Source organism: Enterococcus sp. CR-Ec1 (genome assembly GCF_002850555.1).
In the GTDB taxonomy this organism is placed as follows: domain Bacteria; phylum Bacillota; class Bacilli; order Lactobacillales; family Enterococcaceae; genus Enterococcus_D; species Enterococcus_D entomosocium.
The window spans coordinates 576,715-634,385 of record NZ_CP025223.1 but is presented as its reverse complement, the minus strand read 5'-3'; the positions used below and the strand labels follow the sequence as shown (position 1 = coordinate 634,385).

Here is a 57,671-nt window from a genome sequence, read left to right as displayed (position 1 = left end):
AATCGGGGATTGCTTTGAGCAAAAGATAATCTGTCGATAAGATGAACTCTGATAAATATTCGCTATAATTTGTAACCACAAGATCAATGGCATTTCCCTTCAAATAATCGGTCGTCAATTCATTGATTTTTGGAAAAAATACCAGATGATCATTGCCGACATAACGCAAAAAGCGCGCACGAATCGTGTGACAGGCATAGAGATCGCCTTCTATTATCAATGCGATCCGTCTGACTTTTTGAGCATAGAGCTCCCTGATTGCTTCACTGTAAAGGGTCAGTGCCGCACAAATATCTACCAGATACTCCTGCTTGATCCCAAGAATCGCTTGGTGCTGCTTCATAAATGCCAGATTCCTTTGATAAGCGGCAGAACGATGCTTCTGCGCTTCATTTTTTACTTCTGTTAGCAAGTGATTTAAAACGGGCGCCAGTTGCTCATTGATTTTCTTTGACAGGAAAAAGGCGTGGATCATCGTCTTGACCCGTTGGGGCTCTTGAAAGGAAATGCCCCATTCTTGAACGAAGCGCTGACTCAGTTCTTCGAGTTCAGGATACAGTCCAAACGATGCAACGAATTGCTGCTCTTTTTCAGGCTCGGTCAAAGTCCGTTTCATCACGGTCACTAAATAAAGCCACATAATTTCTTGTTGCGGCAGTCTTACTCGGTATAGCGCTTCGATTTTAGGTGCTAAGTCATTCATTACGGCAAATGCCTCATGGGTTTCGATGATTTTTGCCAACGATTGAGGAATCTGAACCGTCTTTCCCAATTGGTAACGCTTGATCGCAATATACAAGCTATAATAAAAATCACTCGGAGAAACGCCTGTATTCACCAGCTCTGCGGGAATTTCTGAGAAGACATCACTGACTAGTGCAATCAGTTCTTTGGGGGGCAAGAGCGTATGAGGGGTGACATCTGATTCATAATAAAAATCTTTAAAGAACTTGCGAATATTGGCTTCGGAGCCACTCAAATTAACCGGTTGCAAGATCCACTCCACATGATACTTTCGCAACGTCACAGAAGCAGTATTCAAATAACGACGCATCGTACTTTCTGATACATACAAGCGCTGCGCCCACTCTTCAACCGAACAGAATTCACCGTGGAAAATGGCTTCCACGATTTGATACATTCCTTCTTCTGCAACAAGCTCCTTTTTTTGGGACAAGTATTTTTTCGGATTCGTTTCCCTAAAATGATAGCCATTGGCTACAAGCGAAAATTCGGCTGCCTCTTGTAGATAGGTTTTCAATTCTTTGATATCCGAGCTGATCGTCCGTTGGGTCACATCAAGTTTGTTTGCTAAACTTGCGATGGAACAAGTCCGTTCTCGCTCAAAAGTATTTAACATTTGAAGCCAGCGAACGGTCGTCTTATTTAGCATAAAATTTAACTGCAATTCTCTCATTTTCCCCTCCGTGTTTCTTCCTCACCGACTAGTGTCTTTACTATAGTACAATATTTAGGTGCATAAAAAAACCTTCCTATTTCCCAAATTCACATTAAGAAGCTTCTTGAATGTGTACTTAAGTGAACAAACAAGGTATTCTCTATGTAGACTTATTTTTGTGCAACTGGAGGAATTCGTATGACAAATATGGTTTATGGGTACGCACGTGTCTCCACAAGACAACAGGATCTCTCGCGTCAGTTAGATTTACTTGACCGGTATGAGTGCAATAAAATTTATACGGAAAAGATCAGTGGTGTTCGTGCGAATCGTCCTGAATTAAATAAATTAAAAAAACGAGTGAAAGAAAACGATAAAATCATCATTGAAAGTTTCTCGCGACTAGGAAGAAGTACCAAAGATCTCATTGATCTTGTCTACTTTTTTGAAAAAAAAGGAGTAAAGCTTATCAGTATTAAAGAAAATTTTGATACGCAAACCCCACAAGGGAAATTGATGATGACTGTTTTCCAAGCCTTTAGCCAATTCGAACGAGACATCATCGTCGAACGGACCAAAGAAGGCTTAGAATCCGCTCGTGCTAGAGGAAATATCGGTGGTCGCCCACGAATCGATCCTGGACTGATTCAACACGCATTGAACCTTTATCAAAAAGAAGGAAAAGCTGTTGTGGATATCTGTGCCCAAACAGGGTTAAAACGATCAACTTTTTATCGTTATCTTAGTCTGGAAAAAGAGGAGATCGTTTCATAAATACAAGTGCTGGCTAAACTTAGTACTCTCGGCTGCTCACTATATAAATAAACAGGACGAACATTGCTGATGTTTGTGATTGCTTTTTTGTTCTCTCTTAAAGCAATTCATCCAGCTTGTTCGTCCTGTATGTTTTATTCTTCTAGCTCTTTTGTCGATCCTATTGTTATTTTCTCCATGATTTCTTACGGTACAAGAGCACCAACCCGCCGATTAAGAATAGGATACCTGTAACACTTAGCAAAACACTGCTTGTTTCTCCTGTTTTTGGCAGTTGCTTAACAGTGGATTGTTTGCTTGCTTTGATCGGTGTTGTCTGTCCTGTTGCTGAGGGGTTGTCTGATTGTTCTGATGGACGTTTTTCGTTTTTCTCATCATCGTTTGTTTCTGACGTCTCTGTCTCAGGACGTGCCTTAATTGGTTCTTCTGTTATTGGATCAGACGCTTCAGTTTCAGGAAATTCAGTCCCAGGCGACTCACTTTCCGGGCGATTTTCTTCTGGTACTTCTGTTGGCGTTTCGTCAGGTGTTTCGCTGACTTTTGCTTGTATAGTAATCACGGCATGGGCAATCACTGCTCCGTAATGGTAGGAAACCGTGTATTGACCGACTATGTTGTTGTTCACTGTGCCATTGACTTCTACTTCTGAAAAGGCTACTTTTTTGCCATCACGATCGGTGGCAGAATCAAAGTTTGTTTCTGGCAACCATTCATCGCCTTGCTTGATCGTTGAATCGTGGACTTTTAGGGATGTTTCATCCGCTTTGACGGTGATAGTGGCTTTGCTTTCTACACCACGATAAATGTAAGTGACCTCGTACTCGCCTGCTTTCGTTGTGTCTGCTTTTCCTGTAACGGTGATATCTTCAAAATCAACAGGTTTACCATCCCGATCTGTTGCGCTATCGAAGTTGTCTTTGGCTGTCCAGTTTTCCCCTGTGTACAACTCGCTATCGTGGACTTTGACTGTAGTTTGATCGGCTTTGACGGTGATAAGGGCTTTGCTTTCTAAGTCATGATAGCTGTATATAACTTCATACTCGCCTACTTTCGTCGTATCGACAATCCCTGTGACAGTGATATCCCCAAAATCAACAGATGAACCGTCTCTATCTGTTGCATTATCGAAATTATCCTTAGCTGTCCAGTTATCCCCTGTGTACAACTCACTATCGTGGACTTTGACTGCCGTTTGGTTGGCTTTGACGGTGATAGTGGCTTTGCTTTCTACGCCGTGATAGCTGTAAGTGACCTCGTACTTTCCTGCTTGCGTTGTATCGACAGTCCCCGTGACAGTGATATCCCCAAAATCAACAGATGAACCATCTCTATCTGTTGCACTATCGAAATTATCCTTAGCTTTCCAGTTGTCCCCTGTGTACAACTCGCTGTCATGGGCAGTCACCTTGGTTTGGTCAGCTTTGACGGTGATCACAGCTTTTGATGCTACTCCATCATAACGATAAACTACCTCATAGGACCCCGTTTTTTTAGTATCTACGCTTCCTTCAACGTTCACATCCGCAAACGAAACTGGGTTGTTATCCCGATCTACGGCTTGATCAAAGTTATCTTCTGCGGCCCAGTCATCGCCGACGTATATCGAAGAATCATGAACCTTAATCGCAGTGAATCGTGGTTTTACGAGTATCGTTGCTTCTTTACTCACATGATTCAATTGATAACTGATTTTATACGTAGCGGCTTTGTTAGTATCTACTTGTCCGGAAACACGACCACCCTCAGCAATAAATTCCTCATAAGTCAAAGTTTTGCCTTCTTTTGAAATAGCTTGCTCAAAATTATCCGCCGCTGTCCATGTATCCTGTTCATAAATCGTGGTATCTTTCACGGTCAGATTGGTATAGTCAGTCGGTGCTTTTTGATAGACGTACGTCACCGTTACTTCGCCACGAGGAAGAACACCTTTTGCATTCGTTGGCAGTTGACTGGTATCAAGGATGTACCCCGGAATTTGTGGAATAAACGCACTTGTAGAGACATCATAAGGCTCATTGGTACTATCATTGATCGTTTGGGAAGGATAGATTTCCATACCAGTCTCATCCACATATTTAATGGTCAGATGGCTATTTGTAAAGCGAATATTATATGTTGCTGTAAACAAAAGGTTACCGTTAGCGTCGGTATATTCTAAAACCGCTGTTAAACCGTAATAGTTGATCGTAAAACCTGTGAAGCTTGTCCAAGATATATTTAATTGATTGGTACCAGTCACTTCACTTGTATACCATAGTCCCACTAGCATGTATACCTTATCCGTTTTGTAGACATAAAAATCTTCTGTCAGCTGCGGGTCTTGGTATAGTGTTTGGTGTGCGTATTTTTCCGGGATTGGCAAATCCAAAACCAGTGCTTTATACTTGATCGGATCATATTCTACAGTCAGATCGTAGTTGAAACTCTCGATACTCTTCGTTGATTCTGCAGCGAGAGGTTGACTATCCGTAGATTCTACATTGGTTTCAGCAGATGGGGCAGTAACTGAAATTTGAGTTTTTTCTGCAACATCAGCTGCGTTAGATTGATTTGTTTCTGAGTTTGAAGTGGTGGTCACCACTTCACTTTCGGTTGTTTCAGAAGATATGACGTCAGCATTTCCTTCTTGGGTATCTGTCTTTTCTCCTGTGTTCATGCTTCCTGATGAATCTGCCAGCAAGGGAACCGATGAGTCTATGAATGGTGTTTGCTGCTCTGTTTGTTGTGTTTCTGTTGCCTGAGCGATCGGCCATGTGCTTGGAAAGGTTGTCCCTAAAATCAGCATCCCTATTAAACCTCTCTTAATTATAACTACGCGTTTTTTCATTTTTACTTTTTCTCCTTTTTCTTTTTCCAAACTTTATTCACACTTACTTCCGTTCCAATCTGTCCAAATTTTGGTTGACTGCAACTGGCAGGGGTGTTTTCTATAAAATAACTTCCTTAAATGACTGTCCTTCGCAAAAATATGTGGGCGCCGCATCTTTAACATGAATTCCTTCAATTTTCAAGGGATAAGACTTCTTGAATGGCCCAGAGTATTATATAATTTACTTAAAACGAATGGTTTTTATATTCGATCGCTGATCGCTCCCACAGGGTCTTGAAAGAGGTGGTGACATCAATGTTAGAAAATTTATCCATCAACTTACATCGAGATAAGGCATTTTCTCGTCAAGTAAAAATTCTGCAAGTGCTAAATGCAGCACCCGCAGGGTATCACCCGCAAGAGTTGGCGACATTATTGGGACTTTCCTTGCCTACAGTCTCTAAAGAATTAAGTATTTTAAGCGACAGTTTGCCGAAAGATCTGGTCAAGATCAAACTTTCTGGATCCAACATCGTTTCGATTGAGTATGCACCAAATGCTTCAATCAATTCTGCCATTCAGCTTTTGGGCATGGAAACGTTGGAGTTTAAAATCATGTCTAGTATCATTGATAATAAAAAATACTCTATTCACCGAGCAACGATCGAATTTGGCTATTCCCGCAGTCATCTGTTGCGAACGATCAGTTATATGAACAAATCTTTACAAACCTATTCTGTGACCATCGCAACGAATCATCTTGATTTTATCGGTACCGAAGCCGATATTCGCTTTTGTCTGTTTGTCTTTTTCTCCGCTTATGGCGATAGCACGATCTTAGATAAAGACAGCCCTGCAGATGCGCGTCTTCTGGTCCAAAAAGCAAAAGAAGCCAACAAAAAAGATTTGCATTACAGTCATTATCGACTTGCCCTATGGCTAAGTATTGCCAAGCGTAGGTGGCGCTATTCTTACTTTTTGACATTGCCACCGTCTTTAGAACGCAATCTATTAGAGAAAGAACGCTTCGCTGTTTTCTCAAAAATATTAAACGAACATTATTTGAAAAAATATCGGATCATCCACTTGCCGCAACAAGAACTCCTTTGGATCTTCCTCAATGCTCTCCACTGCATTTCGTATAGTACGATGGATATTAATGGGGAAAGCGAGGCGGATTACATTTTTCACCATACAGAGAAACCAGAAATTCTCGCAGAAGTTGCTGCCTTTTTAAAGAAACCTGGAATAGCTATCCTTCCTGCAGCATCACACAAAATCATCGCATATCTCGTAAATCTCCGCTTGTTAACGATGATTTCTGCGAATTACGAATTTGCCGATCCCCAGATCAAAACCTTTGTTGAAGCGACATTCAAGACGGACTACCTTGCTTGGAATAAATGGTTGAAACAATTTAATGAACAAAGTCGTTTCTTTTCGTTTACTCACTTAGAGCATGTCGCAGTTACGTTGACCTTGTTAAGCGAACTTTCTTCTAGCAATCAGCTGAAAAAACATCTCAAAGTGGCCTTTGCTTTTCAAGGTGGTGCAGGATTAGATGCCTTTTTAGCCGCATCAACAGAGCTATTCAAAAATGACCATACAGAAATCAGTTATTTTTTTGAAGTGGCTCCTGATGAACAAGAATTGTTCCATCGAGAAATTGATTTGATCGTTAGCAATTTTGACTTGCATCTGAAAAACAACCCCAAATTTCAGCAACTACGAATTTCCAATGTTCCTACCCTTTCGGACTGGACGATCATCCACAAAACGATTGAACAGCTGATTCAGCCAAGAATCACACCGATTCATTGACCTAAGGAAACTGTCGGCCTTCTTGAAGGAAGCGCCGTCAGTTTTTTCATTGCATGGTTTGCTATTTTAGTCCTTTCCTAAGTATCCATTTTTCTTTTCTCTTAGCGTGTCTATTTTTTTCACATCCGAAAAAAATCAGACCTTTTTTCAAGATTCCTCTCCTAACAAACGCTTTTCTTTTCAAGCGCAGCGTAAAAATTCATTGTCTTGTTTTCGTGTGCTGCTCGTAATCCCTGAAAAGTTGGGATGTTTGGTGTATTTTTTATGATAGAAATTTTAGCAGCTACTCTTAGCCCCAAATGTGAAAAGCGTTATTTTAAAAGCAAAGAAACATACGATCAAAACAGACTGCATGTTTTAAATAACTTTTGTATCTATTTTTTTTATTTACTAGAAAAAAAAGAAATCTTCTCCCCGCTCCTTTTTTGTATAATAGGTAAAAAGAGAGGGGGACCAATGTGGATTTTATCAAAGAGCTGCACTCCTTTAAAACGATCGTTGAAGAAGGTACGTTTACGAAAGCTGCTGCTAAATTAAACTATGCCCAATCGACGGTTACGAACCATATCAAAAAGTTAGAAGAAGAGTTAGAAGTAGCGTTATTTTTGGAAGGAAAAAGCAATGTACTCACGTTGGAAGGTGAATTGTTGAAACAGGCGGTTCCTGGTCTGATCGCTCAGTGGGAGGAGGTCAAAGAACAGTTGCTCAATGCTTCGAACACAGTCGAATATTCTTTACGGATGGGCATCGTCCCCCCTTATGACATGTTGATTTTACCGGAGCTTCTCCATGTATTTTCCCACCAATACCCAAAAATAAAATTCGAGATCATGGTGGGATCCACGCTGGCATTAGCCGATGCATTAAAAGAAAATCGTATTGATTTTGCGTTATGCTCACTTCCTCACGAAGATTCCTTTGTCTATGAAGAACTTTTACAAGAAGAAATCTGCTGCATCACTTCGATCACGAACCCATTGATCATTAAGGAATTAGCCGACCTTACAGGAATCCATCTATACAGTTCCGGCGGTGACTGTCCTGCACTTAGAAATATCGAGGGCTACCTTGACCAGTGTGTACCTTCGCTCCAATGGGAATATGTCAGCAGCAGCACGACGATTCCTTATTTGATTGAACAAACAGGCTTCTGCGGTCTAGTCCCGCGTTCGATCATTGATCAAACATGCGCTCAAGTAAAAATTTTATCACTGCCTTTACCGAATCTCCGCATGACGATTGGCTTACTGTCAAAGCAACCATTGACACTTTTCCCGAATATTACAAAAAGTTTGTCTTTGAGTTAAAAATGCGCTTACTGTCATTGTTATAAAACCAGTTTGATCAAGATCGATTTTTATGCAGTTATTCTTCAAAAAAAAATGATAGTATTTATTCTAGCAGCAAAGAAGCAGCGTGAAAACAAATAGCCGCACAACCTCTTTCTGTTCTACAGACGTTGTGCAGCATAGCTTTTCATTTCGCTTATTATTATTCAATCAGATGATTACCTCTTGTTTCGCCACTCACTTTTTGTTATCATTTTACTTTTTTTATGCAAACTGGTACGATTATTCATGCTATCCGCAGGAGATAAAAAAGCCACTGTTGTTCTTTACATTTCAGAATTTTTTACCGATTATAAAAAATAGAAACGTTCTTTCATCCTTTCCAATGTATACTCTACTTTGGAAAAGAACAATCACCAAAAAAGGCTGGACTTGAAAACCGTTCGATCATGTTTTTAGTAGCAGGCAGTTATTGCTCAAGGAGCCTATTTTTGCAATTGTCAGAAAAAATAGACGATGAGAAAAGGAGGAAAAACTATGTTTATCATTGAAGCGATCTTCAGCTTTCTAAGAGACACATTAGGTGTGATCCTGGCCATTCTCTTAGGGACGCTTTGTTTGTCGATGGTGATCAATCTGATCGTTATCGTTGTAAAAAACACCTATTCAAAATTTAAAAAGAATTATTAACGAATCGCTGTCTTCTAATAGATAGCTTTTTTAGATAGTTTTTTCAACCTCTCAGGTCTCTTTTTTGCCTTTATAGTATCTTTTTTCAAACTCAATCCAAGATTTGCTGAATTCATGGTTGGAAAAGGCACTTTTTAAGCCTGAGCGCTGCTTAAAGCGAAAGACCTCTTCGCGGTCCATCCCCAATTCCTTGGCAATTCGTTCATCCGACCACTCGTTAGCGACCAACTGCTGCACGATGTTTCCCATCTTCTCGATGCCATGGGTACCACGTGCTCGATTGTGGCGAATCGTTGAAGCGATGCGATTCTCAAAAGGCTTATCGATCACTGTGACCGGAACGCTTGGCAATTCTAAGCGATCTTTTGCTACGACATACCGATGAAACCCATCGATCAAAATATACTTGTCCTGCTCCTTATCGTGGTAACAAACCAGTGGCTGCGTAAAGCCATCTTCCCGAATCGACAGTTCCAGCAAATCCATCTCTGGAGCAGCCACGGTGTTGGGATTATACGTATTCGCGTGAATCTTGCTGACTGGGATCAGCTTCGCCGCTAACACTGGAAAATCGATATCGCTCATGAGGTACTACACTCCTTTTTAGAAATGAATAATTTTTTGTTTGTCGATAGACCGCAAACCCTTTTGACTCCAAAAGTGCAATTTCACTAGGCTGGTTACTAGAAGCGAGAATCTCTGCTTCTGGGTAGTTGCGGCTGATATCCACCAACATTTTCCGTAAAAGAAACTTTTTAAATTGAGCAGTTGGATCTTTTTCATAAAATTCCCCTAGCTCCACTTTATTGACGCCTTTTTCATAATAAGAAAAAGCGGTCACCCGTTTTTCGTCATCAAGAATCACATACCAGTAGCAGTTCTCATCATTGACTAAGTACGGAAATTGCTGCTGATACACCCGTTCCGCAAAAAATGCCCCCATCAATTGATAGAATTGGCTTTTCTTATACGGTGGAAAAAATAAAACCAATCGTTCGTTCACAAAACCCTTCCTCTCTAGGGACACATTCGTCCATCGTTAGGTGATTTTTTTCGTTAAATACTCATATTTGGCATTCAATTTTTTTAACTGATACTTGGGTAAATGCTCGATTCCCAACGCCGCCCCAAAATCGACCGCCAACTCATACAATTCCGTCTCATCTTTTTTCGTCAGACTGTATTGTCGCGTGCTCAAAGAAAAATCATTTTTTTCTAACGCACGAGCGATCCCTTTCCAGTCATGCCAGAGTACTTCGTTTTTCAGCCACTCCTTACGTTTGGTCACATCGGGAATGTCTTCCACTTCGATCCCGTGCTTTTCTCGATAATGATCAATCAAGATTGTGATTTTGCGGTAATAATGGTCCTGTAATTTCTTTGAATAAAGTCCAATTGATTCCAGTAAAAAGACCGCATACTCTTGCCAAGTCATATGACTTGGCTTTCTCGTATTGTAATGCGCCAATAATCCCGTCTGGGCATACAATCGACCAAAATTGGCTCCTGACACGCGGTTGACGACGCGTTCCCACGTTTCCGGTTCCACCAGAGCATATTGGTATAAGCCTTTTCGTTGTTGCATACCATAAGGCTGACAGATTCGCATTTGATGAATCGGAACGCCATGATCATATAATTTTTCATAAAAGCCATTGATCGGCCAGTCAAAATGGGCATAGGCGCCCCAGACATCTTCTGTCTTCCAATCATAGATGGGGTAAAAATTGACGACCATGGAATCTGCTACTTGCCGTTTGATCCAGCATTGCTTCCGAAAGTTATACTTTGGCGAAGTTATCGACCGATATCGGTATAGACTTTCCTGTGTTCTGATGCCAACGCCACAAGCAACGGGTTCACACTGATGATAGTTTGCGTACCAGTGAGCAAAGTTTCGTAAGAACTTATCTGGATTCATATTTGCACTCTGATAGATTTCCATCAATGATTCATCTAAATCAGCAAGTGAAATTGCATCTTTTGGCATCATCTGTACCCACTTCTCACGTTCTTGTTCATCCCACATCAGCCATTGTGGCTGAAATACGCTAGTGTTGTTGTCCTCGTAAAAGGGCAAACAGAAGTGAAAGGTTTGATTGATAGTTGGTAACGCTTTGATTTTTTCCATGAACGTTCTCGTAGCATCATAATTTGCCTCGATATCTAAAATCAGCAGATCAAAAGTTTTCTTTTTTTGTCGGGCGACTTGGTCAGCCAACTGAATCATGGCACCGCTATCTTTTCCACCACTGAAAGAGAAATAAACATGGGGAAAGGTATCAAAAATATATTCCAGGCGCGTCATCGCCGCTTCCAGCACATTATCCTTACAATATTTCTTCATAAAAGCTCATGTCCTCATTTTATTTGTCCTTTTTTTGAATAAGTATTACATTCTAGTATAAAGTTTCACTTAGCTTCTTACAAGGACTTAAGGGAGATTTTGTATTCGATACATGCAAATAATTGTTAGCTATCATTGCAATGTGTTCCCCATTGCTCACTACTATTCCTAGTAATCAAGAAAAATAGTAGAAAAATTCCTTCTGAAACAAGTTTTATTGCTTTTCTTGATTCATTCAGCCAAAAGGGTTTGAAGGACTTTTTCAATACGCTTCACTTGTTTTTCATTGAAGTGGGACAGCCATTCTTGATCCGCAAGTAAACGCTGAATCTCTTGCTGAAGGTCTTTGTATCGACTGGCTTCCTGGATGTTTTCAGTCATTTTCAAGAAATTACTAATTTTTTCTCCTTTAGGCAGCAGTACATACTCTTGCTTGATCCCTTCAAACTTGTCTTCATGATCAATCACCAAAAGTTGAGTGATCAAATCATGAGCGATCCACCGATGATAGGAGTTTTTATGGGTATGCAATGCCCAGATCCGTTCCCATTCATCATAAATCAGCTCAGGGTTTTTAACGGCTACTTCTTTAATGATCAAATAACTATTAAAATACTCATTGATATGATTTTGACCATCAACGATATTCTCCACTAGCCTCTCTCTTACCTTTCGATCATCGATCGCCGTTTGCACAAACGGTTGGGGATCAAAGGATGTTGTCTGGAAATGACCTGCGATTTCTGGGTAGTCCATGCTTTCACCTTCTTTAAAAATTATAAGATTATTTTACAGGTTTGAACCTCTAAGTTTATTTTAACAGAATCTATGTGCGAAAAAAGTGGCTTTTATATTCCCCTTCTTTTATCAATCATCCATTCTGATAATGTAGGTAGACTAACGCCACTTTGAATATCATACTTTTTGGAAAACCCAATTTAAAATTGAAAACAGCTGGAAAGAATCCTTTCGATCCTTTATCCACTAACACTGCTATCTATTGATTTCTTCCGTTCGTCTATTGAGCGCTAGGAAAAGTGCAAGCTTCCTTTTATATCCTTTTCTGAAAGGAGCCCTTCACAAGAGAACCTGCTGGCAACTACTTTCTCGTTAAATTCCCAATGTCACTGACACAAAAAAGGAAGTCCCGCGTTCGGGACTTCCTAACGTTCTTTTCTCTTCAAATACTATTTCACGCATAGCTGCGAGATGCTGGATCACGCGTCCTTTCTCCGAATACCTCGGTCGGTAGGCATTTTGATCCATTGTTCTGGTGGACGCTTTCTGATTTTTTTTGGTGCAAACATCAGTTGAATAGTTCTTTTGACAAAGTTATTTCGGTATACGTTTTCCATAACTTCCACGCCCTTTTCAATTGATTTAGGAAGCGGTGACGTCGATCCTTCTTCCTATTTTTATTATAAGCCCCAATCCGGTACAAAACAAACAATTCAGCTGCTGTTTTCTCCCATTCGTTTAGATGAAATCTGTGGTTGCTGCTAAAAAAAGAGGCACATATTCTTGAATAAAGTTCAATAAGCCACCGCATATTTATTGAAAAAAATAATGAAAAATTGCAGAAAAAGATCGAAACTACTCGAGACAAACGCCAAAGGGCTGTGTTTTTGAATGAAAAATCGTTTCACTTTACTTTTTCTTAAATTTTAATTATTATTCTTTTGAAATAAGAATAATGAAGGAGATAAAAACATGGAAAAATACCAAGTGTTCCCTGGTCAAAACTATCAGGCAAATGTTATTGGCTTTACCGGTTTACAAGAAGTTAGTGTGATTCATGTTTACGAGAATACTGCAACTGTTCTAATCAAAGAAACAGCTGAAACAGGTGTTGCTAAGCTATGTAATTTTCTAGTTGGTGCCACACAATTAGTTAGTTGATCCTCTTTTATTAACCAAAACATGAGGAGCCATTTGCCATCCAACATGTTGTAGGAAAACGATTTGAAAGTAGTCCTTTGTGAGCTTGCTCTTTTCCTATTCATCAATTACAGCAGTATTTTTATTTATCTACTCAATATCTCTCTACTTTATATATAAATAGTGTTAGAATGAACAAAAGGAAACGTATCAGGCTTCCCCCAAGAGAATCTTCCCCAAGTACTCTTGTCTGATACGTTTCCTATTTTTGTGGCGAAAAAGCCACAGACCAATGGTAGCCCTTTACTCTGTGAAAAGCAAGCATTCAAAATTGATTTTTTCTTTATTTTTTTATTTTATCTCCTCAAATTCCCTTTAAAAATCAGGCAAAAACACACCTCTCGTAATAAGGTGTGTTCTTTTTTTGACAATGATTATTCACGAATAATAAGTTCATAAGGCAGAATGATCTGTTCTTGTTTTCTTTCTTGAAACAAGCGAAAGGCTTCTTTGCCGCACTGATTCAGATGAAACTCAACGGAAGAAAAATGCAGCATTTGACTGATAAGCAGGTTTTCTTGTCCAATCACGATGGGTGCTGTCCCGTGGGAGTATTGATTCAAAATCATTGCTGCGATTTCGTCTCCATTTGTGATCACCCCATCGATTCCTCGTTCTTTAAAAAAGGCTGCTGCGGAAATCCCGTCTTGTGCTTTGATACAATCCCAATAAATATCGGCTTCCGAAAAAGCAGGAAACAGCTCCTTGGCTTTTGCGATGGTATTGACTGAATTGCAGCTAAGACGTTTGCTGCGCCCGAGCGTCAGTCCCAAACGTTTTACGCCTTGTTCTTTTAAATAATTGATACTAGCTGTCACAGAGCCGACCAAGTCGATCGCAACGAAAGGAACAGCAGTACCGGTCGAATTTTCACAAAAAACGATCGGTCCTTTTTCCATGTAGGGATAAAACGTCTCGATATGATTTGCGCGGGTAATGACGATCAATCCGTCAAACCCTTTTGCAGCGAATTCTTCTAGATATTCTAGTTCCAATTTCCGATCAAAATTGGTCGGCAATAACGTCACTTTGTATTTTTTAGCAAAGGCTTCTTCCATAATGCCATTTAGAATCCCATCAAAAAAGGCGTGATTGACAAACGGCACGATGACCCCAATATTATAGGTTTTCCCCGAGCTAAGCTTTTGGGCGATCTTATTCGGTTTGTAATCCAGTTCTTCCATCACCGCCAAAATCGCTGCTCGCTTTTGCTCATCGACATAAGGATGGCCATTGATCACACGAGAGACTGTCGTGATCGAAAAACCAGTGATTTTTGCTATATCGCGTATCGTTGCCATTTCCTTCATTCCTATCTGTTTGTTTTACGATTGACCTAAGTCTACCATAGAAAATTTACTGATTCACTTTCGACAAATTTTCTGAAAAGGTCCCTTGGTTGATTGTACGGTATGAAACGAGTTTCATAGCAAGACTTAGACTCCTTGAAAATAAAAGAAATTTATTTATAAACAAAAACTGATTGCTTAGCAAGCTACAAGCGCTACTTAAGCAATCAGTTTTTCTACTGTTTACTGAATCATTTCTTTTGATAAGCTTTTACGTTTCTTCGTATACCTTCGCATCAGTAACTCGATGCCCTTATCCGCAAAGCGTTGCATATAGGCGGAAAAATTCAACAAGGCAATCAAGAGAATGAGGTTGAGATAGCTGGTATTGCCTAGGTTAAAGAGGTCACGACCGACGATCAAGGCAGCAAAGTACAAGATCTGGGTGCTGAAAAAAATCATCGTTCGATAGCTGTTGATAGCTGGATAGACTTTTTTCTGGATCAAGCGATAGTTCCAAGCGGTAAAAATAATACTCATGATCGATAGAGCTTTGCTGCTACTGTTGAACCAATAGCCAAAGTTGATGATCAGCAGAGTTCCTACCGTAATCGTCAAGGCTGTTGGAAAAGCATTTTTGAAAATCGTTGTCATAAATTCCCCTTTGATCCGATTGAAGTCTGGTTCAAAGTTTAAAAAGAAGGTCGGAATGCCGACAAAGCAGGCATTGATGATCGTTAATTGGATCGGCTCAAAAGGATATGTCGTTCCTGATAACAACGTCCCCATAGTGATCATGATGGAGAATAAGACTTGCACTAGCACCAATGAACCTGAGCGAGTAATGTTATTGATTACTCGGCGGCCTTCATCCATGACCGATGGCAAAGCATCGAATTGATTTTCCAAAAGCACCAAATTTGATACTTGACGCGCAGCATCGACACCGGAAGCCATCGCGATGGAACAGTCGGCTTCTTTCAGCGCCAAAACATCGTTGACGCCATCGCCAGTCATCGCGACAGTATGCCCTTGTTCTTTCAAGTAGAGTACCATTTCTTTCTTTTGTTGCGGCGTCACTCGACCAAAAATCTGATAGTTGCTGACAGCTTCTTTTAATTCGGCTGCAGTTAATTTTGATACATCGATAAACTCAGCAGCCCCTGGTAGATTGACTTTTTTCGCGATTTGACTGACTGTCACTGGATCATCGCCAGAGATGATCTTGCATTGGATTGCTTGTGAACGAAAATACTCCAAGGTCTCTTTGGCATCTTCACGGATCGTGTCTGACAGTAAATAAAATCCTAACGGTTCAATATCCGTCGGCAGTCCTGCCTCCTCATAGCCTTGCGCACTGTGCGCCAAAACGATCACCCGGTAGCCTTCTTCTGCCAGCTGTCTTTCCTGTTTTAAGACAGCTTCATGGTTGGTTCCCAGTAAAATCGACGCAGCTCCGATGAAATAAGTGCCTTGCCCTTCAAACGTGACGCAACTGAATTTGCGGTCAGATGAAAAGGGGACGACTTGCTGCATCTGGTACGTCGTTTTTTCTGAAAAAAAGGTTCGTAGCGCCATTGCCGTTGGGTTCTGATCGGGTAGCTGAGCCATTAAGTTGCCGGTGATTTCTGCCAACGGTGTTTCCGATTGTAAGGAAATCGTCTTTTCCACCGTCATCTTGCCTTCGGTGATCGTGCCGGTTTTGTCTAAGCAAAGAACATCGACCCGTGCCAAAGCATCAATGCAGTTCAATTCCTGCACCATCACTTTTTTGCGCGCCAGATAGACGGCACTGATGGTCAATGTGACACTGGTCAATAAAAACAAACCTTCGGGGAACATCCCTACAGCTGCCGCCACCGTCCGTAAGATGGCGGTGTTGAAAGCCGCATGAGAGAAATAGAACTGTTTGACAAACAAGAGGGTACATAACGGTACCAAAATCAAGCTGATCCAACGAATGATTTTATTCAAACTGCCTTGGATCAAGTATTTTTGTCGTTTGATGGTCTTGGCTTCTTTGTTGATTTTTGCGATATAGTTGTCAGCGCCTACGTGGATCACTTGGCACAACGCTTCACCAGCAGTGATAAAACTGCCAGAAAACAACTCGTCTGTCGGCTGTTTGTGGATCGTATCCATTTCACCAGTCAGCAAGGATTCATTGACTTCTAAAGATCCTTGAATGACTTTGGCATCCGTCGGCACTTGATCCCCGCTTTTCAGTCGTAACACATCATCCATTACGAGTTTGTGGATCGGCAAATTCTCCAGCTTACCATCCCGATAAACATCGGCTTTGGCAACTTTTAGCAGTGCCAGCTTATCTAGCGTTCGTTTGGAACGAACTTCTTGAAAGAGATTGATGATCACATTGCTGAAGACAACAAAGACGAACAAACCGTTTTGATAAGAACCCGTCAAACAGACGAGAAAGAATAGGACACAGTTGATTAAATTGAAAAAGGTAAAGATATTGGTAAACAGGATTTTCGGGTACGTATTCGTCGTATCCTTTTTTGTCTTATTGACTTGACCGCGCTGCACCCGCGCCTTGACTTCCCCTGACGTTAAGCCAATGGTTTGGTTGTTTTCGATGATCCTCACCCTTTCTAATCATAGTCATTTACTTTTCGTTTGCTGAATATTCAGCAAACGTGCATCGGACTAGGTAATGGTTTTGCGTTTTTTCTATAAAACCAATTGGCGGCGATTGCGTAAGTTACGCCATCATCTATCGGCTTTTTTCCGTAAAAAAACAAGTACTGTCTAAAATATAGCATACCCTTTTAAGTAATGGCGTTTCATTTTTGTCACCTTCGCGTCACTTTAGGAATTAAAATAACAGTTTATTTTGTTAACTCACCCCACTACACATCAAGCGATCACAGGCTTCATCGGTTGTTTCTTACGATGACACAAAACAAAAAAACAGCTGATCTTCACAGATCAACTGTTTAACAATTCTTTAAGTCAGCTTTTTCTAGCAGCTATTAGCAGCATCATCGGTCGGCGCATTTCGTCTTTCATTCCCGGTACTTCCAGTAATTCTTCTGGCGGCTGCGGCTCAATCACTTTTTCTAAAATGAAGCCGTTTTGCAATAAGGTCATTAAATAGGTTGTCAGGGTACGATGGTATTTGGTCACCGTTTCACCTAAAAATTGCGCTTCCCGCTTGCCTTCATAATAGTAATGATCGACTGGGAAATGCTGGATTTCCCCCTGCCTATCATACTGCCAATCTTGCGATCCTTCCGCAGTATAAACCGGATGCTCCACCGAAAATACGAGTACACCACCAGGTTTCAGACAGACCGATATGCTTTTGATCAATGTTTCGAACGTTGCCACATAGTGAAACGCCAATGAACTTAAAACAACGTCTATTGTGGCTGGAGGAAGTGTCACTTCTTCCATTGCGACACATTGATACGTTATTTTCGGATCAGGGTTCCTTTTCTTGGCCTCCTCAAGCATCCGTTGAGAAATGTCAGTTCCTAGTACTGCTGCCGCTCCATGGTCTACAGCATATTGGCAATGCCATCCATACCCACAACCTAGATCAAGCACCTGCTTCTTTTTAAAATCCGGCAACATTTGTTTTAGCGTCTGCCATTCTCCAGCTCCTTGCAGGCCTTTTTGTGAACGAGTCATTTCACTGTATTTAGTAAAAAACGTTTGGTCATCATATTTGTTTTCTTTCATCATTTGTTCCTCCCATGTAAATCGTTTTTTGCTGGTCTTGATCTACATGGGCTTAGGCAATTTTTTGGGAAATAATGCCACCACACATCAGCTTTTTCCTCCTTGCTCTGATTAACGCCATCATAGCACGATTTTCAGTCTCTCACAATTGATAGCAAGTCGCTGGCGCTTCTTTGCCATTGTTTCTCAATAAACCGTTTTTTATGTACAGCAAAAAATCACACTATGAAAAGGGTGTGATTTTCCTGTTCGATTCATTCATTTCTCTATTGATCAATGCAGTGCTTCCTTTTTCCATTTTCGGATTTTCGTTCGGAAATTGGTAAACGGTGCTACTGTATTGATATGGATCCATTTATAGACTGGCCACTGTGCTTTGGTGGTTGCCCAATCCCGTTGCCCTGCTTCAAACAATTCCTGATCGGATAAGCCCTCGATCCACTGGCAAAGGGCCGTCACTTTTTGGTCTAAGAGCTCTTGCTGCTGTGCTAAGGTCAAACTGCCATATGTCTGATAAAAGGATTGATACAATCCGCCAAGGTTGTTCCATTTATACCCTTCAGCAGGTGTGTGAACGCTCATCCCTTGTTGTTCCTGTGCTTCCCATGACAATAACAAACTGACCCAGCCGATTTGGTAAGACAAGTTTTCTGAAGGCGTCTTATCGACCCCAGCTGTTCGCTGATTTCGTAACGCTTCGGGAATTTCAACAAATTCTTGGCGAAATTTTTGGTAACGTTCTGTGATCTCTTGGATCAAGTCTGCTTTGCTTTCGTACTGTCTCATTGACTGTCCTCCTATTCAGGAAAATGGTTACTCTTTGTCGCTTTCTTCAATGGCGATAAAAATCGTTACTTCGCCGTCTGGCGCATACTGTTCGAAATCAAAGGAATACCTGCGCTGCAACTGCTGGTTTTCTTCCTCTGACCAGACTTGACGCCAAGTTGTCAGAATGCCCTGCGCATCGCGCCGATCGACCGGATACTTTTTCCAAGTATATTTTTCTGTATCAAAGTCTGCTTGCTCCGTTTGTTCGAAACAAAGCGAAACGGCATAGTCTCCTTGATAGTTTGACTCATACTCGTGGTAAACGCAAGCGATGACCGTTCCTTTTTCTGCGGCTTTCTTGACCGCCTCGCTGTTTTTCTCCCATAAGCCAGTGATTTTTGCTTGAATCGCTGGATCAGTAAAATTATTGGTTCTTTCCGTTGCCATTATCGAAAATTTCATTGGAGTTCCTCCTTCTTTGTCTTTATGATACGATAGAAACCTAGACACCTTCTGTCAGTGTTTTATCATCTTTTTATAAAAGGAGTAACCCCAGTGAGCACGACACGCCTGTTCGGCCTTATCTACCACCTGTTGAATCATGAAAAAGCAACCACTTCTGAATTAGCCAAACAATTTGAAGTCTCGACTCGCACCATCACCAGAGATATCAATACCCTAAGCAGTATTGGCGTACCCATCTATACCGAAACGGGTCGAAATGGCGGCGTCTATTTGTTAAGCAGTTTTGTGTTGGATAAAGTGTTATTATCAGAGGAAGAACGGAAAAACCTGCTTTTGGCGTTGAAAGGGATTCGCCAGCTGACGCCACAGATCAGCGGAGAATCATTGGCAAAACTGCAATCCTTATTCCAGCAAAACGATGCAGACTGGCTAGAAGTTGATTTTTCCACTTGGCATCGGCGAGAAAACGGCAACGACATGTTTGATTTATTAAAAAAGAGTATTTTAACGAACCACGTGATCACCTTTGACTATATCAGTAAACAGGGACCGCAAAAACGCGTCTGTCAGCCTTACAAACTGCTTTTTCGTTCGCAAGCATGGTATCTGCAAGCCTTCGACCAGCAAAAGAATGCCTTTCGGACATTTAAAATCAGCCGTATGAGTCAGGTCCACGTCACTGAACAGCATTTTTTTCCGGTCACTGCGCCTAATTCTGCCATTGAATTGACTGTTGACACCTATCCCGCTCGTCTATTCTTTCAAGCCGACGTTCTTTATCGGGTATATGATGAGTTCGATCATCAGGATATTACTTTGACGGAGGAAGGCACTGCTGTGGTTACCGTTGATTTACCCGAGGAAAGCTGGGTGGTGCCCTATTTGTTCTCTTTTGGAAAAAGCCTACGCATTTTAAGTCCCCCTCGACTAAAGAAGCGTTACCAAGAAGAAGTTGCTGCGATTTATGCCAATTTGACTGAGAACGAGGGTGCGAACTGATTTTTCAAGAAATGGATCCCTATTGAAAGGAGTGTTTGATTTGAAAGAAGTGATCGTAGACTATGGCGGGGTTTCGCTAGCCCGCCTTTGCCAGCAGTTGGAAGAACAGCAGATTCACTTAAACGCGTATGCCAACCAGCTCTTGCGCCATCCCCACCTCTCCCTCAGTGCCGATAAACAGCGTACTACTTGTGTGATTGTTTCCCTTAAAGAACTGGGACTCACACAAGGTGGCTCGTTGACGGAGATTTTTGCAGCTGCACCTTCTTATGGACTGACCGATTGTACATTGGAAATGGCCTTACACTTTCGCCTCAGTTATCATCAACTGGCAAATAGCACCGGACTGAAATCCCAAGGAAAAGTGCCAGCTGCCGCAATCACGATCGCTTCTGTGCCTTTGGAAAAAACCGACGATTTCCCCAAAGGATTCTACGTTCGCCGCATCGATGGTTGTGACTGGTTGCGAGGCTATACTTGCGATGCACGCCACCAGTTTGCACCGGATGACCTGTTTTTGTTTCAACGACGAGACCCGCTGTCAGAGACCTTCAACTGAAGGGGGAACAAATAGTTACCAATCAAGCGTCCCCATTTCCCCTTACTGCAATCATTCTGCAAGATAGGGAGAATCCAAAAGGACGAAAGGAGAAATAGATGAACTTAATACCAATGAAAGACAGCGACTACGCTGCCTACTTAGCCAATGCTGTTTTCGAATACGCCAATGACAAAGTCCAAGCAGGCACATGGGCCAAAGACAAGGCCCTCTCCCTCGCCAAAGAAAGCTTTGCTTCTTTACTTCCTCAAGGGACTGCCACTGAAAACAATCACTTGTTTTCTTTATTTGCAGCTGATTTTAGTGAACCGATCGGGGTGATTTGGATCAACACAGCTGCCCAGAAAGCCTTCATCTATGACTTTATCATCGAGGAAGACCAGCGAGGAAAAGGCTATGGAACCAAAGCGTTACAAGCTTTGGAAAAGTGGGCGATCCAGCAAGGCATCACTGAGATCGGCTTGCACGTTTTTGCCCATAATCAATCTGCGTATCAGCTATACAAAAAAATGGGCTATTTGGAAACAGATATTACGATGGTTCGACGTTTCGCTGAATGAGTAGTGTTGAATAGGCCCGATCATTAGAACAAAAAAATTGATTGATCAGTGCCGGAGCCAAACAAAAAGAAACGACAGAAAATCGTCGTTTCTTTTTTCTATTTACAGAAAACCACTCTTTCAGATAGGGAATGGTTTTTTCAGTAGCATCGCCATTGTCGAGCCTTCTTCGCTATAAGGACTGCCTTTGACATCACCGAATATCTCACAAATATCAAAACCGGCAACCCTAGCTTCTTTTATCAATGCATCTTTTGTAAAATAGGTCGTCCATAAATAATAATTTATGACCTCATCTTCTGCTAAAATCGTTGTTTGCTCCAGCAAGACGTGATCAGGATATTTCCATCGTTGATTCAGCACAAGATGGGGCTCCCCCCGCCAAAACCCTTCTGATTCGTGACTTTCCCAGGTCTGCTCTTCATTAAGCGTTAAAAACTGTGCAATCGTAAATACATCGAACAAAAATTTGCCACCCGGTTTTAGATGCGCCAGCACATTTTTTAGCAGTAGTTTGCGTTCCTCTGGATTTAAGGCACCATAGTCGCAATAAATCAAGGTAATAAAATCAAATTGCTGAGGCAATGCCATCTCCAAATAGTTATCAAATAGATAGGTAATATTTAGTTCCCGCTTATTCGCAGAATCTCTCGCATAGGCAAGGGATCTTCTGGAGTAATCAACGCCTGTCACTTCATAGCCCAGCGCTGCAAATTTTTCCGCGTAGATCCCTGGTCCGCAGCCGATATCAAGAAGTTGCGTCTGTTTTTCTGGCGGAACAAGGCGACTGATCCATCGAACGGATTCGTTGATAAAGTCAACCTTTCTACTAGCTCCCTCAAAATCAGGATCCAAATGAGCCTTTAACATTTGCTTGGAAATATACGCATCGTCCCAAAACGCCTCTGCCATTTTTTTATAGAGCGGTGGCCGCTCGATTGCCTTTCTCAATTCTTGGTACATCTTATTTTCCCCTTTCAAAATAATTGAAAAACAAAAAAGACCGCAGATTTCACTCTGCGGTCAACCTTCAAACGATGAAGATCAAAAAGCGAAGAGTAAAATAAAATCAATGATAGGCACTTCAAATAAAACTGCATGCAGTCAATTTTTTGCCTATGAAATTGATTTTATTTACTCTTTTCCAGTCCTACCCCTGTTAACGAAGGAATAACAGCAGATAGGCCGGAGCCATCACCTTTTTCTCTTGTTTTTCTGCTTTTAGTTTAGAAGGCGCTAGTCGATTTGTCAATGGGAATTGACTGTAGACACTCGATTAAAAGATGGTCTTGCCGAAATTCACGCCTTACGGAGTAGAAATTTTGCAAGAACGCTGATTTTTTGCTTCCCTTCACCTGCTGATTTTTTCAACAGGAAGCTGGATCTCAGTCAGCCATTCCTCTTCACTTTCTTTATTCCAAATACCATCAATATAGCTTTCACGAAAAGGCCCTGTGATTCGATAGCCGTTATTTTCAGCAAACTGGATCACCGCAGCATAGGCTTTCGGAAACTCAGTGTAGGCTCCTTTATGGACCGTGCAAACTGCCTCTGGTACTTCTTCTATCTGCTTGAAGGTCAAATTCCCTTGATTATCTTTCATTTCTGTGACCGCTTCGCAAACTTCCACATCAATGTTTTCTTCTTTGTACTCGTTGTCATGATAGATAGTAAAGCAATATTCGGGCAATGCGCAGACGCAACCAGCTGTTTCCATCTGCAGCCCCATTTCTGGGATGATAGAAAACAACCGATCGAAGCTTGGCACGACCATTCTCATTGAAGCGACGATAACCGCTGGCAAACGTTTAACGATCATTTGGTAATTGGCTTCTTCCTGTTGCAAATACCCTTCGATCTGCGTGAGCATCGCCATCCGTTCCGTGATCTCTCTCATCAGTTGCTGTCTCTTGCGATGCAGTATTCGCCTTTCGCTTTCTCCTGCTTGCACTTGTTTGATTTCATCGATGTTATACCCCATTCTGCGTAAAGCTAATAACCGATGCAATGGTGCCAACTGACTAGAGATATAATAGCGATACCCATTATCTGGATCGATAAAATGGGGCTTAAGCAGCCCCACCTCATCATAATAACGCAGTGTTTTTATCGTCACTTGATTCATTTTAGAAAACATGCCGATTCGATACAGCTTATCTGGTGTTTTTTCACATTCTTGTGTCATAACTCTTTCCTCCGTTTCCTGTTATTCCCAACGGAAAAGCTTAACTGCCAAACCAAATCCCACGATCGTCACCACTGTCAATAGAAAAAGAATGAATCGAGGGTCACCGATTGGTTGATCGAGACTCACACTCTTTAACAATTTAACACCTTGTGTCAATGGCAGAACACTAGCGACTTTTTGCACACCTTCTGGAAATAGCTCAAAGGGAATCACTGCCCCAGAAAGAAACAACATCGGAAAATAAACCACTGTGCAAACGAGATTGGCAATCTTGATATTTTTACACAAACTAGCAATCAATAGTCCTAGGCTATACATGGCAATCATAACGAAAAAATAGCTAGCTATCAATCCTATCCAGCTGCCTTTCATTTGATAGTCGAGAAATACCACCGACACGAATGCGACACCTATCGCTGAGAGTAGTGCAGTCGCTGCAGCTACTACCACTTGAGCTGCAATCAGATGAACTGGAGAAGCTGGGGTAACAAAAAAGTGTTTCAAAATCTTTTTGTCTCGATAATCACAGATAGTTAACGGAATCCCCATAAAGGCTGTTGCGCAAATCCCCACCACCAGCAGCGAAGCAAAACTGCCCTCTTGAAATGTATAAGAAGCAGCACCAATCACTTTCTCTCCACCGATCATATTCGTCAAAAGCAGGACGACCAGCGGCATGCCAATACCAAAGACGATCCCATCAATTCCTCGTAACGCTATCTTTCCTTCAATTTTTGCTAGTCTCATTACTTTGCTCATTCTATCTCCTCCCTACAAACCAAAGATATGCCTCTTCGAGTTTTTGCTGACCGCTTCGTTTTAACAGCTCCTTCGTACTGCCTTCAACTACCTTGCGCCCATGAGCGATGATGCATAGCCGATCACAAAGAATCTCCGCCTCCTCCATATAGTGGGTCGTCAATAGAATCGTCATTTGCGCTTCTTTTAGTTTGAGGAGCGTTTGCCAGACACTTCTCCGTGCTTTTGTATCCAGTCCCGTTGTTAATTCATCCAAAAAAATCACCTCGGGATTCGGGATCAAGGCGAGTACAATTGAAAGCTTTTGTTTTTCCCCACCAGAAAGTTTGTCGATGAATTGCGATTCGAATGGTTCCAGCTGAAACAAACGCAAAAGCTCTTGATAGTCTTGAGGCTGTCGATACAAGAGCGTCATCTCTTTGCACAATTCTCCGACGCGTATATTGTTCTGATAACTTGAAGATTGAAGCTGAACCCCCACTTTTTCAAATACCTCACGCCGCTTTTTTTGAGGATCTGATCCGAGAATTTTGACAGAACCTTCCTCTGGTGTTTTGATACCTAAAATTGTTTCAATCGTTGTTGTTTTTCCTGCTCCATTTGGTCCTAATAAGCCGAACACCTCGCCTTTTTTTACGGTGAAGGTAAGTTGATCAATAATTTTCCGACCGTTGATTTTCTTAGATAGCTCGGCAACCTCAATCATTTTTTCCACAGCAATCGCCCCTTTCTACTAAAGCATACTGTCTCCTCTTGAGGGAGAGTCAATAGCCTACTTGCCTTTTTTCATGACGAACAACCCCATACTCATTGGTTAGCTAAAAGCGGCTTTTTCTTTTTGTTCGATAGAGCTACACTATTTAAATCACAATTAACTATTTTTAATTTCTAAGCTTGTTTTTTTCTTCTATCTCCACTATATTTGTGGGTAACCCTATTTATTTCTATGTAGAGAGGATGTTTCCCATGAATTATCCCTTATTAAATGAACAAATGCCTCAGACCATCATTCGTGTTTGGCGGTTGCGAAGGATTACGTCACTGATTATTTTCAGCCTGATTTTCGCTGCTTCTTTTTGGTTTCTAGCCACGCAAAACTGGCTGCATTTCTGGGTGATCACCCTTTGGTCAAGCTTATTGGCGCTGACTTTGATCAGCCATCTGCTTTCTTTTGTGCTGATGAGCTACCGTTACACATTCCATCGCTACGAGATCCAAGAAAATGATATCGCCATTCAACACGGCTATCTATTCCGCAGCACCACGTATATTCCGATCCGCCGAATCCAGCATATCGAAACAGACCAAGGGATCTTTTTGCGAAAATACTCCTTAGTCTCCTTACAGATCCATACGGCTGCCACCAACCACACCATTGAAGGCCTACCAGTGGCGCAAGCCGAACGCTTGCGAGAAACCATTATGACTTTAGTCGAGGTGGTCAAAGATGATCTATGAAAAACAACGACTGCCGTTGCTGTGTATCGGTCTTTATTGGTTCAAAAATTGCAAAAATTTTCTGGTACTAGCGTTTCTGCTTGTATTCAAATTATTCAACGACGCCCCTTCTTTGCCAATGATTCTGGGCGGCATTCTGCTATTTTTACTGGTCTGTTTGATTTTTGCGGTACTGTCATACACCCGCTTTACCTTTCAAATCGATCAAACGAGTGTGCTAGTCAACAAAGGACTCTTTATCCAAAAACAAACGATTTTGCCGTTTGAACGCATCCAAACCATTCAAGAGAATCATTACTTTTATTTACGTCCGTTTAAACTAGCTGAAGTGAAATTGGAAAGCGCCGCAAGTTCGAGTGGCGAAGCCGAAATTCTTTTCCCAGCGTTGCCGCTGGTTCTCATTGCCTCCATCGAAGCGTCAAAAAAAGCAGCTGCGACACCACAAGAGCCGACTGCCCAAGCAGCTAGTGGAGAAGAACCAACCAATAATTACGCTACTGTTTTTTCGGGTGAGGAAACAGCAAATCCGCCGTTAGAAACATTCACTTTGAAATTCAAGGAGATTTTCTTGTTTTCTATCACTGATTTTTCTGTTTTCACCTTGGTTCTAGTCATCGGCTACAACGTGATCGACAACATTCCCAATCTCTTTGCCTATGCATCGGATTTGCAGCAACTCGGCCTTTTATTTGGTGCTGCGCTTTTGCTGGGGCTGTTAATTTTGTTTTTCTTTCTTGCGATTGCTAGAAATATTTTCCGCTATTATGGCTTTACGGTGGAAACGAACCAACAACAGCTGCTGATCACGCAAGGCTTGTTTTCTAAACGACACCAAACGATACCCCTCGCTAGGATCCAAGGGCTAAGTGTCGAACAAAATCTTTATCGCCGAATCTTTCATCTAAGCTCCGTCAAGTTACTGCTGGCTGCTGGCAGTTCTTCAGAAAGCGATGATACGGTCTATCTGTTCCCCATTTTGAAAGAGGCGCAGCTGACCGAAACATTGGCCCGCTTTTTACCTGAATGGTCGTTTCAACAAACCGCTCTAGTGAAAAATCCGCGACCCAACTTTTGGTACTTTTGCCGTTGGCCACTGCTTATCGGGCTGCTTGTTGTAGGAATCTCCGCCTTCTTTTTCTGGTGGTTAGCGCTGATTTTCTTCGTGTTCTTTGGCTCCTTCGTGTTATCAAGCATCTGGCGGGGCAAAATACAAGGGTATCAATTTTTAGATAACCATGTATTGTTGTGTCAAACGATTCGCGGCTTAACAAAGGTGACCGCTTATCTGAAGAAAAATAAAATCCAAGATTTCACCGTCACCACGACGTATTGGCAGCACAAAAAAGGTCTGGGCAAGTCACAGTTGACCATCAAAACCGAAGATACCTTCACCGAAAGTAAGCTTTTCTACTTCCCATTAACCGAAGCAGAAAAGTTACGGCGCTGGTTTTTGTCGTAGTTCATAAAAAAACGTCAAACAGCAGAACTGACGCGTTGTTTGACGTTTTTTGCAAGTCCTGAAATAAATGAGAAGGAAGCACCAACCATTGATTCGTTGATGCTTCCTTTTTCTATTCCCTGACCTTCCCCTCAACTATTTGCTGCTTGATTGAAGCAGCATCTAAGCCATATTCTTTTTGCAGGAAATCGGGTGTGCCGACTTGGCCAAATCGTTCGTTGACACCAATACGTTTTAAGGGAACAGCACTGCCAGTTTCAGCAAGCACTTCGGCGACGGCACTCCCTAGTCCACCGGTGATAGAATGATTTTCGATGGTGATGACTTGCCGTTTTCCCTGAACTTCGCGGATGATCAATTCTTTATCGATCGGTTTGATGGTGAACATGTCGATCACTTCGCAGCTGATTCCTATTTCTGCTAATTCTTCTGCCACTTGCAGTGTTTCAGAAACCAGTTGGCCACTGGCAATCAACAACAGTTCATCGCCTGGTCTTAAAACATTGCCTTTTCCTAGTTCAAAGGTCGAGCCTTTTTCATAAATCGTCGGAACCGCTTTCCGATTGCCTCGTACGTAATGAATGCCTGATAATTGGCTAAAAGTTTTTATGATCCACGCCATTTGGACTTCATCCGCTGCATCGCAGACGATCGATTGGGGAATCATTCGCATCAAAGCCACATCTTCCCATGTCGTATGGGTGCCGCCGTTGTGTCCGACTGCAAACCCCGGATCAGAACCGTAAATATTGATCGTATTGCCGCCATAGCCGCCAGAAATAAACAGCTGATCGAATACCCGGCGCGTTGCAAATGGCCCAAAAGTGTGGATAAAAGGTGTATAGCCAGTTAAACTCAAGCCAGCAGCGACGCCAACCATATTGGCTTCCGCGATCCCCATGTTGATAAAGCGTTGGGGATGTTTGTTGGCAATCGCTGTCCAGCCGCTGGCAGAGCCAAGGTCGGCATCCAACGCAACTAGCTGGTTATTTTCATCCATGAGTTCCACCAATGTGTCAACGACACATGTTCGCAGCTCTTTACCAGCAGCAGTGGTTTTGCTTAATGTAAACATGCCTTAGCGTCCTCCTTCGATTTTTATCGTCAATTCTTTGATTGCCGCTTCTGCCGCTTGATTGATTTCATCCGTGGTAAACTTCACGGAGTGATTGGCATCTAATTCTTCAAAGAAAGGAATGCCTTGTCCTTTCACGCTGTCCAAGACAATGCAAACCGCTTGGTCTTCGATCGCTTTGCAGCGCTCGATTGCCTCATCAATGGCTTGCATGTCTGCTCCTGGAACTTTTTCTGTATAAAAGCCAAATGCAGTCATCTTCTGCTGGATGTCAAAGGGATCAAGAATGTCTTTGGTTGGCCCATCTAGCTGTTTTTTATTGTCATCAATAATGACGATACAGTGATTCAGTTTGAAGTGGGCAATGTATTGGAAGGCTTCCCAGCACTGTCCTTCATTTAGTTCGCCGTCCCCGACGATCAAATAAACAAAATTGTCCTTCCCTGCCAAGCGCAGACCCGTCGCGATCCCGGCAGCCATTGAAGTCCCCTGCCCCAGTGAACCTGTGGTGGCATCAACCCCCGGCGTTTTCCAGCGATCCGGATGGGAAGGCAGTCTCGTGCCGCCCTCATTGATCGTCCATAACCACGACCGATCAAAATAGCCCGTATTTGCTAATGCGCTGTACAGTGCGGCGCCAGCATGTCCTTTTGATAAAACGAGTCGGTCACGATCCGCCCACTGTGGATCTTGTGGATTGACCCGCAGCTGTTTGCCGTACAAAACGGCTAATAATTCAACAATTGAAAAGGAACCGCCCAGATGGCCTTGCCCCATTTTCTTGATGCTGCAAAGGGTATCTAAACGAATCTTTGCCGCTAATCTTTCGAGTTCGTGGTATTCTTGTTCACTGATTGCCACTATTTATCCCTCCATCCTCTATTTATTCAGAAACAGATTTTGCCCGGCTGTTTTTCTTGAAAATCGTCAATCCGATCAAGACCGCGACTACCGCAATTATCCCTGAGAAGATGGCGATTTGACCGCCCATATTGGCTAAGTTTCCTAGGAAGATCCCTGCAACTCCATAGTCGGTATCAGAGAAAGTTGATCCTTGGAACCCAAGATCCCCCATGACTGGCATCAACAAGATCGGCATGAAGCTGATAATGATCCCATGAATAAAGGAACCAATCACGGCGCCTCGCACACCACCCGTTGCATTGCCGTAAACACCTGCTGTTGCGCCACAGAAGAAATGGGGCACGACACCTGGAATAATAACGGTTGTTCCTGTGAAGACCATGATGATCAAACTAACGATCCCACCGACAAAGCTGGTTAGAAAACCAATCAGAACAGCATTTGGCGCATAAGGAAAGACGATCGGGCAATCCAATGCAGGAATCGCATTAGGAACAAGCTTTTCGGAAATCCCTTTAAAGGCTGGTACGATTTCTGCCAAAATCAGACGGACACCAGCTAAAATCACAAAGACACCAGCGGCAAACGAACCAGCTTGCTGCAACGAATAAATGATCGAGTTCGTGCCATTGCTAAGATTTTCTGTAATAAATTCACTCCCAGCAAAAATTGCTACGATCACGTATACAATAGCCATCGTAATCGTGATACTAACAGTAGAGTCCCGCAAGAAAGACAGGCCTTTCGGAAAATTGATGTCTTCGGTAGATTTTTCCTTATTGCCGACGTATTTCCCAATCAACCCGCTCAATGCGTAGCCGAAGTTCCCCGTATGCCCCAATGCGACGGAATCATTTTTAGTAATTTCTCGAGTAAACGGTTGTGCGATCGCTGGGAAAATCGTGTTACAGATCCCTAACGCTAAGCCGCCAAATAAAACTAGATTAAAAGTATTCATTCCAGTAACGCTCAAAATCACCGCAATCATGCAAGCCATATACAACGTGGCATGCCCAGTCAAATAAATGTATTTAAAGCGAGTGATACGGGCAATCAAAATATTGAAGGCCATTCCGGCTAACATAATAAGTGCGGTATAGGTGCCGTATGTCGTCAACGCTAGCGCAACGATCGCTTCGTTATTAGGTACGACCCCTTGCATGTTAAAGGCTGCTTGGAACATCTCCCCAAATGGCGCCAGAGAGCTTTCGATCACCCCAGCCCCGGCAGTGACCACGAGAAACCCAACAAAGGTTTTGATGCCCCCTTTGACGATCGTGGCAATGTCTTTTTTCTGCAGCACATTCCCCAAAACGGCGATCAGCGCAACTAAGATCGCTGGGGTACTCGCGATATCAACAAGAATATCTAAAAATTCGTTCATGACTGTCTACTCCTTTTTATAGTAATCCTTTTTCCTGACAAACGGCTTGAACCTTTTGCTTCAATTCATCGAGATCGATAATACTGTCTAACACCACGATCTCACCTAGATGCTGCGCACTATCGGCTAAATCGCCACCAACAAAGAAAACATCCGCCATATCGGGTGCGGCACTTCCTAAATCATAATGGGACACTTCCACACCTGAGACACCCAATTCATTTAAAACAGAATTGATATTCATCTCCACCATAAAACTTGATCCTAATCCTGACCCACACACTGCTGCAAATTTCATTTTTCATCTTCTCCTTCTCTGATCACTTCAATTATTTGATCCGCAGTGGTTGCGGAAAGTAACGCAGTTAGTTTTTCATTATTCGACAAAATTTTTGTTAAACTCGCTAACGCTTTTAGATGGAGCTCATTGTCAACCGCCGCCAAACATATAAACACTTGAATGGGGTGTTGCGGATCATCATTTAAAAGCACTGGCTCTTTGACTTTTAATAACGACATCCCGATCGCATTGACCCCATCTTCTGGACGCGCATGGGGCAAAGCGATGCCTTTTCCAATATGGATAAAAGGACCGTGATCTACCACTTTATTGATCATGGCGGTTATATACTGTTCCTCAATTTTATTGGTCTTTTTTAATGGCGCAGCAGCTTCTCGAATGGCTTCTTGCCAAGTCAGCGGCACCTCAGTAAATTGGATGGTTTCTGCTGTTAATAAATCTGATAACATCGGACGTTGGTCTTCCCTTCTATTCAATTCTCGATTGATTTTTCTTTGCAAAATTTTTCTCAGCTTTTGCTTACTGATGCCTGCTTTTAAATCAACATAGGGCAAAATCACTTCTAACACATCGTCAATGGAATGCAAACCAGTTTTTGAAGGAAAGAATGCCGCTTGTACGTTTCTAAGCAGTTCATCCTTCTCAATGGGCGTCATAATCGGATTGATCACATAACATGGTCGTTTGGTTTTGATCGGGGCACTGGAAAAAATCAGATCAATCTCGTCATTGAAACGAACATTTTCATACTCTTCGATCGAACGAGCCGGAAAAAAATGGATCTGGGGAAACAGTTCCTTTAATTCTGATTCCAAAATCAAGGATGAACTGATGCCGCTTGGGCAGACAACTAATGCATTCAATTGGAAGTAATCACGTTTGGCCTTTTGTTTACTGATTTCTCCACCAAACAAAATCGTAAAATAACCGATTTCTTCATCAGGGATCGTACCGACTAGGTCTTCTAAAGAACCCAGTGCTCGTCTCGTCAGTTCAAACAACTCATTGTATTGCAGCTTGATTTCTTCAATCAGTACATTCTCCAGTGGAAAACCGTAGCGGATTCGAAAATACGCCGGGACAAGATGATAGAATGTGTTCATCAAAAGGGTGCGATAGTCCACAAACTCGATAGCTGCCAGCCGTTCCATTTCATGAATGATCTTACTGGCACATTCCAATAAAAACTCTAATGAAGTATCTTCGATATCTCCTTGCAGAATCGTTTTCAACAGGATCGTTACATAAAGTTCTTCTGTTTTCCGATCTTTGATGGCAGGAAATTCTGCTAAAAACTGCTGACTAACTTGATGGACATGCAGCGACTGTAGCAGCGATGTTTCTGTCTCCGCTAAAGAAACAGACGTTTCTGCCATCCGAAAGGATAAATAATTAAGAAAATAAAGCATTTCTTCGAAGCGGCTCGGTACGATCACCAGATTGAAGGCAGTCAATGTTGCGGACAAACGATCTCTTATTTGAATATACATCGTTTTATTCTGCTCATAGATTCCCTCAAATAAAAGCAAATTCCCATTTTTCGTATTGGATAACGCACTGACTTTTCGAAAAGCAAGAGCGCGAATCTGATATTCCTCTCCCTCTAGATAAAAGCCATATTTTCGAGAGTACAATAGTTGAATCTTGAAAGCTGCAAGTTCCTCTCTGATCCCCTTTAAATCCTTCAAAATCGTATTTTTACTGACATAGAACAGCTCTTGAAACTGGTAGACGGATAAGTCTTTCTCTGCTGAAAAAGTCAGAAGATAAATCAAGGACCGCCGCTCTTCTTCCGAAAAAAACAACTTGTTCTTCTGGACATCGAAAAGAATTTCCGCCCATTTTCGTTGAATCAGCGAAGGAATCAAAACTTCTCCCTCATGCATCGTGATTCGTTGATTCAACCGCTGTTCAGTGATTTGATTGATCTTGGCAATCTCCGCCAGAAATTCCTCATCCCTCCACTTCGTCAACTGAAGAAACGCCTCAATATTTGGTTCTGAAAACAGATACGTCAATTTGAAATGAATCATATTTGCTACCCCCACCTAAACTATAGCTTGCACAAAATGAAATCGCCATCATTTCTCGGCACAACTGAAACTCCGTTTTTTTTAAACGATGGACCGAAGAGGAGATTTCAAGGATTACCATAACATCCAATAAAGTATTCGAGAAGGTTTTATTGATAGAAGCAAATGATAAAAAATACAACATTAAAAAAAGCGAATCATTTACTGATTCGCTTAGATAATGATGCTATTTGTTGTTTTATTATTGAAACTATCAGAATCATGAAGGACAATCGTCTTTTTTCCAATATACTTTTTTAAAGTTATTTTCTAATACCTAAAAATACTTATCTTAATGAATGATGGAAAATAGGCTTCTTCTATCTACTCACTTATACTCAAAGGAATCGTTGTTCCCGTTTCTTGCGCCTCTGCGGTTTCATTTTTCACTTGCTGCTTTTCCAATATTTTGAAAAATGGCATATAAATAAAATATGAAATGAAAATCGATACAAAAGACCAAACGGCTGCTCCAATACTACCATTAGTAGCTAAATAAGGACCAATAATAGGAGGAATAGTCCATGGAACTTGAATAACAATCGGTCCTACTATACCAATATTCATTAAGATATACGTACCGATACATAGGACCATAGGCGTTGCTATAAACGGAATAAGCATTACAGGATTCATCACAATAGGCAAACCAAAAATAACCGGTTCATTGATACAAAAAATAGCTGACGGCAAAGATAATCGTCCAATCGACTTATACATCTTACTTCTGGAATGGAGCATATTTAACACTAGACCGAGTGTTGCTCCAGTTCCGCCTAAACACATAAAGACAATCCAAAATCCATCGGCAAAAACATGAGGTACTTCTGCACCACTTTGAAAAGCTGCCGTATTATCAGCAAGATAACTTAGGAAAACAGGGGTCGCAATTCCAGACAAAACATTGTCTCCGTGGATTCCACATATCCATAGCAAACAAACGAGAAGTGTGTATAACAGCATGCCTGGGAGTGTTCCCATCCCTTGCATTAAAGGTTGGAAAACAATAGTAATGATTTCATTGATATCAACCCCTAATAAAGTTCTGACGATCCATATAACGGTCAGAATAAATGCCCCTGGGATTAACGTTGCAAAAGAAGTTGCTACAGTGGGCGGCACACCTTCTGGCATTTTTATTACAATATTATGAGTGACAAACCATTTAAAAGCATGAGTGACAAATACCCCAACAATGATCGCGGTAAACATACCACTAGCACCAAAATTAGCCAAATTTATCGTCCAGTCATCGTTTAATGTTGCTAGAAGAAAGCCGATAGTTGTGAGCATCGAATTAGAAATAGCATCAACACCAAACTCTTTTCCTAAATGATAGCCTATGCCAATTGCAGATATCAGTCCAAGGATTCCGAACGTAACATTGACTGGTGCATTCAACTGCGGTCCCCAATTTGACACAAAATCCATCCATGACTGTATTGGAAAGTTACCAATGATTAGGAAGATACTTCCAACAATAGTAAAAGGAATCGTCATGGAAATCCCATTTCTTATAGCAACTAAGTGTTTACTATTGCCTATTTTCAGCAATATAGGCAATACCTTGTTCTCAATGACCTGCATCTTTTTTCCTCCTTTTAGTTCACGACTTCCTTATCAACCACCAATACAGGATCTTTGTGCAACCATAGAGAAGTAACTGGACACTCTTTTGTAATCGTACCGCATAGAAACTGTTGTATCGCAGATTTCTTTTTTGCTCCACTAGCTTGTACGATCATTGTTCCAGATTGTAATAATTGTCCTATCCCTAACGTAATTCCTTTCGTACGATCAACTTTCTCGTCTGAAAAATATTTTTTCCCAACACTTTGGGTTGATTCGTCTAAGTTCACTATATGAGCTTTATCTTCGAAGGACGAACCAGGCTCATTAAAACCTAAGTGACCATTTTCTCCAACCCCAAGCAAACTCAGTGTTAATCCTCCATTCTCCTCGATAAATTTATCAGCTTTTTTGCATTCCTCATTTAAATCATCGGCTAAAGGATCAAATGTGTGAAGTTGCTTTAGGTCAATAGGAACCCGATTGAATAAGTTTCTTTTTAAATAGGATAGACAACTGCCTTCATTTTTCGGATCGATTCCAACCCATTCATCTAGTTCAATAAACTTTGCCTGGGATAAATCTATTTCTTTGTTGATTGCTGCTTCTGCAATGATGTTAAGCGTTCCTACGGGTGTATCACCACCTGCAAAGCAATATAACCCATTTGGCTTTTCTTTTAAGACATCTAAAATGAGTTTTGCACAGATCTTACTGACTTCTTGGTAATTTGCCTCAACATAGTATTTTACTTTCATTGTCATTCTCCTTTAAAAAAATTCGGCAGATATTCTTTGTGTGCTAAAAGCATTTCATCAAGTAGTTGCTTTGCTGTCCTATCACTTGGAACTAAGGGATTGATCGTCATCGCTAATAAAGCAGTGTTATAGTCTCCCGTAACAGCTGCTTGGGCCGCTATACGTTCAAAAGACTTAATTTGTTGAACTAGTCCTTTGATAGGAATAGGTAATTCACCTGTAGTCAAAGGGATCGGTCCTTGTTTTGTAATCAAACAATTTACTTCAACCGCTGAATCACAATCGATATCACTGATGGCACCATTATTTCTTGTATTGACCGTTTGAATATCACGTTTGTCATTATAGATGGAATTAATTAAATTACATGCTGCTTCACTATAATAAGCGCCCCCACGTTCTGACAATTGAGGTGGTTTGATTGCTAGATGTTCATCTTTATAAAGTTCAAACAACTCATGCTCGATTTTCTGCACAACTTCTGCACGAGTTCCTTCTTTCTCTGCTGATCGTTTTTGCTCAGACAACATAGTAGCTGTTTGATAGTAATACCTTAAATAGCCGATGGGAATCATGCCAAGTGTTCGGAAAAAATTTGGTTCCCATTCTAAATCAGCAATGTTTTTCAGACCAACTGCATCGCCAGTATCTTGCGTCATCAATGTAAGTACTTTTTGGGTCACATCAATCCCTTTATGATAAATCTTTTTCGCAAAAACCATATGATTTAGCCCAGTAAATTCAACATATAATTCTTCTTTGGGTACTTTTAATGTTTCTGCAATGCCACGTTCTATTCCAATTGGTCCATTACACAAACCTACTACTCTACGCATATTGCTATGGCGTAAGACAGCTTCTGTCACCATGCCAGCTGGATTAGTGAAGTTGATCAGCCATGCTTCTGGGCAAAGGCGCTCCATATCTTTCACTATTTCTAAGATAACAGGAATCGTGCGTAATCCTTTAAAAAGCCCTCCTGGACCATTCGTTTCTTGTCCAATCGTGTCATATGTTAAAGGAATTCTCTCGTCTTTCGCTCGCGCTTCCAAAAGACCTACACGAAATTGCGTCGTAACGAAGTCCGCATCCTTTAATGCCGCTTCACGATCAAGAGTCATATAAATTTTCATTGGAAGGTTCGCTTTTTTTACCATACGTTTAGCAAGTTCCCCAACTATTTCTAATTTCTCTCTTCCTTGTTCAATATCCACAAGCCATAATTCTGAAATCGGTAATTCAGCATATCGTTTAATAAATCCTTCTATCAATTCTGGTGTATAACTTGATCCACCGCCAATTGTTGCAATTTTTATTCCTTTATCCATCCTGAAACACTCCTTTAACTTAACTACATGGTCAGTATAGATTATTTTTATCCCCTTAAATACCGCTTTTAAGTAAACGGTTACAAAAACAGACGATTGACACCGGTTACAATCCTGTTACAATTTGTAACAGGAGGGGATTACTATGTTGTTTCTTGACTATCAACCAGACTTAAATGAAACGGATATTGAGGTATATAAAGCAATTATTTCAGAGGTAAATGCAGTTGCTTCCATGAGTATTCGAGAATTAGCTGAGAAAAGTCATACGAGTACTGCCAGCGTATTACGCTTTTGTAAAAAATTTCGCTGTACCGGTTTTTCTGAATTTAAAATTTACCTTAGTGCGTATCTCGAATCTCTTAAAGAAGAAAAAGAGGTAAAAACACTTGATTTTGAGAGTGAACTCTTGAATTTTTTAGCACGGACACAAGACAAATTCTTTGAAGATAAATTTGATGAGGCAGTTCACTTATTGATGGAAAAAGAGCTGATTATTTTTATTGGCGTAGGCTCCTCAAATGTTGTTGCTGAATATGGTTCTCTTTATTTCTCGTCACTATTTAACATGGCGATTCGCATTGAAGATCCTAGTAATTATCCTATTAATTACCTATCCACTGAGTTAGCAAAAAAAATGTGTATCGTCGCTTTATCCGTTTCCGGCGAGACCACAGAAATCATTCAATATTTAAATCATTTGAATCTATCAGAAAGCTCAGTAATAGGAATTACCAGCAGCTCTAATTCAACACTTTCTAAATTAGCTGATATTTCAATAACCTATAATATTTCGCTAGAAAAAATTAATGAAGCTGATATTACAACCCAGATACCGGCAATGTATATTATTGAAAAGTTAGCCAAAACCGTGAGAAATAGAATGGAAACTCAATAGATTTGTATAAAAAAATTCTTGCTAATAAATTCTTCAGGTAATTCTTTCCGTCTAAACACAAGTTCACCGACCGATATTTCCACAAAAAAAAGAGACTCACATGTATCTATGTGGTCTCTTTTTGATATACAAATTTGTTCAATTTATTTGTTTCTCTTCCCTTTGGTTTGAGAAGACTTCAAAAAATCTTGTGAAGTTTCCTCTTCTCAATCATTTGCCTCTTCATTTCCTATTGTTGAGGTAACTTTTTCATCGATACGTAAAAATGGTAAGTAGATAAAAACACTCACAGCAATGATCGCAATTTGCAAGACTGATGCTCGCCAATCGCCACCAGTTGCTAAAAATCCAGATATGACGGGAGGAGTGGTCCAAGGTATCTGCACGACTACATGATTGATCAAACCAACAGCTGTCGCAAAATATGCAACTGTTAGGGAAAAAATCGGCGCCAATACAAATGGAATAATCAAACTAATATTGAAAACAATTGGTAAACCAAAAATGATTGGTTCACTGATATTAAAAAGTGCTGGAGTTACGGATAATTTTGCAAAGTCTTTGTAATCTTTACGACGACTAAAGATAAAAATAGCAATTAGCAAAGCAATAGTATTTCCTGACCCTCCCATAACAGCAAACGTATCTTTAAATGCCATGTTTATGATATGTGGAATATCTTCTCTATTCGCATAAGCAGCCATATTCTCTTGCATATTTTGAATCAAGAACGGATCGAGAAGTGAACCTGATATCACTGCTTGATGAATTCCAAACCCAAAAAAGAGATTTGCAATTGAGGTAATTAAGAGGAACCCTGGTAAACCTGTCGTTACCCTACTTAAAGGCCCAGTGATTAGAGTAGTAATCAACGAATTAACATCCATATTGAATAATTGATTGACAGCAAATGAACCAATTGCGAAGGTAGTCACGGTAATCATGATTGGAATAAGGACGTTAAAAGACTTCAACACAGCTGGAGGGATATTTCCTGACAATTGAATTTGTAACTTTTTATTATTAGATAACTTAATAAAGAGTTCCGTAGCAGCTAAGCCCACAAAAATTCCAACGAACATTCCTGACGCACCAGTATGAGTGACAGGAATAACCCCACCTACTTCCAGCGCTTCTTGACTTCCTTCTGGTGTAAACATCGTCATCATAGGGGTGAGAACAATAAACGTTGAAATAGCGACTAGAACAGCAGCAATATGATTTGTATAATTTCTGCTAACACACATATGATAAGAAACTGCCGCAACAACTAATAGTGTCGTTATACTTAGCGTTCCATTACTGATGGAAGTCCCGATCTCTTGAATCGTCGTTAATGTTGCTGGATCAATAATATTTCCCATAAATCCTGTTGGCTCTAAAATAACATAGTTGATCAATGTAACAAATCCCGCCAACATCATAAAAGGCATAAAAGTGGCGAAAGCATCCCTTAGTGTTCGAAGATGAATCTGGTTTCCTAACCTTGTGGCTATTATTCCGAACTTTTCAAAAATAGCATCTTTTTTACTCATAATTCCAATCAGTCTCCTTTTTTAGTTGTAAGCGATTGCTTATGGGATGATCATACACCAGCTCTTCCAAAAAGTAAATATCTTTATTTAAAATTATATATCTTTTTTGAAAGTCAAAAAAAGACCAACGAAATTCGTTAGTCTTCACTTCTCAACAAAAACTGCTTCAAAAATAAAATCTTTGTATAAATGTCTCGAAAGAGAATATTCAAACGGTATACCAGAAGACAATGACACCACTTTGTCTACCTCTATCATAAACTCGCCTGGTTTTACAGAAAGAATTTCCGCATCGAAATCATTTGCCACATCCCCTTTGATCCAAATATGGGAAGATTTAATCTCTAGACCAAGCTCATTTGTAATGTAGCCATATACAGAACGTTTCAAATGCTTTGGTTCTAACCCCGGTATAACAGAAAGCGGCATAAACGTTTGCTCAATAGAATAAGGCTGTTCATCAATAAAACGACTTCTAATAATATTATAGACATACTCTTTTTGATTTATTTCTAAAATTTCTGCAACTTCATTCGATGGCAACTCAATTGAGAACGTATGGATTTCAGAAGTCACATGTTCTTCCCCTACTAAATCAAAAAGACCTTCATTTGGTCCAAACACTTTCGAATTATCAATTGGTCTGCGTAGAACTTCCGTTCCAAATCCACTACGTGTTCGTAAAACTCCCTCTGATACTAGCATATCAATACCTTTCTTCACAGTGAGCTTACTTGTTTGATACTCATACGCAAGTTCATCGCCCGTAGGTAATTTTTCACCGATTTGATAGGTTCCATTGGCAATTTTTTTCTTTACCTCCGTATAAACCTCCATATATTTTGGCTGTTTCTTCATAACTTACTCCCTCATACTCATCTCTATTACTTATACTTTAACATAAAAATTGTCTTTTTACAGCTAAAACCATACCCACCATAAAAAGATATATATTTTTAATAAAAAGTATTTATTTATATCAAAAGCAATGTTACACTGTTAAAAACGAACAGGAGGAAACGATAATGTCAATACATACTCAGTTAACATTTCCAGATGACTTTTGGTGGGGATCCGCTTGGTCAGCAGAACAATCTGAAGGGCGTGGAGAAACAGGAAAAGCAGAGACCGTATGGGATCGGTGGTTTCACGAAGAACCTCATCGTTTTTATAAACGAATTGGACCTAGTATTACGACAGACCATATCCATCGTTACCACGAAGATATTCAATTGATGAAACAAACCGGGCACAATTCATTTCGGGTGTCTATCTCATGGGCACGAATGTTTCCAAATGATGGGGGTGGTAAAGCGAACGAGAAAGCGATAGTCTATTATCGAGATCTTTTTACCGAAATGAAAAATAATAATATCAAAGTTTTTGCGAATCTCTATCATTTTGACATGCCAGCAAAATTACAAGATAAAGGGGGATGGGAATCACGTGAAGTTGTTGAAGCTTATGTAAATTTTGCTGATACCTGTTTTCTAGCGTTTGGCGACTTAGTTTATCATTGGTTCACCTTTAACGAACCTTTGGGGCCAATCTTGGGCTCTTATTTAGAAGATTTTCACTATCCAAATCTCATTGATTTTAAACGTGGTGCTCAAGCAGCGTTCTTTACCATATTAGCCCATGCAAAAGCCATTCAAACTTTTAAAAAATACCAGCTATCTAGCAAAATCGGAGTAATTCTCAATTTGAGTCCGACTTTCCCAAGAAGCCAAAATTCAGCAGATAAAAAAGCAGCAGAAATTGCGGATCTTTTTTATACTCGTAGTTTCTTAGATCCCATGGTCAAAGGAGTATTTCCAGAAAAACTAGTCTCTTTGCTGGAAGAATATGACCAATTACCCGTTGATTTCAATGACACAGACCTAAAAATTATTGAAGAGAATACCGCGCAGATACTTGGTCTAAACTACTATGAACCACGCCGTGTCAAAGCAAGAACTTCTGCCGTTAATTTAGAAAGTCCATTCTTACCAGAATGGTTCTTTGAACCGCATATTATGCCTGGTCGTCGAATGAATGAATATCGTGGATGGGAAATCTATGAAAAAGGAATTTATGATTTATGTATGGACATCAAAAATAACTATGGAAATATTGAATCCTTTATCTCAGAAAACGGTATGGGTGTTGCTAATGAAGAACGGTTCATGGATGAAAATGGACAGGTGATTGATGACTATCGCATTGAATTTATCCAGGATCATCTCGCCTATTTATGGAAAGCAATTCAAGATGGCTGTAATATAAAAGGGTATCATCTATGGACATTCATTGATTGTTGGTCATGGATCAATGCATATAAAAACCGCTACGGCTTAGTTTCTTTAGATTTAGCCACACAGAAACGTACAATAAAGAAAAGTGGCTTGTTTTACAAGGAACTAAGTAAGCAAAACGGTTTTTCCTACGATCTCGAGCGATTGGTAGATTAGCATTCACGAATATGATCGATAGTGATCTGTATAGAAGAAACCTGTTGCCACAACTCCTCTCTAGCACCTTTTAAGAAGGCGACAGGGTTTTATTAGTAAAAAAATAACCGTTTCCTTGCTAAAGTCGACGGTTATTTTTTTGTTATTTTTCACTGTGGCTAGGATACGAAAGAGCAGCACGGCAATAAATATACCAGAATTTATCTGGAACTTATTAGCCGCTAGTTTCGATAATAATGCTTCCCTTTTCTTTAAACATTGCATTCGTTTTTAGATGTTCGAACACTTTTCAAAAATGACTACATCGAACACCTTATTCCAATTGAGAATAAGGTTTTGCCTATGTCGCTTATCGATTTTGTTTGAAAATATCCTTGTTAAAGTTGAAAAATCACTCTCTTCTTGCTATACTAACTATGTAAAGAGGAGTTGTTGCCACAACCCCTCTGCAGCGCCATTTAAGACGGCGACAGGTTTTTTAACTTAAAAGATAACCGTTTCCCTGTTAAAGTCGACGGTTATTTTTTTTGTCATTTTTCACTGCGGCTAGGATACCAAAGATCAGCATGGCGGTAAATGTACCAAAACTGATCATTAGCCCGATTGCTTCCGCTGTGGACAAAAAGGCTTCTCCTTTCTGAAGAGTTAGTACTTACATTCATAAGCACCACCACCTTTCAAAGATAGCCACCGTCACAAACTTTACTGCAGTCAAATGGTACCATACTTCCATCAATAAAACTTTCAAATGCCAAGGATTTATCGTTATTTTTTTCACGGTGCATGGTCTATTTGCTTTGATTCATTCCATAGAATCGTCAAAATATACTGCTGTTCTTTCTTCAAGGCTGATCCGCTCTTTCCCGACATTCTCCAGTCCCTTTTCTCAGTCCCAATCAAGGGCCTCCATCAAGAAAAATAGTCAAAAGTCAATATCATTCTATTCACCAAAAACCACTTTTGTTATAGTAACAAAAAGGAGAATGCAGATGAGAAATGAACGAAAAATCATTCAAGATAGCACCCTTGGTGTAGAGGCTTTATTATTTAACGGCATCCAGCAGGAGTTTCCTAACCATTGGCACGAATATTATGTGATTGGCTTGATGGAAGCTGGGACGCGTCAATTCACCTGTCAAAATACCTGCTATATCGTTGAAGCAGGCGACTTGATTTTGATTCCGCCAAATGCTGCCCACCGCTGCCAGCAACTCACGGAGGAAAAGCTGGTTTACCGCAATATCCACTTAACCCCGGAGAACATGGCGGTACAAGTACAAAAAATTTTTAACACTCAATTGACGCCGCACTTTCCTGAACCGGTCATTCGCCAAGTGAAAGAAAAAGAGGAATTTCATGCAGTGCACCAGCTGTTGCTGTCGGATCGCGGCGATGAGTTTGAAAAACAAGAACGCTTTACTTGTCTCCTTCACGACCTGCTTGTTCAGTATGCGGATTTCACCCACGAACAAACAGATCCGGTTTCAAATAAAGCCGCAGCGGCAAAAGCCTATATCGATCAACATTATGCCGAAAAATTGTCCTTGAGTGAATTAAGTGACGGTCTTGGAATGAATCAGTACGTCTTGATTCGGCAATTTACCAAAGCGTATGGGCTGTCGCCGTTTCAATATTTAAGTACGGTGCGCATCAGTGCTGCCAAGAAAAGACTGGAAGCACAAGAAGCAATTGCAGAAGTCGCTTTTCTGACAGGTTTTAGTGACCAAAGTCATTTTACCCGTATCTTTAAAAGCTTGATTGGGGTCACCCCCAAAGCTTACCAAACAATTTACCAAGAAGATGGGGTGAGAACGTATGAATAACCAAGAAAAATGTGTCATGATTATCGATGAACAATTACCGATTGGCTTAGTTGCAAATACTGCAGCAATTTTAGGCGCAACCTTAGGCAAATTGTTTCCCGAAGGAATCGGAGAAGATATTTACGATTCGACGGGCAGAAAACACCTTGGCATTGTCAACTTTCCCATTCCTATCTTAAAAACGAACAAGGAACAGTTGCAGACCATTCGTGAATCGATCAGTCAGCAAGCAGATCCAGAAGTAACCATCATTGATTTTTCCGACGTTGCTCAGACCACCAATTCTTACGAGCAATACCGTCAGACGCTTGAGACGATTCCCACAGAAACACTGGCTTATTTTGGTCTTTGTTTAAAAGGCAAGAAAAAGAGTATCAATAAAGTCGCTGGTAGTTTGCCGTTGTATCGGTAAAGCGCTAGTAAGAAAACGGTCGTTTAAAACAAATTTTCTTTTTGTCGGCCGAACAGTCTTCTTGCTATATACGTTATTTATAAACAGTCTTACAAAAAAACAAACACTTTTGAGGTGTTTGTTTTTTTGTAAGAGATTTTCTAGCATACATTTTCTTGCTCTTTGATTTTGCCAAGATCAATTGAAAAAATAAACTACTCTCCTTGATAAATATTCAACCCCACTTCAGTATCTTCTACACAACTGTTCGCTGGTGCTTTAACAATCAGAAAAAGAAAGTAAAAGTCTCCCACACAAGAAGCGGCATGTGCGGTAGCAATCAAGGTAAAAAGAGATGCCGTCAACCAGCCAAATAAATATAATAGAAAGAGGCCCACAGAAATGCCAATGAATGGCGCCAATAAAATGATGGCAAATTTCCCTTTTGAATAAAAGGAATGGGGACTCGTGGCATATGCTACCCCATTTTTGAACCCAAACTTTACCTTCCCTTTAGGGTCAAAAAGCTTGAAGAAGGCACCATGAATCAATTCATGAACAATGATGAGAATAAAATACGCAACCATTAAGAGCAAAAGATCGAAAATAAACGAAGTTTCAGCATTTGACCCATGACCACCTAAGACAAAGAGTGTAAAGAACACATAGAAAAAAATAAAACTAGGGATCGCCGCGAGATTCAATCTCTTTATTGTTTTTTTATCATCCATTAAATTAATTTGTTTGAGTAATTTCATCGCTGTTCTCCTTTTCTTTTCGACATTCTTCTTAGTACTTAATTTCTATGAATTCCCTTTACCCAACCAACAAGAGCAGCAAACACAAAACCAGTGCCGTTAAAACGAAGAGGAAATTGATCGTTTCTGGCGCACCTTCGATCCTTCTCTTTAATGGCGGAGGACGAAAACTTGGATTCATGCTTTTCGTTTGGTAGTCCACGCTGCTTGATAAAAAGCTGTCGGAAGGGATCATAAACACCAAGAGAACGCCATAAATAATGGATGCAGGAATCAGGAGTGAGCATTTGGCTAAGTAGCCAATCAGTAGACTCACGATCAAAGGAATAGCTACGTATAAAGCACTTTGGTACAGTGATCGCCGAATTGGTTTCATAGGGAAGTCTCCTTAGTCAGTCTTCGTTACACACAGGAAAAAAATAATTTTATTTACTTATCAAATAAATATACCATTGCTTTCTAAGGGTGTAAACACGCAGAAAACCAATTCGATGCTGCCAAGTGCGGCTACCCAATGCTTGGTGCAAAAAAAGAAGTGGTTTCTTCCCACTTCTTAAAAAGCACTCTCCTTGCCTTTCTATCCTCGCTTAACCTCTCAAGATAATCGGAAACCGTTTAGTAAACCATTATACTTACCAGATTGCTTCCCCTCTTCCTTTTGAAAAAGCTACAACGCTGGACAAAGAAGCCTGCGAACATTGTCTCTTTATTAAAACTTCTTCTGAAAAGCATTCGTCTAAAAAAATCATACGGCCTTGTCTTTCCTTTTGGTTTCCTACAACACCCAATCTACTTGAGAAAAGACTGCAGAACCTTCTTTAGAAAAGCAAGCGTCTCAAGAAAATATGATCGTGCGGTTTCTGCCCTTCCTTTTGGCTTCGTACAATGCTTGATCCGCTTGATAAAAGATTTCTGAAATGTCTAACGTAGGACCTGCTTCTGAAATCCCTGCTGAAAAGTAAAGGGTCAGTTGTGTTCCCTCTAGTTTCAACTGTTCATTACTTAAGAACAAATGAAATTCTTCAATAATTTTTTTCACTGACACGGAAGTATTCTCTTTAAATAGGACTAAAAATTCTTCGCCACCATACCGATAGACTTCGATTAAATGGGAAGGACTTTTTTGATAGAGAAATGTCGTCAGTTTATCCGAAAAGAAGGTTAAGGCTTGATTGCCGATTTGATGTCCATGGTGATCATTGATCTGCTTAAAATGATCTAAATCCATCATCACCACGACCAGCTGATCCTTCTCGTTTATCACCAATTTTGAAATATCTTCGTTCAAACTACGGAAATTTTTTACCTTCGTCAACTCATCATAATTGCGCTCAATGATCTTCGTATTGATTTTTTCGAGAAAGTTTTTTTGATTCTGCAGATAATACTTCCATAAAGAAACGATTGCCACTGATCCAATCCCTAAAGTGACAGCATCCCAAAGACCAACTTCACGGCGATGAAAAAGCAATGCATTGACCATCGGCGAGACAACCGTAACCACAATCGAAAATAGATAAAAGACAGTATGATTTGTCTGTCCGTAAAATCTTTTCTTTAATAAGCAAGTAATGATTAAAATGATGTAATTTAATCCGATAATAAAGAGCATGGCTCCCCATTCGAATTTATTGATCAATGCAAAAAAAGTTAGCAAGATGACGGGGACCAGCCCAATCAGATATATTTTTTCTTTGAGGATACCAAAATAATAAATAAAGATTGGAATCGTATATTCATACGCAACATAACCGATACTGTTCAAAGAAAATGATATAATAAAGTAGACTTGCGAAATGAACAGAACGACACCGATAAGAATTTTAAATGACAAGCGTAAATTCAATTCTTTGAAGTTCTTGATAAACAGATCATACGAAATGAGCAAGCTTACAACTAAAACAGAATAGATCGCAGCATAAATCAGATGGACAAACACACTATTCCTTCTTTCTTTCATAGATTTTTCTTTAAAATCCTTCGCCCATGATTTTGAAAGGCTCGATTCTTTAACAATGCAGGTAAAGAACTCGATCTTCCTTTCCTGCACTTCATGAAACCAAAAATAAAACTACCCCAGAAAGGAGCAGAAACCAATGTCTGAGAAAATAGAACAAGAACTCTTATCGATATTTCCTCAATTATATTTTGATGCCCAGCCTATCTTTCAAATGAAAGCAGATAGTCAGAAAGTGATTGGCTACGAATTATTATTGAGAAGTACCGAAAGAAATAGGTTTCCCCTTTCCTTCTTCCAGCAAGTGATCAAATACAAAAAGCTACACACTCGCTTACTGCAATGGTACCGAAATGAAATTTTCAGCTTACTTCACCCGAATGAAGAAACAAAAATCAGTCTTAATATCCACCCGCAACAACTCAGCTACCCAGAAACCTTTCTGATGTTAGCTGACTTAGCACCCTACCATGATCGTATTTTGATTGAGATCACCGAAGACGATACGGAACCTTCTATCGCCTGTGATCCCAAGTCTTTTCTTATGAACAAAATCAACCAAATAAAAAAGATGCGCTTTTCTGTCGCATTGGATGATGTAGGGACAGGCATTCATTCACTGACAAATATTGCACCGATGCTGGATAAAATCGATGTGATCAAATTTTCGCCTATCTCGTTGCGAGTGCTGTCCCAAAAGGAGATTTTCTTTTTGATCGACTTCTGGCGAAATATCGCCAGCAATCGTAAAATCCAATTTATTGTCGAAGGGGTCGAAACCTCGGATATCCATGAGTACTTGCTTGAAGAAGAGATTTTTCTTCAACAAGGGTTTTATTTGGACAAACCTTCCCCAGCTAATCAATTAATGCGAAAAAAATAGCCATCGCGTCGTTTATTTTTCTCACTATACGCGATTAAAAATAAACGAATATTAAAAAAATGAACAGATGCCCTTCAAATATAACACAAATAATTTTATTTGCAGAATTTTTACTGATTCGGCATCGTTTTAACGGTGATTTTACATGAGAGGGAGTAGAAACCAAAGCAAAGACCTTTTTCAGATAGATGAATAGACAAAAAGCATTCAAGAAACCAATTCCTGAATGCTTTTTGTCTATTCACCCTTTTTTTCGATACAAACCTTCTATTTCAATCGCACACCTTTACTAATTGCAGAAACATTAAAAATACTCATCACTTCTTACCAAATCGTTTTGCTAGAAGTGATTCCGACTATTCCCCTCCTTGATTTATCTCACGTTGAAAACCAGAGAATGCTTCGTTTCCATTCCTAGATTGTAACCGCACAATTCTTTGAGATAAAAGCGATAATCTTTTTCGACGATTCGGATGATCTCGTCATCGGAAAAATCGTCAAATCGCATCATTTCTGTGACTAAAACCAGTTTGGCATCGATTCCCAGAATATCTGGGGTGATCGCCCAAAATGTTTCTGGAGAAATCCCTGCTACCAATTGATCAAGTAACGTTAATTGCTTTTCTACATAAGAGGCTAAGGCACCATTTTCACGATTGGAATCCGTAAATTTCTTTTGAAATCCATCAAGATATTCTATCTTTGAAGTAAATACAGTCAAGCTTCTTTGCTCCTTTCTTTGAGGGGAACAAGCCCCCTTATTTTCTTCCTAAGTCTCAGCCTATTCTTTTTCGTTATCTATTCACTACTTTTTCTAGCTACTGAAAAAACACCAAGGTCCAGTAGTCAATGAAGAATATCCAGCAACCCTCTGACCAGCTGCTTGTAATGCTCTTTTTGATCCTTCGCCTCATCTTCTGCCTTGATTGAAAGACTTTGCTCAATTGCTTCTTGAGGCATCAACAAATGGGTGTTCAAATTTGAGATGTACGAGACGCATTCTTCCAACAACTGATACTCTTTTTGTAGGACACTAGGTACTTTATACGTACGAAAAATGAACAAATAGCGAGCATTCGCTTTTATTTCTTCTATGTGATTATTTTCTAATAAGTAACGCATCTTATCTATTTGTTCCCCTTCGGGATAGGGGCTAGAATCTGCAGTCAGCAGATGATAATAGTAGCCAATATATTCACTATTTATGATGGTTCTTTCAAACGCTTCTTTCCTGATCTTCATCTTCTGTATCCTTTCAAAACTATCACTGACCTCACTTATACAGCGTTTGTGGTATCACTAAGGACTGCTTACCTTTTTGATTCATTTTTTATCCGCTCTACTCTTTCATTAAAAAAGAGAAACTGTAAGTTTTCCTCACAGTTTCTCCTTTACGCTTCTAGCGATGACGATAGTTAAGGAGCGACGCTTTCACCGTGCTTCTTTTTTCTTGTCGCTGCAATGACAAACAGTACTAAGAGTGCATACCCAAGGATGATCAAACGAGTGGTGTTTGAAGAACCTGTTTGCGGTAATTTCCCTTGTCCGATTTGAGAAGCATCTGCGACGATCGTTTTCTTATTGTCATCGTCTGCTTCTTCCTCTTCCTTCGCTGTTTCACCAATTCGACCAGTCACAGTGACCTGCCCTGTTGTCGCCTCTGCGACAACGGTTTCTGATAGATCCCAGACAGTCAGAGCCAGTAATGCAGCGATGAAAAAAATGATTCTTTTTCGTTTTTTCATACGATAGATCCCTTCTTTACTGGGATTTCAGTTTTTAGTCTTCCTCTACATCCGGCGCAAAACTCAAGACCAATTTGAAACTTGGGTTTGATTCTTCTGATGCATTGACAGGAGTTGCTTCACCAGTGAACGCAAACGTCCCTTCATTCGTTCCTTGGTTGCCTTCAAGGGTAAACAATTCTGTTTCTGTTACAGTTGGTGTGCCGTTTTCAAACAACTCAATCCCGTTTACGTTTAACAAGTCTACTTCAGACATATTCAATGGTGTATCAACACCTGCAACAGAAGCGATCACACCAACTGCTGAGTTATTTGTCACTGTGTACGTAGGCGAAACGATCTCTGTATGACTTGACGCTTCTGTCGTATAGAACAAAGCAGTCGTTGGAATCGTTACATTGATCCATTGGTTCAAATCATCGGGATTTGGTCCAGGTGTTGTATTATCGAATTCACCGATGATCCCGTTTACTTGGACATCTCCTGACGTATCGCCTTCACGTCCGTCAATAGTTTGTGTCGCAAAAGCGGTGGTGCCGCTTGCGATTACTCCTGCGATCGTTGCTGTACTTAGAATAGCTGCTACAAATTTTTTCATTTTTATTTCCTCACTTTTCCTTTTTTAATTCTTAACGATAATCGTTAATTCAGCTTCAGTGACCCCTTGTTTTTCTTTGCTTTCAGGGTCGTAAATATTGATGGTGGCTTTGGCAGGATACTCGCCTTTTGCCAATGGTGTCGCCAAGGCGACATTTTCAACAAATTGATTTGGATAGATCGCACCGGAAGAATAGATGACTTCCCCGCTCGACAGTAAAGAGATATCCACGGCGATTGGGTACACATTGGTGCCTGGATTAACGATTTCGATGGATCCCGTGCTTTGACCATCTTCAAAAATGGCTTCTGGATTGATTTGCAGGGTGAAATAATTCGCATCTGCAATTTCCTGCGCCCGTTCAGATAATCGCTGATCGGTGGCATCGCCAGATTCAGGCAAAAGGTCTGCACTGATCAACGGAACCGCTTCTTTTGATTGATAGAAATAGTACCCGAGTCCACCGGCAAGTACGGCCAATAGCAACAACCACCAGAGCCATTTCCGTCGTTTTTTATTTTCGGTTTGATTCGTTTGCTCCAATGGATTCACCTCCTTCCCATTTGGTACGATCTTTTTTTCTTAGTCTCGTGGAACAAAGCGTAAGACGATGCGATAATTCGGTACAAGCAAGTCTTCATAATACCCGCCTTGATCGGCTTCTGAATCAACGACCCACTGGGGATAGTCCCCATAGAAATCCCCCGTTAAGGAAATCGGCACGCGGCTTCTTTCTTCTAAGCGAACCAAGTGTTGTTCTTCCATCGCTTCATAGAGTTGAATCTGGGTTTCTTCCGTTTTTAGGTTCAGTCGCAACAGCGGGGTTGAGATATCGTCATAAGTAAGGGTTGGGTCTTCCTCTTCGCTTTCACTTTCAGCGTAATCGAGGGGATCTTCTCCCTCTTCTAACAAGACGATTCCGGCAGGATCATCGATCGCCAATTGATTGATATAGGTATCCACAGCAAGTGGCGATTGATTGCGGATCTCATACGCTTGGCTTTCAAAATTACGATTCGATTCCGCCGTATTGTACAAGGATTCAAAGACCATTTTGGTCGGGATCGTCACTCGCATATGCTCCAGTTTCGATGTCACATCGATACCGATAGTCATCTGGTAGGCTTTATTCCCCACCTCAAGAACAGCGAAGTAACTGCCGTCTTCGTCCACTTCTCGTGTAAGATCCGTTTCTACGATGCGAAAGTCATCCGTCATATCCGCTTCCGTCAACACATTTGCGGCTTGCGCGCGACTTTCTTGAAGGATCAAAGCATCTAATTCTTCTTGCGTGCTTAATTCATTAATTTTATAGCGATCTAAAGTGATATTGTATGCTTCAAAATTCACACCTTTAATCACGGTTTGACGAGCGGTCACATCGACATAGGTCTCAATCGAAGGTTTCGATAAGAAAATCGACACTTCTGTCTCTGTTTCCAATCGCTCATTTTCTCTTAAGGGAATGCGGAAATAGCGATACAGCTGATTTTCATCCCGATAGTCGCCCCATTCGATTCGTTCAGAGTTTTTGTCCAATTCGACGATTTCTCCATCGGTATTTGTATAGGAGATCAAGGTGACATCGGTATCCTCGTACATGGAACCAGTGATTTCAGTCGACTGATCACTCAATGCATCGATTCGGGCAATGAGGCCTTCTGGTTCTGAAAAACGAATCTTATTGAAGTTATTCTTAGCAATCACTTGGTAAATGTCCGTTTGTTTTTCCAGACTTTCCAAAGAACCCTCTAATTGCTCGCCACTCAGTAATCTGGAACGCGCTTCGCCATTTCCTGTGCCGCCATAAGGGAATGTATTTCCCCCATTTCGATTGATTCGCATCGTTCCGGAAATATTGATAAATTCTTCTGTTGGTTCATCTAAAGAAGCATTTTCCCAAACTGCTAATTTTTGACTCGCAACATTGATTCTCAAACCTTTCGCAACCGTATTTTGTGCAGATCGGATCAAACGCTGCAATTGCGCATTGGCTTGACCAGTTCTTGTCGTAGGATGACTAATTTCAAACAAATTCACATTGTTTATATTCAATCGTGCATTGGCAAGTCTGAAATAAAGAACTTCAGATTTATTTCTTATGGTTTCCAATACAACCGTAGAATCTTCTCCTGCCGAAAATGAATTCCGCACATTGACTAACGGGCGATTGATAAATTCCGCCGATGTTCCCATTCCTGTCCGATTATCGGTCATGGAAAAATTAGCTCTGGCCCCTACTGTGATATTCGCAAATGAATTCGAATGATTGCTTGAGGCATTGCCTCCCGCCTGAGTATTTAAACCTCTCGCAACACCTTTAAATGTTGCCTCATCATTGAGAATGAAATTAGAGGAAGTCGTTACTCTAAAGATTCCTCCAGATTGATCCACGTCGAGGGTAGCCCCTTTACCAATCCGAACAAATGAATTACTAGCAGTCAACCAAATAAATCGGGAATCTGAAGTCGTTCGATCTCTTCTTGACGTCATGGTAGCATTGTCTTGCAACTCCACTCTTTGTGATACTCGGATTCTGGAATAATTTTGACTTGTTGCTGAATTTTGAATCGCCGTCGTTGTTGGCTCTGTCAAATGCACTTCAGCATGTTGCGCAAGCGTAACTGAACGAACAGTGGTGTTTCCTGTCATTCCTCTAGCAGCGTTTATTCTCGTATAGGAATTTTCGCCGAATAACAGATCTGTTGTTCCGACTCCCTGTAGAAATCGTCCACCAGTATCAACTTCGACTTTACTTCCTTCTTCCATCGTAAATTTCGAATTCGCCAAGGTTAAACGAAAAACGGCTCGTGCAGCTTGTCGTGTTGTATGATTGACCGTTACTTCCGCTTCACGACCTAGTTTGATTTCTTCTCTAAACCGGAAAAAATCAACATTTGCATTGCTTCGTCCAGAAACGGTGATTTCAGAGTGATCGCCCACATGCAACCGGCGAATGGTTGAAGAAGCAGCAGATGAGGTACCACCGGTAAAGCCTTGTGCGGTTTGTAGGCTGATCGTATTTGCTTCACCAATATAGATATCTGTTGTGCTGCGACCAGTCACCAATGGTCCTACTTGATTGAGGGTGATGGTTGCATTTGCTTCTGACAAAAATTGTGAAGCCGTCGACGTTGAACCCAGTGCAATGAAAGGATTGGCTGCTGATGATGTGCGAGAATAATTGATCGCTGCTTTTTCTCCTAGGAAGAAACGTCGTTGCACGGAAAAAGAATTGGCTGCTGTGCTCGTTGAATGCTCAGCAACATTGATTTCAGCCCCTTCAAGCAGCTCAAATTGATCGACCATCGTTCCAGCGGTAAAGCCATTCCCTAATACGCCCGTTAGTTTTGAGTATTTCCCTAAAGTGACATGGGACAAACTTGCGTTGACAAACGCCCCTCGCTGGTTCACGGCTATTTCAGAATAGTCACCAATGGTGATTTTCCCGTTGCTTGATGCTAAGCCGATGACGACATTCGATGTACTTGCTGAAGAGGTCGTTCGCGTTCTCGGCACGTCAATTGTTGTATGACTTCCGATTTGAACCGAAGACGTTGCGAAAAAGGTTCGATACGCTTGACCAACAGTGGCATTACTAGGTTCACTTATGGTTATATCCACCTGATCACCAATCGCAATACTGTTGACTGCTACGTTGCCATTAAACCCGTTGCTATGCTGATTGTTCATTTTCACGTGGTCTTGAATCACTATCGTGGTACTAGCCACACCCGTAAACATCGGTCCATGCTGCGATATTCGCGTTTGTGTATTCTCCCCAAAATCGATGGAGGAATTTGCACTTTGGAGCTGGATAAAAGCTCCGGTCGTTGTGCCCGTCCGCGTTCCTTCAATAATGGTAGGTTGGTCCGCGGTACTATTTTCAACGATGAAGCGGTGTCCGACATTGATGGCGGGCGTCCCGCTGACCGTCCCGTACTCAGATAGTTTTAACTGACTCCCTGCTTGTAACCTTACTTCGCCTAGCGTGCTGGTGGAATTACCAGAAAGCCCCTGTCCCGTGCCAACATCTAGTGTTGCCCCGGTTGCTAGCGTCAACCGACTATCTTGATTGGCATTTGGTAGAGAAACCATTGCGCCAGATTGGCGAATCGTGGTCATACTTCCTTGACCAAAATCAAGGCTTGCTGCGGTACCTGTCATGTGAAAGACAGTGCCAGTATTGCTGTTGGTACTTCGGGTGACAGAAATTTCAGCTTGGCTAGCCACTGCTACTTGATTCATTTCAAAGATTGGTGTGGCATTTGATGAGCGATGATTGACCGTCAATTGCCCTTCGACCAAGAGTCCTTCAGCCGTGAATAACGTTGGAATGGAAGACGTCGCTGTCGTCACCACATTGGTTCCTTTGAAATGAAGATGTGCTTGGTTGTTATTCACCACGCGTCCTGCGGTAGTGGTCAGCTCCAGTTGGGTATCTTCAAAAGTGATCGTTGATGCCCCAGTTGTTTGAGCCAGCCCTTGCGCCGACTGAATGCCTTGTTGTTGCACCCCTTGCCAAGTCAGTTGAACGGGTGCCGCAAACTGCATCAGGTTCTCTGCCGCCGTCTGCGAAAGGATCACAGGCGTATCTTGACTACGAAAAGTAACGTCTGTCCGTTGGATACCACTGATTGGCTCAGTTAATGCCAAGTTGTTGGCAAAAGTAAGCACCAAGGATTGATCATTGGCGATTTCTTCGTAATGATACTCCGTGCCATCTTCATCGGTGAAGGATTCCCCAAGTAAAATTGCCCGCAATTGCGCCTCACTTGCTACAGTCAATGCGACCGCTGAAGCTTCAGCATCAAACCTTTCGACTTGCTCATTCTCAGCTTCTGTTTCCGCTTCATCTTCTGAGCTATCTGGCGTTTCTGCTTCGGGCAGTGCTTCATTTTCCTCTGCTTCTTCTTGGCTAGCTGTCGTGGAATCATCCGTGGCTTCCGAAGAAGATTGTTCTTCACTGCTTTCTTCGGTTGTTTCTTGGTCTTCCGATCGATCAGCAGAATTAGTGGTTTCCTCAGTTGAGGAGTGTTGCGTCTCTTCAGAAAGTGACTCTGTTTCTGCATAAGCAACTTGCTGGAACGCCAGCGTCGTGTTGACCGCCGTGCTGCTTAGTAGGAATACTGCAGAAAACAATGTAAGTAGTTTCATCATATCCTCCTTTCTTCAAGTCTTTGGTGCATCAAGAAGGTTGAAGCTAAGAAACAGCCTCCTCCTTTTCGCACAAAGTTGTCTCAATATTCTTCGTTTTTGGGGGAACGACAAAAAAAGACATTTGGACGAATCAAATGTCTGAAGAAAGTTGTTAGATTGGGTTTTTGTAAAATAATATCTACATACGAGTTCCGATTTCTTAAAAACGAAGGTTATTGAGACGAAAAAAACTGTAAGTGTATCACGCGTGGTCCTTACTAAACTAAGAATAGCGTGGTCCTTTAGCAAAAGAAAATCATTATTTTCATAAACACCTGAAATAGATGAATAAATAACCTACCTCTTTCACTGTGTGAAAGGTACGGGAATGGGTTTAAAAAAGCGGTTTTTGATACGGGTTTATTTTCCGTTCGAGATGTTCCCAATCTCGATCATCTGGAAGAGATTTTAATAATAAATAATCTGTTTTGACTTTGTAATCGACGAGATAGCGATTGTAATTGGTCACGATCAAATCAATATGTGATCCATTTAGCGTCTTCTTTGTTAAATATTGCAGCTGCACAAAGGTCAACTCGTGCTTGCTGCCAAACCGCTGGATTGCTCGAGTTTGAATGTGCTGGCACACAAAATGATCTCCTTCTAGGAGAAAATAAATGGTTTTTGCTGGTGCGTAATAATCGAAAATCAACTCGCTATAAATTGTTAAACTGACACAGATGTCTTCTAAGTAAGCACTAGACAAAGAGAGTTTTTTGCTCTGCTCCTTAAGAAATTGTAAGTTCTTTTGATAATTCTCGCTGTTGGAACGCATGATCACTTCTTTGATATCATCCATTTCCTTGTTCAAAACCGGCGCAATCGCATGGTTTATTTTCCTCGATAAAAAGAAAGAACGTAAAAACGTCGCCACCGTAATGGCTTGCTCTTTGGGCACATCATGGTTCTGCAGAAACAATTCGGCCACGTTTGCAATCGCTGTACCTTGATGAAACTGACGGTAAAATTTTTGCTCTCGTTCTCCTTGATCCAAGGTTCGCTTACACAGGGTGACCAAGTAAATCCAAGCAAATTCTTCTTTGGGCAACTGGGTCTGATAGATTTCTTCAATGCCTTTTTTCAAGGAATAAAGTTTGGCGAAACTATTCCCTTTATACGCTTGCCTGACCAGTTCTTTGGGCACAGTGATATGATAGCCAAGGCTCGCGCGTTTGATGGCAATATAAAACGTATAGTAAAACGCTGCGGGGGTCGCCCCAGATCCGATTTCATAATAGCCGAACTTGTCATCCAATTGCCCTAAAATCAAGTCATGCAATGCTTGGTCTGGGACCAATGTATAGATCGTTTCGACCCCTTCATAGTAAAAATCTTTGAAAAACTTACGTAAGTTGGCTTCGCTTCCTTCAATCGTTAAAGGATTGGAGGTCCATTGTAAGCCATAGCATTTCAAAATAGGGTTGCGCTGATTAAGTAAGCGCCGAAATGTACTCTCTGAAAAATGGTAATGATGTGCTAGCTCATCCACCTTAGCTAACTTGCCATGAAAGATATTCCCGATAATTTCAAATAAGCATTCATTTTTTAACAAACTTTGTTTTCTTTTTTGATATTCTGTAGGCTTTTTCTCTTCGAAAACAAACCCGCTATTGCCGGAAACAAGAACTATACTGTCCCCAAAATATTCTTTCATGTATTTGATATCATTGGCAATCGTCCGCTGAGTTACCTGATTGCGCTCAGCTAAGTCGCCAATCGTAAACACCCGATCTCGCTCAATCGTACTCAACAGCCGAAACAACCGCGCGGTTGTGCGGTTGCTGATGAAGGCCAATTGCAGCTCTCTCATCCACTCCACTCCTTTTTCAAGAGATTCTTTTCTATACTATTACATAAATAGACCACTATTTGGTAATTATATACTCAAATTTACAGTATTTTTATCAAAAAACCTACTAATAATGAAAAAAATAGCGTTCTGAATTTTATTTTCTAACTTATAATCGCTTCTTCGATGGAATGAAAAAAAGCCGCAAGCAACACTCGATGAAAAGAGCTGCTTACGGCTAGTCTTGGCTTTTTCGTTAAAATAAATACTGCGCAGTAATCGACGATTGACAATTGATCAGTTGTTCTGGGGTTCCTTCGTACAAGATTTCACCACCGCGAATCCCACCATCAACACCGACATCGATCAGCCAATCCGCTGCTTTCATGACCTCAAGGTTGTGTTCGATCACGATCACCGTGTTGCCTTTTTCTACTAATCGTTCGATGATCGCCAAGATGCTTTTGATGTCTGCCATGTGCAATCCGGTCGTTGGTTCATCCATAATGTAGATATTGCCTTTTTTGCTTAATTCTTTTGCTAACTTCAGTCGTTGGCATTCACCGCCAGACAAGGTATTTAATGGCTGTCCGAGGGTCATGTATCCTAGACCTACAGCCAAAATCTGTTTTAGTTTTCTTTGAATCGCTTTTTCCTCAAAAAACTCCACCGCTTCCGTGATACTCATGGCAAGGACTTCATCGATCGACTTGCCTTTCAAGCGATACTGGTAGACTTCTTCTTTAAACCGTTTGCCGCCGCATGCCTGACACAAAACCTCGACGGAATCCATAAAGGACAGCTCCATCTTGATGGTCCCGTGGCCCTTACACGTTTCACAAGCACCTTCGGAATTGTAGGAAAAAAGACCTGCTGAAACCTTGTTTTCTTGCGAAAACAACTTGCGAATGTCATTCATGATTCCTGAATAGGTTGCAGGATTAGAGCGAATATTCCCCGCCACCGCTGATTGATCGATCGTAATGGCTTCAGGGTATTCTTTGGCAAAAACACCATT

At 41.0% G+C, this 57,671-nt stretch carries 52 protein-coding genes (2 of these 52 only partly in view); 15 read left to right on the top strand and 37 right to left on the bottom strand.

Features of this window, described 5'->3' with window-relative positions; genetic code table 11:
* Positions 1-1,417: the 5' portion of a helix-turn-helix domain-containing protein gene (locus CXM95_RS03035; RefSeq protein WP_086299113.1), read on the bottom strand. The gene continues 74 nt to the left of window position 1, outside the view; only the first 1,417 of its 1,491 coding nucleotides appear in the window; the start codon lies at positions 1,415-1,417; the stop codon falls past the left edge of the window.
* Positions 1,418-1,597: 180 nt separating this feature from the next.
* Between CXM95_RS03035 and CXM95_RS03030 the strand changes: the two genes are divergently transcribed.
* Positions 1,598-2,173 carry a recombinase family protein gene (locus CXM95_RS03030; RefSeq protein ID WP_005232006.1) on the top strand — a complete coding sequence of 192 codons (576 nt, stop codon included), beginning with the start codon at positions 1,598-1,600 and terminating at the stop codon, positions 2,171-2,173.
* Between the two features lie 166 nt (positions 2,174-2,339).
* Here CXM95_RS03030 and CXM95_RS03025 read toward each other — a convergent pair whose 3' ends face one another.
* Complete coding sequence (locus tag CXM95_RS03025; RefSeq protein WP_086299112.1) at positions 2,340-5,000, bottom strand: bacterial Ig-like domain-containing protein; 2,661 nt, start codon at positions 4,998-5,000, stop codon at positions 2,340-2,342.
* A 297-nt stretch (positions 5,001-5,297) separates the two neighbouring features.
* On the opposite strand from CXM95_RS03025, the gene CXM95_RS03020 reads away from it, so the two are divergent.
* The 3 genes from CXM95_RS03020 to CXM95_RS18795 all read left to right on the top strand — a co-directional run bounded on the left by CXM95_RS03020 (position 5,298) and on the right by CXM95_RS18795 (position 8,782).
* Positions 5,298-6,803 (top strand): helix-turn-helix domain-containing protein, encoded by a 1,506-nt coding sequence (locus CXM95_RS03020; protein WP_061053757.1) that lies wholly within the window; start codon positions 5,298-5,300, stop codon positions 6,801-6,803.
* 458 nt (positions 6,804-7,261) lie between these two features.
* Positions 7,262-8,110: a LysR family transcriptional regulator gene (locus CXM95_RS03015; RefSeq protein WP_233499081.1), complete on the top strand. Its 849-nt coding sequence runs from the start codon at positions 7,262-7,264 to the stop codon at positions 8,108-8,110.
* Positions 8,111-8,629: 519 nt separating this feature from the next.
* Complete coding sequence (locus CXM95_RS18795) at positions 8,630-8,782, top strand: hypothetical protein (RefSeq protein ID WP_008377957.1); 153 nt, start codon at positions 8,630-8,632, stop codon at positions 8,780-8,782.
* 51 nt (positions 8,783-8,833) lie between these two features.
* Here CXM95_RS18795 and CXM95_RS03010 read toward each other — a convergent pair whose 3' ends face one another.
* The 4 genes from CXM95_RS03010 to CXM95_RS02995 form a co-directional block, all read right to left on the bottom strand.
* Positions 8,834-9,367, bottom strand: a complete 534-nt coding sequence (locus CXM95_RS03010) for an IbrB-like domain-containing protein (protein WP_005232014.1) — start codon at positions 9,365-9,367, stop codon at positions 8,834-8,836.
* A complete protein-coding gene (locus tag CXM95_RS03005; protein WP_050790962.1) occupies positions 9,294-9,785 on the bottom strand; it encodes a hypothetical protein in 492 nt (163 codons plus the stop codon). The genes CXM95_RS03010 and CXM95_RS03005 overlap by 74 nt, the downstream gene beginning before the upstream one ends.
* Positions 9,786-9,821: 36 nt before the next feature.
* Positions 9,822-11,129 (bottom strand): DUF3440 domain-containing protein, encoded by a 1,308-nt coding sequence (locus tag CXM95_RS03000; protein ID WP_008377955.1) that lies wholly within the window; start codon positions 11,127-11,129, stop codon positions 9,822-9,824.
* Positions 11,130-11,360: 231 nt separating this feature from the next.
* Positions 11,361-11,885, bottom strand: coding sequence for a hypothetical protein (locus CXM95_RS02995; RefSeq protein WP_016619925.1), 525 nt, complete (start codon positions 11,883-11,885; stop codon positions 11,361-11,363).
* Between the two features lie 954 nt (positions 11,886-12,839).
* Between CXM95_RS02995 and CXM95_RS02985 the strand changes: the two genes are divergently transcribed.
* The gene (locus tag CXM95_RS02985) at positions 12,840-13,028 is read left to right on the top strand and encodes a hypothetical protein (RefSeq protein ID WP_005227564.1); all 189 of its coding nucleotides are present in this window, start codon (positions 12,840-12,842) and stop codon (positions 13,026-13,028) included.
* A 413-nt stretch (positions 13,029-13,441) separates the two neighbouring features.
* Here the strand turns inward: CXM95_RS02985 and CXM95_RS02980 are convergent, their stop codons facing one another.
* From CXM95_RS02980 to CXM95_RS02960, 5 genes are all read right to left on the bottom strand, one after another.
* Positions 13,442-14,368, bottom strand: coding sequence for a LacI family DNA-binding transcriptional regulator (locus CXM95_RS02980; protein ID WP_008377949.1), 927 nt, complete (start codon positions 14,366-14,368; stop codon positions 13,442-13,444).
* Positions 14,369-14,599: 231 nt separating this feature from the next.
* Entirely contained in the window at positions 14,600-16,963 is a 2,364-nt protein-coding gene (locus CXM95_RS02975; RefSeq protein WP_101698841.1) for an HAD-IC family P-type ATPase, read from the bottom strand.
* Positions 16,964-17,329: 366 nt separating this feature from the next.
* Positions 17,330-18,061 (bottom strand): class I SAM-dependent methyltransferase, encoded by a 732-nt coding sequence (locus CXM95_RS02970; protein ID WP_176285388.1) that lies wholly within the window; start codon positions 18,059-18,061, stop codon positions 17,330-17,332.
* Between the two features lie 273 nt (positions 18,062-18,334).
* A complete protein-coding gene (locus CXM95_RS02965) occupies positions 18,335-18,847 on the bottom strand; it encodes a ClbS/DfsB family four-helix bundle protein (protein WP_005232023.1) in 513 nt (170 codons plus the stop codon).
* 27 nt (positions 18,848-18,874) lie between these two features.
* Positions 18,875-19,291 (bottom strand): effector binding domain-containing protein, encoded by a 417-nt coding sequence (locus tag CXM95_RS02960; protein WP_086299108.1) that lies wholly within the window; start codon positions 19,289-19,291, stop codon positions 18,875-18,877.
* Between the two features lie 93 nt (positions 19,292-19,384).
* On the opposite strand from CXM95_RS02960, the gene CXM95_RS02955 reads away from it, so the two are divergent.
* From CXM95_RS02955 to CXM95_RS02945, 3 genes are all read left to right on the top strand, one after another.
* Positions 19,385-20,293 (top strand): helix-turn-helix transcriptional regulator, encoded by a 909-nt coding sequence (locus CXM95_RS02955; RefSeq protein ID WP_086299107.1) that lies wholly within the window; start codon positions 19,385-19,387, stop codon positions 20,291-20,293.
* Positions 20,283-20,852: a helicase gene (locus tag CXM95_RS02950; protein ID WP_086299106.1), complete on the top strand. Its 570-nt coding sequence runs from the start codon at positions 20,283-20,285 to the stop codon at positions 20,850-20,852. Before CXM95_RS02955 ends, CXM95_RS02950 begins: the two co-directional genes overlap by 11 nt.
* A 98-nt stretch (positions 20,853-20,950) precedes the next feature.
* Positions 20,951-21,412, top strand: coding sequence for a GNAT family N-acetyltransferase (locus CXM95_RS02945; protein WP_101698840.1), 462 nt, complete (start codon positions 20,951-20,953; stop codon positions 21,410-21,412).
* Positions 21,413-21,532: 120 nt separating this feature from the next.
* On the opposite strand, the gene CXM95_RS02940 is transcribed toward CXM95_RS02945, so the two are convergent.
* The 4 genes from CXM95_RS02940 to CXM95_RS02925 all read right to left on the bottom strand — a co-directional run bounded on the left by CXM95_RS02940 (position 21,533) and on the right by CXM95_RS02925 (position 25,074).
* Positions 21,533-22,375: a class I SAM-dependent methyltransferase gene (locus tag CXM95_RS02940; RefSeq protein ID WP_086299104.1), complete on the bottom strand. Its 843-nt coding sequence runs from the start codon at positions 22,373-22,375 to the stop codon at positions 21,533-21,535.
* A gap of 388 nt (positions 22,376-22,763) precedes the next feature.
* Entirely contained in the window at positions 22,764-23,597 is an 834-nt protein-coding gene (locus CXM95_RS02935; protein WP_016611320.1) for a MerR family transcriptional regulator, read from the bottom strand.
* Between the two features lie 21 nt (positions 23,598-23,618).
* Positions 23,619-24,359, bottom strand: a complete 741-nt coding sequence (locus tag CXM95_RS02930; RefSeq protein ID WP_016611321.1) for an ABC transporter permease — start codon at positions 24,357-24,359, stop codon at positions 23,619-23,621.
* Between the two features lies 1 nt (position 24,360).
* A complete protein-coding gene (locus CXM95_RS02925) occupies positions 24,361-25,074 on the bottom strand; it encodes an ABC transporter ATP-binding protein (RefSeq protein ID WP_086299102.1) in 714 nt (237 codons plus the stop codon).
* A gap of 251 nt (positions 25,075-25,325) precedes the next feature.
* On the opposite strand from CXM95_RS02925, the gene CXM95_RS02920 reads away from it, so the two are divergent.
* Together CXM95_RS02920 and CXM95_RS02915 are read left to right on the top strand one after the other, a co-directional pair.
* Complete coding sequence (locus tag CXM95_RS02920) at positions 25,326-25,817, top strand: PH domain-containing protein (protein WP_086299101.1); 492 nt, start codon at positions 25,326-25,328, stop codon at positions 25,815-25,817.
* Positions 25,807-27,276: a PH domain-containing protein gene (locus tag CXM95_RS02915; protein ID WP_061053748.1), complete on the top strand. Its 1,470-nt coding sequence runs from the start codon at positions 25,807-25,809 to the stop codon at positions 27,274-27,276. Before CXM95_RS02920 ends, CXM95_RS02915 begins: the two co-directional genes overlap by 11 nt.
* 112 nt (positions 27,277-27,388) lie before the next feature.
* Here the strand turns inward: CXM95_RS02915 and CXM95_RS02910 are convergent, their stop codons facing one another.
* The 8 genes from CXM95_RS02910 to CXM95_RS02875 form a co-directional block, all read right to left on the bottom strand.
* Positions 27,389-28,351, bottom strand: a complete 963-nt coding sequence (locus CXM95_RS02910; RefSeq protein WP_086299100.1) for a transketolase family protein — start codon at positions 28,349-28,351, stop codon at positions 27,389-27,391.
* 3 nt (positions 28,352-28,354) lie between these two features.
* Complete coding sequence (locus tag CXM95_RS02905) at positions 28,355-29,212, bottom strand: transketolase (protein ID WP_005232060.1); 858 nt, start codon at positions 29,210-29,212, stop codon at positions 28,355-28,357.
* Positions 29,213-29,234: 22 nt separating this feature from the next.
* Positions 29,235-30,599 (bottom strand): PTS ascorbate transporter subunit IIC, encoded by a 1,365-nt coding sequence (locus tag CXM95_RS02900; protein WP_086299099.1) that lies wholly within the window; start codon positions 30,597-30,599, stop codon positions 29,235-29,237.
* A 16-nt stretch (positions 30,600-30,615) separates the two neighbouring features.
* Positions 30,616-30,897, bottom strand: coding sequence for a PTS sugar transporter subunit IIB (locus CXM95_RS02895; protein ID WP_005227537.1), 282 nt, complete (start codon positions 30,895-30,897; stop codon positions 30,616-30,618).
* The gene (locus CXM95_RS02890) at positions 30,894-32,933 is read right to left on the bottom strand and encodes a BglG family transcription antiterminator (protein ID WP_101698839.1); all 2,040 of its coding nucleotides are present in this window, start codon (positions 32,931-32,933) and stop codon (positions 30,894-30,896) included. The genes CXM95_RS02895 and CXM95_RS02890 overlap by 4 nt, the downstream gene beginning before the upstream one ends.
* Positions 32,934-33,296: 363 nt before the next feature.
* Positions 33,297-34,559 carry a PTS sugar transporter subunit IIC gene (locus tag CXM95_RS02885; protein ID WP_086299097.1) on the bottom strand — a complete coding sequence of 421 codons (1,263 nt, stop codon included), beginning with the start codon at positions 34,557-34,559 and terminating at the stop codon, positions 33,297-33,299.
* Positions 34,560-34,573: 14 nt separating this feature from the next.
* Positions 34,574-35,299 carry a glucosamine-6-phosphate deaminase gene (locus CXM95_RS02880; RefSeq protein ID WP_034878070.1) on the bottom strand — a complete coding sequence of 242 codons (726 nt, stop codon included), beginning with the start codon at positions 35,297-35,299 and terminating at the stop codon, positions 34,574-34,576.
* 2 nt (positions 35,300-35,301) lie between these two features.
* Positions 35,302-36,627: a 6-phospho-beta-glucosidase gene (locus tag CXM95_RS02875; protein ID WP_016619912.1), complete on the bottom strand. Its 1,326-nt coding sequence runs from the start codon at positions 36,625-36,627 to the stop codon at positions 35,302-35,304.
* A gap of 145 nt (positions 36,628-36,772) precedes the next feature.
* On the opposite strand from CXM95_RS02875, the gene CXM95_RS02870 reads away from it, so the two are divergent.
* Positions 36,773-37,525: a MurR/RpiR family transcriptional regulator gene (locus CXM95_RS02870; protein WP_005232077.1), complete on the top strand. Its 753-nt coding sequence runs from the start codon at positions 36,773-36,775 to the stop codon at positions 37,523-37,525.
* 206 nt (positions 37,526-37,731) lie between these two features.
* On the opposite strand, the gene CXM95_RS02865 is transcribed toward CXM95_RS02870, so the two are convergent.
* Positions 37,732-39,060, bottom strand: coding sequence for a PTS sugar transporter subunit IIC (locus tag CXM95_RS02865; protein ID WP_005227522.1), 1,329 nt, complete (start codon positions 39,058-39,060; stop codon positions 37,732-37,734).
* A gap of 144 nt (positions 39,061-39,204) precedes the next feature.
* Positions 39,205-39,918 (bottom strand): GntR family transcriptional regulator, encoded by a 714-nt coding sequence (locus CXM95_RS02860; protein ID WP_086372609.1) that lies wholly within the window; start codon positions 39,916-39,918, stop codon positions 39,205-39,207.
* A 167-nt stretch (positions 39,919-40,085) separates the two neighbouring features.
* On the opposite strand from CXM95_RS02860, the gene CXM95_RS02855 reads away from it, so the two are divergent.
* On the top strand, positions 40,086-41,510 hold the full coding sequence (locus CXM95_RS02855; protein ID WP_101698838.1) for a glycoside hydrolase family 1 protein: 1,425 nt from the start codon (positions 40,086-40,088) through the stop codon (positions 41,508-41,510).
* A gap of 505 nt (positions 41,511-42,015) precedes the next feature.
* Here CXM95_RS02855 and CXM95_RS02845 read toward each other — a convergent pair.
* Positions 42,016-42,132, bottom strand: coding sequence for a putative holin-like toxin (locus tag CXM95_RS02845; protein WP_080646931.1), 117 nt, complete (start codon positions 42,130-42,132; stop codon positions 42,016-42,018).
* A gap of 367 nt (positions 42,133-42,499) precedes the next feature.
* Between CXM95_RS02845 and CXM95_RS02840 the strand changes: the two genes are divergently transcribed.
* Together CXM95_RS02840 and CXM95_RS02835 are read left to right on the top strand one after the other, a co-directional pair.
* Complete coding sequence (locus CXM95_RS02840) at positions 42,500-43,333, top strand: AraC family transcriptional regulator (protein WP_101698837.1); 834 nt, start codon at positions 42,500-42,502, stop codon at positions 43,331-43,333.
* Positions 43,326-43,745 carry a DUF2000 domain-containing protein gene (locus tag CXM95_RS02835; RefSeq protein ID WP_005232083.1) on the top strand — a complete coding sequence of 140 codons (420 nt, stop codon included), beginning with the start codon at positions 43,326-43,328 and terminating at the stop codon, positions 43,743-43,745. Before CXM95_RS02840 ends, CXM95_RS02835 begins: the two co-directional genes overlap by 8 nt.
* Positions 43,746-43,939: 194 nt before the next feature.
* On the opposite strand, the gene CXM95_RS02830 is transcribed toward CXM95_RS02835, so the two are convergent.
* From CXM95_RS02830 to CXM95_RS02820, 3 genes are all read right to left on the bottom strand, one after another.
* Positions 43,940-44,482 (bottom strand): DUF3267 domain-containing protein, encoded by a 543-nt coding sequence (locus tag CXM95_RS02830; RefSeq protein ID WP_086299091.1) that lies wholly within the window; start codon positions 44,480-44,482, stop codon positions 43,940-43,942.
* A 58-nt stretch (positions 44,483-44,540) separates the two neighbouring features.
* Positions 44,541-44,858 carry a hypothetical protein gene (locus CXM95_RS02825; protein ID WP_005232089.1) on the bottom strand — a complete coding sequence of 106 codons (318 nt, stop codon included), beginning with the start codon at positions 44,856-44,858 and terminating at the stop codon, positions 44,541-44,543.
* A 459-nt stretch (positions 44,859-45,317) separates the two neighbouring features.
* Positions 45,318-46,442 (bottom strand): GGDEF domain-containing protein, encoded by a 1,125-nt coding sequence (locus tag CXM95_RS02820; RefSeq protein WP_223273077.1) that lies wholly within the window; start codon positions 46,440-46,442, stop codon positions 45,318-45,320.
* Positions 46,443-46,578: 136 nt separating this feature from the next.
* Here CXM95_RS02820 and CXM95_RS02815 point away from each other — a divergent pair, with 136 nt between their 5' ends.
* Positions 46,579-47,322, top strand: coding sequence for an EAL domain-containing protein (locus CXM95_RS02815; protein WP_061053741.1), 744 nt, complete (start codon positions 46,579-46,581; stop codon positions 47,320-47,322).
* 373 nt (positions 47,323-47,695) lie between these two features.
* On the opposite strand, the gene CXM95_RS02810 is transcribed toward CXM95_RS02815, so the two are convergent.
* From CXM95_RS02810 to CXM95_RS02775, 8 genes are all read right to left on the bottom strand, one after another.
* Positions 47,696-48,043 carry a DUF7006 family protein gene (locus CXM95_RS02810; protein ID WP_016611346.1) on the bottom strand — a complete coding sequence of 116 codons (348 nt, stop codon included), beginning with the start codon at positions 48,041-48,043 and terminating at the stop codon, positions 47,696-47,698.
* Positions 48,044-48,168: 125 nt separating this feature from the next.
* On the bottom strand, positions 48,169-48,564 hold the full coding sequence (locus CXM95_RS02805) for a hypothetical protein (protein WP_086299089.1): 396 nt from the start codon (positions 48,562-48,564) through the stop codon (positions 48,169-48,171).
* Positions 48,565-48,737: 173 nt separating this feature from the next.
* Complete coding sequence (locus CXM95_RS02800) at positions 48,738-49,067, bottom strand: LPXTG cell wall anchor domain-containing protein (RefSeq protein WP_008377889.1); 330 nt, start codon at positions 49,065-49,067, stop codon at positions 48,738-48,740.
* Between the two features lie 34 nt (positions 49,068-49,101).
* Complete coding sequence (locus tag CXM95_RS02795; RefSeq protein ID WP_008377887.1) at positions 49,102-49,665, bottom strand: hypothetical protein; 564 nt, start codon at positions 49,663-49,665, stop codon at positions 49,102-49,104.
* A gap of 24 nt (positions 49,666-49,689) precedes the next feature.
* Positions 49,690-50,208, bottom strand: a complete 519-nt coding sequence (locus CXM95_RS02790) for a hypothetical protein (protein WP_034871937.1) — start codon at positions 50,206-50,208, stop codon at positions 49,690-49,692.
* 39 nt (positions 50,209-50,247) lie between these two features.
* Positions 50,248-54,825: a hypothetical protein gene (locus CXM95_RS02785; protein WP_101698836.1), complete on the bottom strand. Its 4,578-nt coding sequence runs from the start codon at positions 54,823-54,825 to the stop codon at positions 50,248-50,250.
* Between the two features lie 373 nt (positions 54,826-55,198).
* Complete coding sequence (locus tag CXM95_RS02780; protein ID WP_101698835.1) at positions 55,199-56,674, bottom strand: helix-turn-helix domain-containing protein; 1,476 nt, start codon at positions 56,672-56,674, stop codon at positions 55,199-55,201.
* 235 nt (positions 56,675-56,909) lie between these two features.
* Positions 56,910-57,671, bottom strand: the 3' end of a protein-coding gene (locus CXM95_RS02775) for an ATP-binding cassette domain-containing protein (protein ID WP_101698834.1). The gene runs 1,476 nt beyond the window's last position; 762 of the gene's 2,238 nt are visible here — the last part of the coding sequence; the start codon falls outside the window, past its right edge; it ends in the stop codon at positions 56,910-56,912.

What these genes read in the sequence shown, in the direction of transcription:
- CXM95_RS03030 (WP_005232006.1), top strand. Translation starts at nt 1,598, where the DNA reads ATGACAAATATGGTTTATGGGTACGCACGTGTCTCCACAAGACAACAG.
- CXM95_RS03025 (WP_086299112.1), bottom strand. Translation starts at nt 5,000, where the DNA reads ATGAAAAAACGCGTAGTTATAATTAAGAGAGGTTTAATAGGGATGCTG.
- CXM95_RS03020 (WP_061053757.1), top strand. Translation starts at nt 5,298, where the DNA reads ATGTTAGAAAATTTATCCATCAACTTACATCGAGATAAGGCATTTTCT.
- CXM95_RS18795 (WP_008377957.1), top strand. Translation starts at nt 8,630, where the DNA reads ATGTTTATCATTGAAGCGATCTTCAGCTTTCTAAGAGACACATTAGGT.
- CXM95_RS03010 (WP_005232014.1), bottom strand. Translation starts at nt 9,367, where the DNA reads ATGAGCGATATCGATTTTCCAGTGTTAGCGGCGAAGCTGATCCCAGTC.
- CXM95_RS03000 (WP_008377955.1), bottom strand. Translation starts at nt 11,129, where the DNA reads ATGAAGAAATATTGTAAGGATAATGTGCTGGAAGCGGCGATGACGCGC.
- CXM95_RS02995 (WP_016619925.1), bottom strand. Translation starts at nt 11,885, where the DNA reads ATGGACTACCCAGAAATCGCAGGTCATTTCCAGACAACATCCTTTGAT.
- CXM95_RS02985 (WP_005227564.1), top strand. Translation starts at nt 12,840, where the DNA reads ATGGAAAAATACCAAGTGTTCCCTGGTCAAAACTATCAGGCAAATGTT.
- CXM95_RS02980 (WP_008377949.1), bottom strand. Translation starts at nt 14,368, where the DNA reads ATGGCAACGATACGCGATATAGCAAAAATCACTGGTTTTTCGATCACG.
- CXM95_RS02970 (WP_176285388.1), bottom strand. Translation starts at nt 18,061, where the DNA reads ATGAAAGAAAACAAATATGATGACCAAACGTTTTTTACTAAATACAGT.
- CXM95_RS02965 (WP_005232023.1), bottom strand. Translation starts at nt 18,847, where the DNA reads ATGAGACAGTACGAAAGCAAAGCAGACTTGATCCAAGAGATCACAGAA.
- CXM95_RS02960 (WP_086299108.1), bottom strand. Translation starts at nt 19,291, where the DNA reads ATGAAATTTTCGATAATGGCAACGGAAAGAACCAATAATTTTACTGAT.
- CXM95_RS02945 (WP_101698840.1), top strand. Translation starts at nt 20,951, where the DNA reads ATGAACTTAATACCAATGAAAGACAGCGACTACGCTGCCTACTTAGCC.
- CXM95_RS02940 (WP_086299104.1), bottom strand. Translation starts at nt 22,375, where the DNA reads ATGTACCAAGAATTGAGAAAGGCAATCGAGCGGCCACCGCTCTATAAA.
- CXM95_RS02935 (WP_016611320.1), bottom strand. Translation starts at nt 23,597, where the DNA reads ATGACACAAGAATGTGAAAAAACACCAGATAAGCTGTATCGAATCGGC.
- CXM95_RS02930 (WP_016611321.1), bottom strand. Translation starts at nt 24,359, where the DNA reads ATGAGCAAAGTAATGAGACTAGCAAAAATTGAAGGAAAGATAGCGTTA.
- CXM95_RS02920 (WP_086299101.1), top strand. Translation starts at nt 25,326, where the DNA reads ATGAATTATCCCTTATTAAATGAACAAATGCCTCAGACCATCATTCGT.
- CXM95_RS02915 (WP_061053748.1), top strand. Translation starts at nt 25,807, where the DNA reads ATGATCTATGAAAAACAACGACTGCCGTTGCTGTGTATCGGTCTTTAT.
- CXM95_RS02910 (WP_086299100.1), bottom strand. Translation starts at nt 28,351, where the DNA reads ATGTTTACATTAAGCAAAACCACTGCTGCTGGTAAAGAGCTGCGAACA.
- CXM95_RS02900 (WP_086299099.1), bottom strand. Translation starts at nt 30,599, where the DNA reads ATGAACGAATTTTTAGATATTCTTGTTGATATCGCGAGTACCCCAGCG.
- CXM95_RS02895 (WP_005227537.1), bottom strand. Translation starts at nt 30,897, where the DNA reads ATGAAATTTGCAGCAGTGTGTGGGTCAGGATTAGGATCAAGTTTTATG.
- CXM95_RS02890 (WP_101698839.1), bottom strand. Translation starts at nt 32,933, where the DNA reads ATGATTCATTTCAAATTGACGTATCTGTTTTCAGAACCAAATATTGAG.
- CXM95_RS02885 (WP_086299097.1), bottom strand. Translation starts at nt 34,559, where the DNA reads ATGCAGGTCATTGAGAACAAGGTATTGCCTATATTGCTGAAAATAGGC.
- CXM95_RS02880 (WP_034878070.1), bottom strand. Translation starts at nt 35,299, where the DNA reads ATGAAAGTAAAATACTATGTTGAGGCAAATTACCAAGAAGTCAGTAAG.
- CXM95_RS02875 (WP_016619912.1), bottom strand. Translation starts at nt 36,627, where the DNA reads ATGGATAAAGGAATAAAAATTGCAACAATTGGCGGTGGATCAAGTTAT.
- CXM95_RS02870 (WP_005232077.1), top strand. Translation starts at nt 36,773, where the DNA reads ATGTTGTTTCTTGACTATCAACCAGACTTAAATGAAACGGATATTGAG.
- CXM95_RS02865 (WP_005227522.1), bottom strand. Translation starts at nt 39,060, where the DNA reads ATGAGTAAAAAAGATGCTATTTTTGAAAAGTTCGGAATAATAGCCACA.
- CXM95_RS02860 (WP_086372609.1), bottom strand. Translation starts at nt 39,918, where the DNA reads ATGAAGAAACAGCCAAAATATATGGAGGTTTATACGGAGGTAAAGAAA.
- CXM95_RS02855 (WP_101698838.1), top strand. Translation starts at nt 40,086, where the DNA reads ATGTCAATACATACTCAGTTAACATTTCCAGATGACTTTTGGTGGGGA.
- CXM95_RS02840 (WP_101698837.1), top strand. Translation starts at nt 42,500, where the DNA reads ATGAGAAATGAACGAAAAATCATTCAAGATAGCACCCTTGGTGTAGAG.
- CXM95_RS02835 (WP_005232083.1), top strand. Translation starts at nt 43,326, where the DNA reads ATGAATAACCAAGAAAAATGTGTCATGATTATCGATGAACAATTACCG.
- CXM95_RS02830 (WP_086299091.1), bottom strand. Translation starts at nt 44,482, where the DNA reads ATGAAATTACTCAAACAAATTAATTTAATGGATGATAAAAAAACAATA.
- CXM95_RS02825 (WP_005232089.1), bottom strand. Translation starts at nt 44,858, where the DNA reads ATGAAACCAATTCGGCGATCACTGTACCAAAGTGCTTTATACGTAGCT.
- CXM95_RS02820 (WP_223273077.1), bottom strand. Translation starts at nt 46,442, where the DNA reads ATGAAAGAAAGAAGGAATAGTGTGTTTGTCCATCTGATTTATGCTGCG.
- CXM95_RS02815 (WP_061053741.1), top strand. Translation starts at nt 46,579, where the DNA reads ATGTCTGAGAAAATAGAACAAGAACTCTTATCGATATTTCCTCAATTA.
- CXM95_RS02805 (WP_086299089.1), bottom strand. Translation starts at nt 48,564, where the DNA reads ATGAAGATCAGGAAAGAAGCGTTTGAAAGAACCATCATAAATAGTGAA.
- CXM95_RS02800 (WP_008377889.1), bottom strand. Translation starts at nt 49,067, where the DNA reads ATGAAAAAACGAAAAAGAATCATTTTTTTCATCGCTGCATTACTGGCT.
- CXM95_RS02795 (WP_008377887.1), bottom strand. Translation starts at nt 49,665, where the DNA reads ATGAAAAAATTTGTAGCAGCTATTCTAAGTACAGCAACGATCGCAGGA.
- CXM95_RS02785 (WP_101698836.1), bottom strand. Translation starts at nt 54,825, where the DNA reads ATGATGAAACTACTTACATTGTTTTCTGCAGTATTCCTACTAAGCAGC.
- CXM95_RS02780 (WP_101698835.1), bottom strand. Translation starts at nt 56,674, where the DNA reads ATGAGAGAGCTGCAATTGGCCTTCATCAGCAACCGCACAACCGCGCGG.